This window comes from Sphingomonas telluris, from assembly GCF_022568775.1.
Lineage (GTDB): Bacteria > Pseudomonadota > Alphaproteobacteria > Sphingomonadales > Sphingomonadaceae > Sphingomicrobium > Sphingomicrobium telluris.
In genome coordinates this window covers 166,853-222,904 of sequence record NZ_JAKZHW010000001.1, presented here as the reverse complement: position 1 = coordinate 222,904, position 56,052 = coordinate 166,853, and the positions used below count along the sequence as shown (strand labels likewise).

The window sequence follows — 56,052 nt, the reverse complement described above, 5'->3', positions numbered from 1 at the left end:
CCGAGATGAAGATGAGCGTGTCGATGATCTGGCTCAGCACACTGGCGATCCCCGCCCGCAGCCAGAGCAGTTTCGCCCCTTCCCGCGCCTTCAGCCGGGTGAAGATCGTGACGTTGAGAAAGGTCGAAATGCCGTACGCTAGGATACCGCCGAGCCAGATGCGCGGCGTCCCACCCATGATCGTGTTGAAGGCGGCCAAGCGATCCGGAGCCATGTCCGGCGATGCAGGCACCGCCAGCACAAGGATGCTCAGGGCCAGCGAAACGAGCAGCGGCACGAAGCCGATCATGACAAGGCGATTTGCTGTCGTGCGACCATGAAGCTCGGCGACCGAGCTCGATGTCACGACCAGCAGAAGGAAGGCAAAGATGCCCGCCTCGACCGCCAGCGGTCCAAGCGCCACCTGCTTGTTGCCCAGCACTCCGGCGATGCAGACCATGCCACCGTAGAAGATCGAAAAGGCAAACAGGGAGGCGGGGATTGTGGGAACGGCAGACTGCGGCTCGCCCGCCGCGGCTTGAACTTCGGAGGTCATGGGCGCGATGGCCTAAAGGCTTTCGTCGCAGGCGCAAGCACTTGGCGTTGACCGCCGTCGCACCTCGCGGCTAGGCGCGCCGCCGTGACTTCTCCCCAACTCGATGTTGTGGCGATCGGTGATGCGATCGTGGACGTAATCGCGACCTGCGACGATTCCTTTCTGGATTCGCACGGGCTCGCGAAGGGCTCGATGCAGCTGCTCGATCCTCCGCAGGCCGATGCGCTTTACGGCGCGATGGATTCTGCGCGCGAGATCAGCGGAGGGTCCGCTGCAAACAGCATGGCGGGCGTTGCCGCGCTCGGTCTCGACGCCGCCTTCATCGGCCAGATCGCGGACGACCAGTTGGGCGACATCTTCTCGCACGACATGAAGGCGCTCGGCGTCCGCTTCGAGACGCCAGCGATTGCGGAAGGTCCACCAACCGGGCGCTGCCTGATCCTGGTGACGCCCGACGCGCAGCGGACGATGAACACCTGCCCCGGTGCGAGCCATGAGCTTACTCCGCAAGCGCTCGACGAGCGTCTGATCCAGTCCGCGGCAGTGATCTTTCTCGAAGGCTATCTGTGGGGCCCGGACCGCCCTCGGCACGCCATGCTTCGCGCAGCGCAAATCGCGCACGAAGCCGAGCGCACCGTCGCCTTCACTCTCTCCGAGAGCCTGTGCATCCCAGGCCGCAAGGAAGGCGTGCTGGGAATGATCGAAGGCGGAATGGTCGACATCCTTTTCGCCAATGAGGACGAGGCGAAGCTCCTCGCGAGCGCGGCCGATCTCGACGGAGCCATTGCCAGACTTGAGCCGCTGGTCAGCACTTTGATCGTCACGCGCGGACCTGCGGGAGCACTCGCCGTTGAACGCGATAGGCGCGTCGAAATCCCGGCCGTGCCGGTGGAGAAGGTGGTCGACACGACGGGAGCGGGAGACCTGTTCGCCGCAGGCTTCCTTGCCGCGCGCTGCCGGGCTCGAACCCTGGAACGTTGCCTCGAAGCGGGAGCACTCGCGGCCGCGGAAGTCATTTCACATTTCGGCGCGCGGCCCGAAAAGGACCTGCGGGAGATCGTGCGCCTGTGAACAATGTGAAGCGTCTTGCCGTCTATTGCGGGTCCGCGCCCGGAACGCATCCTGCGTTCGCGAATGCGACGCGGGCGACTGCTGCGGCCATGGTCAGCCGCGGCGTCGATCTCGTCTATGGCGGCGGCCGTCTTGGCCTCATGGGCCTTATCGCCGACAGCGTGCTCGCTGAGGGCGGCCACGTCTACGGCGTGATCCCGAAAGCTTTGGTCAATCTCGAGGTCGCGCACACCGGCGTTACGGAGCTCTACACGGTCGCCAACATGCATGAGCGCAAGGCGAAGATGACCGATCTCGCCGATGCCTTCATCGCGTTGCCGGGTGGAATCGGCACGCTCGACGAATTGTTCGAAGCCTGGAGCTGGAACGTGCTCGGCTATCACGCGAAGCCGTTCTGCCTGCTCAATGTCGGCGGCTTCTGGGACGGGCTGATCCAATTCATGGACCATGCCACCGAGAGCGGCTTCCTCTCGGAGTCCCGGCGCAAGCAATTGCTCGTCGCGACGACGCCGGAGGAAGCCCTGGAACTGCTGGACGAAGCGGCAGAGCGCGCTACGCAAGGCATGGTCTGGTAGCGCCAACTGCTTTTCGAGGGATGAGCCGCGAGTGAGTAACAAGTTGCTCGGCATTGCCGGGATCGTCGCAATTTTGGCCATCGCCTGGCTGCTCTCGACCAACCGCAAGGCCATTCGCCTGCGCGTCGTTGGCGCAGCCTTCGCACTTCAGGCCTTCATAGCCTGGCTGGTCCTGTGGACCAGTTGGGGCCGCGCCGGCATCCAGACGATTTCCGGCGGCGTGGCCAACCTCCTCGGCTATGCGAACAAGGGCACGGAATTCCTGTTCGGGCCCAGCGATCAGAATCCCCTCGCCCACACGTTCGCAATCGCCGCGCTGCCGGTGATCATCTTCTTCGCGAGCCTCGTTTCGATCCTCTACTATCTCGGCATCATGCAGCGCGTGGTCCGCTGGGTTGGCGGGGCGATCGGCTGGGTCACGGGCATCAGTCGCGTCGAGTCTTTGAGCGCTGCGGCGAACATTTTCGTCGGCCAGTCGGAATCGCCGCTGGTCGTGCGTCCCTATCTCGCGGCGCTTCCGCCGTCGCGACTGTTCACCGTCATGTGCGTCGGCATGGCGGGCGTGGCCGGCACCATCCTCGCCGCCTACGCGAGCCTGCTCGGCCAAAGCTACCTGCCCTACCTCCTCGCCGCGGCCTTCATGTCCGCTCCTGGCGGCATCCTGATGGCCAAGATCATCATGCCGGACGAACCGGGCGATACCGAAGCCGCCGAGGACGCGAACGTGGACGTCGCGGAAACCTTCGAGGAAGGCGTGAAGCCGGCAAACATCATCATGGCTGCGGCGCAAGGCGCACAGACCGGCGTGAAGCTGGCGGTCGCCGTCGGCGCCATGGTGCTCGCGTTCGTCGCGCTTGTCGCCCTCGCGAACGGCCTGCTCGGCGGGCTGGGCAACATGGTCGGCATCCCCGATCTCAGCTTCCAGCGGCTGGTCGGCTACCTGTTCCAGCCGATCATGTTTCTGATCGGAGTGCCGTGGAACGAGGCGAATGCGGCGGGCGGCCTGTTCGGCACGAAGCTCGTCCTCAATGAATTCGTAGCCTTCATCGACCTCGGTCAGATGGGCGGCGCTTTGTCCGACCGCAGCCGCGCCATCGTCACCTTCGCATTGTGCGGCTTCGCCAATTTCAGCTCGATCGCGATCCAGATGGCGGTGACGGGCGGCCTGGCGCCGAACCAGCGTCCCGTGATCGCCAGGCTCGGCATTCGCGCGCTTCTGGCGGGCTCGCTCGCCAACCTGATGAGCGCCGCCCTCGCGAGCTTGATGCTTCCCTAAACCGTTCTGCTATTAGGCAAATCATGGCTACGATTACCGCCGACCACATTGCGTCCGTGTCCCTGAAGGACGCCGAATCCCACACCGACGGATTCGCCCAGAAACTGGGCCTCAGCTTCGAGGATTACGGCTTCGCGATCATTGCGGACCACGGCATACCGGAAGAGCTGATCGACCGCGCCGAGGAAAAGGCCAAGGCCTTCTTCGCTCTCCCAGACGCGGTGAAGCGCAAGTATCTCCAGCCGGGCGGCGGCGGCGCGCGCGGCTACACGCCGTTCGGAATCGAGACCGCCAAGGGCGCCAAGGCGCACGACCTCAAGGAATTCTGGCACGTCGGCCGCGACCTTCCCGAAGGCCACAAGTTCCGCGCGCACCTGCCTGACAACGTCTGGCCGGAAGAGGTGCCGAGCTTCCGTGATACGTTCACCGAACTCTACGCGACCTTCGACCGCACGGGCCTCAAAGTGCTGCGCGCGATCGCTCGCTACCTGAAAATCGACGAGGACTATTTCGCGGACACGGTTCGAGACGGGAATTCCGTTCTCCGCCTGCTCCACTATCCGCCGCAGACCGAGCCGACCGGCCAGCACATCCGCGCCGGCGCGCACGAGGACATTAACACGATCACGCTTCTGCTGGGCGCCGAGGAAGCGGGCCTGGAGCTTTTGACGAAGGACGCACGCTGGATCCCCGTCGCGCCGAAGCCTGGCGAGCTGGTGATCAACATCGGCGACATGTTGCAGCGCCTGACGAATGGGCGGCTTCGCTCCACCTCGCATCGCGTCGTCAACCCGGAGCCGAAGCGCGCCAGCCACGCGCGCTATTCAATGCCCTTCTTCCTTCACTTCCGCTCGGATTTTTTGATCGAGCCGCTACCGGGCACGGTGCCCGCGGGCGAGCAACCGAAGTGGCCGCCAGTAACAGCGGACGACTATCTCCAGGAGCGCCTGCGGGAGATCAAGCTGGTTTGATTCTGCCGCGTTCGTCCCGTTTCGGGACGAGAGTTGCCGCAAAAGCATGGACTTACGGCGTCTGGAGAGTCATTGGCTCCGCTTCGCAGCAGAGCGGTGAGCGATCTTATGAGCCGGTACCCCGCTTGCGTTTGGATTCTTGCGGCAGTCGTGGCGGTGCCCGCTGCGGCTAAGACCGCACCCTCTGTCGTTCGCTCCGACGTCGCGAGCGCCGCTGCCGTGACCGCGAGCTACGGGGCGGTCACAAGCGTTTTCCGCACCCCGGCTCACAATCGCGAAGTTGGCGGCGTGCCCAACAGCTATCACCTGCAAGGCCGAGCAATCGACGTCGCCCGCCGCCCGGGCGTTACGCACGGCCAAGTCGCAGCGGCGCTTCAGCGTGCCGGCTTCAGGATGATCGAGTCTCTGGACGAAGGCGACCACAGCCACTTCGCATTTGCGGGGCCCGGCGATCTCGTTCGACAGATCGCGAGCGCTTCGCCTCCGGTACCGCCCGTTCCGGAGCCGCCCAAATACCCGCCAGTTGCAGCCGACAACCACGGCACGCTGCGCATCGATCTTCCCGCGGCCGAGGTCGGCGGCCGGTAGACTGCAAAATCGCCCGGGAGGGACGGTTCACACTTCCCTTGGGACGGCTCGCGTGGCAGCCGAGGTGCGTCTCAAGGGGAGTTGAGAATGAAGTTTCGGTCGGGCGCGTTGCTGCTCTTGTTTGCGTTATTGCCTCTGCAAATGGTCGAGGCCGCTCCAGCGCTCATACCGGCGCCCGTTTCGATGACTTCGAGCCAAGGCGAATTTCGCCTCGACGCTCAGACGGTGGTCAGCGGCAAGGGCGAGGCTGCCAAGGCTGCCGCATTCCTGGCGAAGTCGCTGGACATGAAGACCGGGCAACGTGGGTCCATCCAGCTGCGCATCGTCTCAAAGCGTGTCGTCCCCGGAACCGAGGCCTACCGGCTCAGCGTCACTGCTCGCGAAATCCGGATCGAAGCGTCCGATGCAGCCGGCCTCTTTTACGGGGCGCAGACGCTTCGCCAGCTCGTCACGAAGTCGGCGAGCGGTTCTCAAATGGTCGAGATTGTCGAGATCGAAGACGCTCCTCGCTTCAAGTGGCGCGGACTGCTGATCGACGTCGCGCGGCACTTCTTCGGCAAGGAACAACTGTTCCGCATCATCGACGAGATGGCCGCCTACAAGCTCAATGTCCTGAAGCTTCACCTCACGGACTATCAGGGTTGGCGGCTCGAGATTCCGTCCTATCCGAAGCTCACGGAAGTCGGCGCATTGGTCGATGGAAAGCCGCGCTTCTTCACGACGGCCGAGATGCGCGACATCGTGCAATATGCCGCCGACCGGCACATCATGGTCGTGCCCGAAATCGAAATGCCGGGCCATGCCGGAGCGGCCGCTCGCGCCTATCCCGAATATTTCGACGATGCGGGCGGCGCGTTCAATCCGGCCAATCCGAAGACCTACGATTTCGTCCGCGGGGTCCTTACCGAAGTGGCCCGCATCTTTCCCGCGCCTTACCTCCACTTCGGCGGCGATGAGGTAGACGACGCAACGTGGAAGAAGATGGCCGACGTGGATGGCCTGAAGGCCGAGAACGGCCTCAAGACCACCGACGACGTCGAGGCCTATTTCGGGCGAAAGGTCGTCGGGATCATCGAAAGTCTAGGCAAGCGCCCGATGGCCTGGGACGAGCAGGTCGACGCTCAAGCACCGAAAGGCGTCGTCATCCAGTGGTGGCGGCGCGATAAGCCCGAAGTCCTCGATGCCGCGATCAAGGGTGGATACCAGGTCGTGATGTCACCGGCCGACCAGCTGTACTTCGACTATCATCAGGGCGAGGGCGAGCCGGGCGCGCCGTGGGAAGGCAACAAGGGCGGGCCTCAGTCCATCGCCAAGATGCTCGCCTGGGAGCCCGTGCCGGACAGCCTGACGCCCGAACAATCCTCACAGGTCATCGGCATAGAGGCCGCCGTCTGGACGGAGTTCATCGAAAGCCAGCGCTACCTGCAGTTCATGACCTTCCCTCGCCTCCTCGCGCTTTCGGAGATCGCCTGGCGGCCGCGTGGTCCGCGCGACGACAAGGAGTTCGAGGCCAGGCTCGCGCCGCACATCGAGGCTCTACGCGCCCGCGGGATCAATGCCCGCCGAGGCGAGTGGGACGCCTACGAATTCATTACGAACTAGGCGGCCGTGACCTCGTAAGAGCGGGTCCAGGTGTTGCCGTCCTCGCTCTCTTCGAGCGTTCCGCCGTCCGTAGGCCAGCGTACGTAGAGCTTGCGGTCGCGATCGATGGCGTTCGTCGTCGTCTCATTGCGCGACAATTGCTCGTACTTGGTGACGATCTCGTCGTCGGTGCCGCCGGCGGTCGTCTCGACCCAGATGCCGTTCCGCCATTCGAGCGTGACGTCCTTGTTCTCCCAGGTCCCGGTATATTTGGTCGGGAGCTCGGCGGCGGCTGCCTGCTCGTCGACTGGAGCACTCGCGTCTTCGACCGGCTCCGTCGAAGCGGCCTGCTGCGCATCGGCAGGTTCCGCCGGTGCTGAAGGATTCAGTTGGTTGTAGGCGGCCTTCAGCCCCGCGAGCGCAATGACCACGGCGGTCAATCCGCCGATCCAGCCCGTAACGTTGTTGAGGATCTTCGGGCGTTCGCCCGTACCCGTGTTCGGGTCTTCTTCCATGGCCGCCCCCGCAGCTGTCGAAGACCGCAGGATGCCATGAAAGCCGGATCTCACCAAACGGCCGGCACCCTTAGCCTGCGTCCTCAAGATTCGCCGCTCCGAATCCGAATGGGATCAGTTCGCCGATCATGCGCCGTTCGACGCTGGAGCCCTCACCGTTCGAGCAGAGAATTTGCACGTCGCGACCGGAGAGTTGCGCCGCTTCGAGGATCGCCTGCCGGCACCCGCCGCATGGGGTACAGGTCAGATCGCCAGCGAGGTCGTCGCCATCGACACCGCCGCCGGCGACCGCGATCCGCGCGACCTTCGCGAGCCCGAACTTGTGTTGCGCCGCGGTCAACGCGCTCTGCTCGGCGCAGATGCCGAGCCGGTAACAGGCGTTCTCCATGTTCGCGCCGGTCACGACCTCGCCGTCGACGGATTCGATCGCGCAGCCGACGTGAAACCGGGAGTAAGGCGCATAGGCCTTCAGCGCCGCAGACCGCGCCAGGGCGACTAGTTCTTCCTCTGTCATGCTCTTGTCCTTAAGGCGCGGCACGGGGCATGCGCTAGTCACCGATTCTGCGAGATACTGCACGATGAAAGCCCGGTTGTTCCTTGCCGCCGCTGCGGGTGCGGTTGCGTTCTTCCCAAGCCCCGCGCTCGCCTGGGGCAAGACCGGCCACCGCGTCGTCGCGGCCATCGCGGACACACAGCTCAGCGGATTGGCTCGGGCATACATCCGCGAGATCCTGGGCGGCGCCGAAAGCCTCGACGAGGCTGCCAACTGGCCGGACGAGATGCGCTCGAACCCGGAGCCATTCTGGCAGAAGACATCGACGCCGTGGCACTATGTGACGCTGAACGGCATCATCTACGATCACGCGCCGCCCCAGGGCGACGCTCTGGAGGCCCTCAACCATTACACCGCGACCCTGCGCGATCCGAACGCGAGCCTGAGCGACAAGCAGACGGCGCTGCGCTTTATCGTTCACCTCGTCGGCGACCTTCATCAGCCGCTGCACGTCGGCAAGTGCTGCGACAAGGGCGGCAACGACGTGAAGGTGAAGTGGTTCGGCAAGGACACGAACCTGCACGCGGTCTGGGATTCGCAGATCGTCGACGAGGAGCAACTGAGCTTCACCGAGCTTGCCGCCAAGCTTGGGCGGCACACGAGCGACGCCGACGTGATCGCCTGGTGGGACGTCAACCCGCGCGACTGGATCAGCGAGAGCGGCGAGATCCGCGACGGCCTCTATCCGCCGGCGCCGCCGAAGGGTGCCAAGGGCACGAAGGGCGCGCCGGCCGTCCCGGAGCTGTCCTACGGCTACGTGTACAAGTTCACGCCCGTGATGGAGCGCCGCCTCCAGCAGGCCGGGGTGCGCCTTGCCGCCTACCTCAACGAAATTTACGCTAAGCCGCTGGCCACCGAGCCTCCTCGCTGATGTTCCGCCAGTCCGTCGCCGCGCTTGCGGCGCTGCTCCTGTCCGCTTGCGCCACGCAGATCCCGGCGCCGGCTCCGGCTCCGGCTCCGGCTCAGCCGATCGAAGTGCAGATCCTCGCCTTCAACGACTTCCACGGAAACCTCGAGTCGCCCGCGCCCGTCGAAGTCACGGACGCGGACGGGACGAAGCGGAAGATCCAGACCGGCGGCGTGGCGCATCTTGCGGCCGCACTCACCGAGCTTCGACAGGGCCATCCCAACACGGTCACCGTCTCCGCGGGCGACACGATCGGCGCTTCGCCGCTGATTTCGGCCAATTATCTCGACGAGCCGACGATCGCCGCGATGAACCTGCTCGGGCTGCAGTTCAATTCGGTCGGCAATCACGAATTCGACCGCGGCACCGGCGAGCTGAAGCGGATGCAAACCGGCGGATGCACGAAGTTCACCCGCCGCACGCCCTGCGCAGTCGAGCCGTTCGCGGGCGCGCGCTTCCGCTACCTCGCCGCCAACGCGGTGCAGGGGGACGGCACGACCATCTTTCCGGCGACGGGCATCAAGAAGTTCGGACCGATCACCATCGGCTTCATCGGGATGACCCTGAAGGACACCGGGCATCTGGTGACGCCGTCGGGCGTCAAGGGAATGAGCTTCGCCGACGAAGCCGAAACGGCCAACGCGCTGGTCCCGAGGCTGAAGGCCCAAGGCGCGGACGCGGTGGTCCTGCTCATCCATCAGGGCGGCCGGCTGTCGCAGTTCACAGCTGGCAACGACTGCAATGGACTCTACGGCGACATCCTGAAGATCCTGCCGAGGCTCGATCCGGCGATCACGACGGTAGTCTCGGGCCACACGCACTGGGCCTATGTCTGCAACGGCACCGCGGAAACGGGCGCGGGCCGCCTGATGACGAGCGCCGGGAAGAACGGATATTTCGTCACCGACCTTCGGCTGCGCTTCGATCCCGCAACCCACAAACTGATCAGGCAGGATGCCGCCAACGTCGTGGTCGGCAACGGCGAGCATGGCACCGACGCGGCCGAGCAGACGCTGGTGTTGCGCTATGCTGCTGCGGTCGCACCCATCGCGTCGAGAGTCATCGGACGGTTGGCCGAAAAGGCGAGCACGGACGCCGACGACGGGGAGAGCGCGGCTGCGGACCTGATCGCCGACTCCATGCTCGCCGCAACCCGTGCGTCGGGCGAAGGCGCCGCGCAGATCGCGCTCGTGAACGCGACCGGCGTTCGCGTGCCGCTCCCCGCCGGCGATGTCCTCTACAAGGACGCTTTCTCGATGATGCCGTTCGGGAACAATCTGCTGGTGATGACCTTGACCGGCGGGCAACTGAAGGCGGCGCTCGAGCAGCAATATGCGGCGCCTCTCCGCACCGGAAAGACGAAGCCCGCAGCGCTCGCGCCGTCGGAAGGGTTCAATTACGCGGTGGACATGTCGAAGCCGGAGAGCTCTCGCGTTTTCGACATGAGGCTGAACGGCAAACCGATCCGTCCGGACGCCCACTACCGGGTCGTCGTGAACAACTACGTCGCTTCGGGCGGCGATGGTCTGAGCGCCTTCACTCAAGGCACGGGCGTTACCGACAAGGGTATCATCGACCTCGACGCACTCGTCGCCTGGATCGCGCCCGGTCGGACGCCGCCGAAGCCGGACCGGATTCGCTTCGTCCCCTAGCGGAGCGGCGGCTCGTCGAAGCTACGCAACTTCCGCGAGTGCAGTCCTTCGCCTTCCTGGCGCAGGAGCCCGAGCGTCTCGATACCGATCCGGAGGTGCTGGCCGATCGACGTTTCGTAGAAGTCGTTGGCCTGTCCGGGCAGCTTGAGCTCGCCGTGGATCGGCTTGTCCGACACGCATAGCAAAGTCCCGTAAGGCACGCGGAACCGGAAGCCCTGCGCGGCAACAGTAGCGGATTCCATATCGATCGCGACCGCCCGGCTCTGGTTGAAGCGCTTCGCCGATTGCGTGAAGCGAAGCTCCCAGTTGCGGTCGTCGGTGGTCACAACCGTGCCCGTGCGAAGGCGCGTCTTCACGCTGTCCTCGTCGCCGCCGGTGACAGTGACCGCCGCTTCGAACAGCGCTCGCTGCACCTCGGCAATCGCTGGAAGAGGGATCTCCACCGGAAGCACGTCGTCGAGAACGTGATCGTCGCGCAGATAGGCGTGGGCGAGGACATAGTCGCCGATGCGCTGGGTCGGCCGGAGCCCGCCGCAGTGGCCGATCATCAGCCACACCTCGGGCCGCAGCACCGCAATATGATCGCAAATCGTCTTCGCGTTCGACGGCCCGACGCCGATGTTCACGAGAGTGATTCCCGCGCGCCCTTCAGCGATCAGATGGTAGGCGGGCATCTGGTGCCGCCGCCACGTGCCCGCAGCGATTTGCGCCTCCGCGTCGGCGAGTTGGCTGCGCTCGTAATAGCCGCCCGGAACGGAAAGCGCTGTGTAGGGACTTTCCTCCGCGCGTATCGCATCGATCGCGAAACGAACGAACTCGTCGACGTAGCGGACGTAGTTCGTGAAGAGCACGAAGTGCTGGAAATGCTCGGCGTCGGTGCCGGTGTAGTGCCGTAGCCGCGCCAGGCTGAAATCGGTGCGCGGCCCGTCGAACAATGCCAACGGACGAGCATCGTGGCTCGAATAATCCCAGACGCCGTCAGCAATCTCGTCGCCGATGTGCGCCAGCTCGTTGGATGGAAACGCTCGCGACAGCTCGGCGGCGGTGATGTCGGCGAGGTTGATGCCACTGCCGTCAAGTACATAGGCGTACGGTATCTCACTGCGGCTTCGGCCGACCGAGATCTCGACCGAATAATCGGCGACGAGATGCTCGAGTTGCGACGCGAGATAGTCCCTGAACATCTTAGGGCGGGCGACGCTGCAGGCGTAGTTTCCGCGCTGGGTAAGGCGCGCGAAGGCCCGCGTGGGATGCGCGGCGGCCCGCTCGCCATTGTAGCTGACGCGAAGCTCCGGATAGGCGAAGCATCCCGCCTGCCGCTCGGCAACGTCCGGCACCGTCCGCCCATGGACATATTCGGTCAGCGCCTCGCGAAGGTTCGCGACGGAGCGGTCGTAGATCGTGCAGAGTGCTTCGACGATCGCTGGAATGTCAGATGGTTTGGTCACGCGAGCGTCGTTGGAACGGCCCCGCGACAGAGGCAAGGGTGTTCAGCGGCGGGACGCCTTGCGTGCACGGCTTGAGCCGCAGAGCGCCGCATGCAAGCAGGGCGAGAATGGATGCGGCTATCCCGAAACCTGCGCGGCGAAGCGCCTCGGCTTGGCTGGCCGCGCAATGGGGATCGCTCTTCCGGCATCAGCAGTGGACGCTGGGCCTGATCCGCATGCCGGTCGCGGAAGTGTTCGAATGGGCGCTAGCGGGTCAGCCCCTGCCCCTGATCGAGTGGATGCCGGAACGTTCGGGACGCTTCCTCGCAGATCCTATGGCGATCGTGAACGGCGACAGCATCCTGGTGCTGGCGGAGGAGTTCGACTGGGCGACGGGGCTTGGTCATATTTCTGAAATCCACGGCTTCGGCTTACCCGGCGCGAGATCGGATGCGGCCATCCGCAGCCCGCATCACCTATCTTACCCGTACCTCGTCCGCGAAGGCGGCCACCTGTACTGCATCCCAGAATGTGGTGAGAGCGGGCGCGTCACCCTCTACCGCCGAGAAGACGGCCGGTGGGTCGAGCACAAGGTGCTGATCGACGATTTCTCGGCCTTGGATTCGACCGTCTTCCAGCACGAAGGCCGCTGGTGGCTCTTCTGCACGAACGCGGAGAATGGTCCGAACGAGATCCTCCACGCCTGGTATGCGGACGACCTGTTCGGCGCTTGGACGCCGCACGCGGCCAACCCAATCAAACGCGACATCGCCAGTGCTCGGCCGGCGGGTCCGCCGTTCGTCCATGACGGTCATTTGATTCGACCCGCGCAGGACTGCTCAAAGCACTACGGGGGGTCGCTCGTGTTCAACCGTATCGTGAAGCTTTCGCCGGAGGAGTTCGAGGAGGAGCGCGTCGCCGTTCTCGCACCCGATCCCCGTGGCCCCTACCCCGCCGGCCTCCACACCATTTGCGGCGCGGGCGACTGGACCATCGTCGACGGCGCCCGTTACGCCGCGATCCCAGCGGAAACGAAGCGGGCACTTGCGCGGAAGTTCGTCCGATGACCGACTTCGGCGTCGTTCTGATCGGGCGGAACGAGGGCGAGCGCCTTCTTCGATGCCTCGAATCCGTTCTCAAGCTGACGAACCGCGTCGCCTACGCGGACTCGGCGTCCAGCGACGGCAGCGTCGAATTGGCGCGATCGATGGGGGTCACGGTCGTCGAGCTGGACGCCTCGAAGCCGCTGAACGCAGCGCGCGGCCGCAACGCCGGCTTCGAAGCCCTCCTGGACGCGCATCCCGATTGCCGCTTCGTTCAGTTTCTCGACGGCGATTGCCGCTTGGTCGAAAGCTGGCCGGCAGCCGCCATCGACTTCCTGCAGGCACACGAGAAGGTCGCGGTCGTTTGCGGCCGCCGCTTCGAAGCCTATCCTGACGCCTCCTTCTACAATCGCCTCGCCGACGAGGAATGGAATACGCCGGTGGGCCGCGCCGACGCATGCGGCGGCGATGCGATGATGCGGGTCGAGGCCGTTCGCGAAGTCGGCGGCTACGACGGCGACCTCATGGCTTGCGAGGAGGCCGAGATGACCGCCCGCATGCGCGAGCGGGGCTGGCAGATCTGGCGCATCGACGCCGACATGAGCGAGCATGACGCCGCCATCTTCCAGTTCGGCCAATGGTGGCGGCGGACGCAGCGGTCAGGCTTCGGGTACGCACAGTCCTACCGGCGGACGCAGGCGCTTTCGAAGCCGGTTTACGGAGCAAACCTCAAGAGCCTCTTCGTCTGGATGGTCGCGATACCGCTGGCGATCATTGCCTTCGCCGTCCTGCTTGGCCGTCCCACGATCCTGCTCGCCCTGCCGCTGGTCTATGTGCTGCAGGTGTTCCGGATCGCCAGACGCCGTCCCAGCCTGACGGCCTACGGACTAAGGGCGAGCGCGATGACCATGATCGCCAAGGTACCGGAGCTGATCGGAGCGCTTCAGTATTTCCTGAAGCCGCGCCCGCGTCACGCGATCGAATACAAGGGCAACTAGCCCTTCTTCGCGAGCTTCTCGGCAAGCGCGGCTGCCTCACGAACCCGCTGCGCGTCGGATCGCGGTACTACCAGCACGTGATCCGGCGTCGCGACGATGACCAGGTCCTCGACACCGATCGCCACGACCGTCGGACCGCTCGAGCGGATCAGGCAGTTGCGGGAGTCGATCGCGTGCCCGTTCTCCGCGACGTTTCCATCCACGTCCTTCGGCGAAAGCTCGTGCACCGCGGCCCAGCTTCCGACGTCCGACCATTGCATGTCTAACGGGACCACCGCGATGCGATGCGAATGCTCCATGACCGCATAGTCGATGGAGTTGGACGGTGACCGCTTAAGCGCTTCGGGGTCGGGACGAACGCGGTTTTCAATCGAACTTGCGCCCGCGATGGAGGCCCTCGTCGCCTCATGGATCGCCGGAGCATATTGGCGAAGTTCGTCCAAGAACGCCCCAGCCTTGAACTGGAACATTCCGGAGTTCCAGAAGGCCTCTCCGGATCGAAGCAATTCCTCAGCTCGCGCTTTTTGCGGCTTCTCGACGAACTCCCGAACCTCGTGGACGCTTGCCTCGAACGTGGGGCCAACCGTGATGTAACCGAAGCCGGTCTCCGCATGCGTCGGTTTGATCCCGAAGGTCACGAGGCGCCCAGCCTCCGCAGCCGGAAGCGCGCTGGCGACGGCGTCAAACAGAGGCTTCGGATCGCTGATCAGATGGTCGCTCGGCAGGATCAGCAGGACATCCTCCGGATCCGAAAGGTGCGCCGCGAGAGCGATGGCAGCAGCCGATCCGCGCGGGTGCGTTTCCAGGATCAGGCGGCACTCCGGCCCCTCCGAACCATTGAGCTCTTCCTGTGTCTCCGAGCAGACTAGGATCGGCTGCAGGAACCGGGTGGAATCCCCTACCCGCTCGATCGTCTGGCGAAGGAGCGTCCCTGAGCCGAAGGGCTCAAGAAGGTGTTTCGGCCTCGTGGGTGTGGATTCCGGCCACAGTCGGGTGCCCGCGCCGCCTGCGAGAATGACCGGTCGGACGCGCCTTCCCATGGCGCCGCTTATAGACCGACCATTATTGCCCAAGCCACATAGCTAAGTGTTGTTTTCAGAACACGCTCATTTTGGCACAGATTCAATTCTTTGGTTGCGCAGGAACCTTAATTTTGAGTTAATGGTTTCTATGGAGTCGTGTGGTTCGGCGTGAGGCGGGCAGGCTCGTGTTTTCAGGGATCTGCATGACTGGGTGGGGGCCTCAATACAAGGGCAGCAATAGTCGCTCATCGAGCGGCCGTGCGCGTCGCGCGCGCCGCAAAGCGATCAAGCGGCAGCAGCGGATCGCGCTTGGCGCCGTCGGCGCTTTCGCGTTCCTGGCCGCCGCGCCGTTAACCATCGCTGCTTACCTTGGCACCGATCCGCTCGTCGCGGGCTTGGATAACGCCAAGAGCTTTCTGGCAATGATGAGCGAGCGGTCGCCGGGCGGCCGCACCTCGGCCGAACTGGTTACCAAGCACAAGCGTGCGGCGGCCGCACCGACCGAGCATGCGCTCGGCAAGATTCACAGTCCGGCTCCTCCGCCGTTCGCGTCGCCGATCGCGGCAGTCCCGCCGTCGATCGCCGAACTTCCGCCGTTCGAGACGGCACTTGCGAACAGCCCGCCGCTGTTCATGGCGCCGCCTCCACCGGGTGGTGGCGGCGGTGTAATCGTTCCGCCCGCTGCTCCGCCAGGCGGCGGTGGCGGCGGCTGTTGCGGCGGCACCGACACTCCGAAACCTCCCCCTCCCCCGCCTCCCGCAGTCCCCGAGCCGGGTACGTGGGCAACGATGCTGCTGGGCTTCGGAATGGTCGGCTTGCTCATGCGTCGGCGCTGTCCGACCCGGACGCATAGCTGGGCCTGATCCCGTGAAGCGGGGGGTAATAGTGCTGCTGGCGATCGCCAGCCTCGCCACGGCTGGGGCCGCCGCGTTCACGACCGGACTGACTTACCGCGATACGCCGCGCCCCGCGCGAATGTCCGAACCGGATTCGCAGTGGAGCGACAAGGAGCGCACCTTCATTGGCGAGGCCCAGCTGCTGCAGGCCCGCGCTCAGGGCGACCTCGACCGAGACGTCAAGTCGATCCTCAACGTTAACAAGCGCATGGAATATGGCGATTTCGTCTGGAACGATCGCAAAGTTCCGAAGGGACCCGTTTGGGTGCGCGTCGACCTCGACCGTCAATTGATCTCCGTCTTCCGTGACGGCCACGAAATCGGCACCGCAGTCATTCTCTATGGCGCCGACGAGAAAGAAACGCCGGCCGGCGTCTTCCCCGTCCTTGCGAGGATTAAGGACCACGAATCCAGCATCTACGATGCGAAGATGCCCTACACGCTGCGGCTGACCGGAGACGGCGTCTCCATTCACGCCAGCGACGTTCGCTGGGGCCGGGCGACGCACGGTTGCATCGGCGTGCCGCCGGCGTTCGCAGCGAAACTGTTCGATCAGGTGTCCAAGGGCGACCAGGTCGTCATCCTCTCGGATCAAGCCCAGCGGCGTTCCTAGGCGAAATTCCACCGCAAAAATGCGGAATCACCGCGATTGCCGACCCACTCGTAAACTCTTTGGTGACCATCCTCGGGCGAAAAGCCTGGAGCTCAGTCTCGGGGATGCTCCATGTCTCGTTCGCGTTTGGGGAGGATTGCGTCTGCCATCGCGCTGCTTTGCGCGAGCCCGACGCTCATCGGCGGTCTCGGACCGCGCCAGAATTTCGAGGAGCGTCTGCTTGCTGCGCAGAACCGTGAGCGCGACGCCATGGGCGTCGCGCCGCTGACTTGGGACCCCGTCCTCGCCCGCTCCGCACGCGATTGGGCGCGCTATCTCGCCCGCACCGGCAAGTTCGAACATTCGCCCGACGACCCCTGGTACGCCGAACCGGAAGGCGAAAACCTGTGGGGCGGAACGGTCGGCTTCTATCAGCCGGAAGCGATGGTCGGCCTGTGGACCGCGGAAAAGCGCGACTACAAGCCGGGCGTCTTCCCGAACAACAGTCGCAGCGGCCATGTCGAGCGGGTCAGCCACTACACGCAGATGATCTGGGCACGCACCGGCTCGGTCGGCTGCGCGCTGGAAAAGGGTCGCGACGAGGACATTCTCGTCTGCCGCTATACCCAGACCGGCAACGTGTTGGGCGAAAAGCCCCTGTGATGCTTGAACGCGCCGCGCTCGTCATCACGCTCGTCGGTGGGACCGCGATCGGTTTCCTGTGGCCGACGCACAAGGCGGCTCCCGTCGCGGCATCCTCAGTGCTCGAAGTCACATTGGAGCGCAATTCCGACCGTCACTTTTACGCAGACGCGAGCGTCAACGGGCAGGAAATCCACTTCCTCGTCGACACCGGCGCGAGCGAGATTGCGCTGACCGAGGACGACGCGAAGAAGGTCGGCCTGACCGTCGAGCCGGACAAGTATCAGCTCGTCGGCGAAGGCGCCTCCGGCATCGTCCGTGGTCAGTATGTTCAGCTTAAGAACGTCGAGCTCAACGGCATCAAGATGACCGACGCGAAGGCGGTGATCGTGCAGGGCGCAAACATCTCACTGCTCGGCCAGCCGTTCCTCGAGAATGTCGACGAGATCGTCATCCGCAAGGGCGAGATGGTCCTGCGCGACGACAAGAATTCCTAGGCGGCGACCACTTCCTCCAGGAAGGTCCGATAGCGCCGGGCGATATTAGACCAGTCGAACTCACGCGCGCGCTTCACGAACGCGTCGGGCGATGAGGCGCTCGCGGCCAAACCTGCCTCGATCTTCCTAACCAGATCGCTGGGATCGTCAGGATCCGCAAGGAAAGCGCCGTCACCCACGATCCAGCGCGTTCTGGGAAGGTCGATGCCGATCACCGGCTTCCCGCACGCCATGGCCTCCAGATAGACGTTCCCGAACGGCTCATCCCTAGAGAGATGAAGGAAAGCATCCGCGCTTCGATAGAGCGCCGGCATCTCTGCGGGCGGCACGGTCAGCTGCTTGTACCGCCCCGGCATCACTTCATCCGCGACCTGCTTGAGCTGCTCACGCAAGGGACCGTCGCCCGCAACGACCAAGTTCGCATCCGGAACCTGCGCAACGGCGCGTATGGCTTCCTCGACATTCTTGCTGGCGATCAGCGCGCTGACCATCAGGACGACGCGCCCGTTCGTTGGAAAGCCCAGGCGCTCGCGCTCGGCGGGACCCGGCGTAAATCGGCCCGTGTCGATGCCGTTCGGAATCAGCGTCGACCGGTACCGCTCCGAGTTGCGCTCGAGAAAGTCCGGATTGGTGCAGACGAGCCCGTCACAATCGAAGAAGCGGAACTCGGCATTGTTCGCATATGCCGGCCAGTCGCCGTTCTGCGTCACGAACACATGCTTCGGCCGATACCCTCCGGTCGGCCGCCGCAGCGCCCAGCTTGTCCATGGGTAGGCGCACGTAACGGTCACATCGTAGTCGCCGGGGCGAAAGACGCTCAGCAAACCGGGGCCGAACGAGGCCTCCTCCCATGCCGTTTCGTTTCGGAACATGGGCAGAGTGGGCCATCGCTCGAACCACTCGCGGCGCATAGCGGGAGCTCTGATGTACCGATACTCAGCGCCGGGCCTTTGCGGGCCCGAACCGATGAGCGTGACTTTGTCGCCAGCCCGTGCAAGCTGCGAAGCCAGTGAAATGAAGACGACCTCGGCTCCGCGATCGACACGATGCAAACCGGCAAGGGCAAACAGGATTTTCACGTGACCAGTCTTAGTCAGTTCGTTTGCCGGGGGTCTATCCATCTTGATGATGTCGCGAGTTAACGCCGCTCTGGCGAAGATCCCGCGGCAGACCGTTATCCGCCTTGGCTGGGCGACGGGATCGTTCGGCCTGATCCAGGTCTTCCGGCTGCTCAACAATGTCGTGCTGGCGCGGCTCCTCTCGCCACCGCTCTTCGGCCTGATGCTGATCGTCAATTCGATCCGCACCGGCGTCGAGCTTCTGTCCGATGTCGGGATCAATCAGAACATCGTCAGCAACCGCCAGGGCGACAAGCCGGAGTTCTACGACACCGCGTGGACCATCAAGGTCATTCGCGGGATCGCGCTCGGCGCAATTTGCTTCCTCTGCGCCAACGCATTCGCGCGCTTCTTCGAGAAGCCCGAGCTGGCGATCATTCTTCCCGTCATCGCGCTGACGTTCGTGTTCCTGGGCTTCCAGTCGGCGAGTGCTTCGCTGCTCCAGAAACAGAGATCGGTCGCGCGCAACAGCATCCTCGACCTTTCGGTCGCCGCCATTTCGCTCGCGCTGCACGTGGCACTCGCGCTGATCACGCCGACGATCTGGGCGCTCGTCCTCGGGTCCGTGATGACCAGCGCAGCTGCACTCATCGCCAGCTATCTCGTTATTCCTGGGCGCCGCCATCGCTTCATCATCGACCGCGTCGCCGCGAAGGAGATCATGACCTTTGGCAAATGGATCTTCATCTCGTCGATAATCTACTTCGCCGCAGTCAACTTCGACCGGCTCTACCTCGCCAAGCAAATCAGCCTGACGATGCTCGGCATCTACTCCATCGCGCGATCGATGGCGGACATGATGAACATGCTGGTGGTCCGCGTCAGTTACATGGTCCTGTTCCCGACAGTCGCGGCGATGGATGTCACAGCGCAGGAGCTTCGCGCGAAGCTCATCCACGCGCGGCGGATCATGCTCTGCTTCGTCGCGGTCGGCCTCGCCTGCTTCGTCGCCGTCTCCGACATCGTCGTGCAGCTGCTCTACGACGTCCGTTACGAAACCGCCGGCGCCATCCTGCCCATCATGTTGCTGGGTGTATGGGTGTCGATCCTCAGCGTCGTGAACGATTCCGTCCTGCTTGGGACCGGCAAGCCCGCCTACACGACCATGGCCAATGCCGCGAAGCTCGCGACGTTCGTCATTGGCGTTCCGCTCGGCTTCCACTTCGGCGGAGTACTTGGCGCAGTCGTCGTCCTGAATGCCGGCGAGGTCATGCGGTACATCGTGCTCTGGGCTTTCAGCCGGAAGCAACACCTGGGATTCGGGCGCGAAGATCTCGGGCTGACCGCTCTCTTTCTCGTCAGCGTACTCGTCGCGCGAGAAGCGCTCTCTGCAATCGGACTTAGCGGCGACGCCTTCTCGCTCTTCCCGTTCCTCGATCCGTCATGGTGGGTCCGATGAGCCGCCGCGTCGCCTATCTGACGAGCCAGTATCCCGCGGCGTCGCACACCTTCATTCGGCGCGAAGTCGAGGCTCTGCGCCAAGAGGGCTGGACCGTCGAGACGTTCAGCATCCGTCCGCCCGGACGTGGGGAAGCGGCCAGCGCGCGCGATCGCGCCGAAGAAGCCGGGACCTTCTACGTGCTGCGCCAATCTGCGCTGTCGTTTCTCGGAGCTCATGTCGCGTCCTTGCTCGGCAGTCCGGGACGGTATTTCAGAACGCTCGGCCTTTCGCTGACGCACCGCGCGCCGGGCCTACGCGGCCTGCTCCTCGGCCTCGCGCACTTCGCTGAGAGCGCCCTGCTCGCCCGCGAGCTGAAGCGCCGGCAGGTCCCGCATCTCCACAACCATTTCGCGAACTCCGCCGCCACGGTCGGGCTGCTTGCCAGCAGGCTCAGCGGGATCAGCTGGAGCTTCACGATGCACGGCATCTCGGAGACCGATTTTCCCGCCGGCCTCATGCTCGGGCGGAAGATCGAAGCGGCAACACTGGTCGCCTGTGTGTCCTGGTTCGGGCGCGCCCAAGGCCTGCGGCTTGTTGGGCCGGAGCATTGGGACAAGGTGCACGTCGTGCGCTGCGGCCTTCCATTCGATCGGTTGCCGGCACGCGTACCTTCAGACGGCCCTTCGAAAACCATCGTGTGCGTGGGGCGACTGTCGCCGGAAAAGGGACAGCATGGCCTTCTCGAGGCCTTCGCAAGGCTTCGTGAGGCGCGCCCCAACCTGCAGCTGCGCCTCGTCGGTGACGGCCCCGATCACGCGTCACTCGAAGCGCACGCAAACCGCCTCGGCATCGCTGACGCAGTCACATTTGCCGGTCGGCTACCGGAAGAGGAAACGCTCGCGGAAATTGCGCGGAGCGACCTGCTCGTGCTCCCAAGCTTCATGGAAGGTCTGCCCATCGTCCTGATGGAAGCCATGGCGCTCGGCGTACCCGTCGTCGCGAGCCAGGTTGCCGGCATTCCCGAGCTCGTCGAGCATGGATCGACGGGGCTCCTGTTCGAACCGTCGAACTGGGCCGACCTTGCAGGGAAAATCGAACGCCTGCTGAGCGACGAGCAGCTCTATGCGTCCATCACGGCCAACGCGCCCGCGAAGGTCAAAGCCGAATTCGATACGCTCAAGTCGGCGGCTCGGCTCTCCGAGTTGTTCAAGCAGCCGGCCAAAAGGATCGCTTCATGATGAACGGCCGCTTCACATTCGGGCTGCGCGAAGCGATCGTCCTCGCATTGCTCGCCATCGCGATCGCTGGCGCGGTAGCGATGCTGCACAGCTGATTAGCGTCCGGTTCGAAGCCACTCGTCGGGAGCGCCGCGCCGCGCGAGGCCGAGGTAGAGCGGGATCTTCCACAGCACATACAGCGGCATCCGGACCAACGCACCCAACGACATGAACTCACGTCCTTCGCGCAGCCATGCGAGAAGCACCGCGAACCCGGCTGCGGTGAGAAGCGATAGCTGGACGACAACGGGCCAAGCGCCCGCGCCCGATACGAGGGTTAGAAGCGTCGCAAAGATGAGCACTCCCGCGTTCAGGAGCGCGAACAAGGCGAGCGGCGGCACGAGCAGGTCCAGCCCAGCCAGCAACCCGCGTATGTCACCTCTCGCCAAGGAGCGCAGTGCGAGCCGCGGAGCGTGGCGAAGCGCCGTGGCGATGAACCCACCCTCCCAGCGACGCCGCTGGATCATCGTGCCCGCCTCGCCGGCCCCGCCGCTCCACACGAACGCGTCCGTGACGAGCTTCGGGGCGTGCCCCGCGTCCGCGAGCTCGAGCCCGAGCGCTAGGTCCTCGACAATGCTCGATCGCACCTGCCCCGATGCGCTGAACAGGGCGAACGGCATGGCCATTCCGGTGCCGGTCAGGTGCACGCGTCCAGCGAGACGCTGCAGTCCTCGCTGCCGAACCAGGTTCTTCAGCATGAATGCAAAGGTCGAAACCTGGACGAGCGGAGAGCCGTCCCGATTTGCTCGAAGCAGGTTCACGGTTTGACAGGGCCGTCCCGATTTCGCCACTTCATCGACGAGCGCCTGAAGGCTCGGGCCATCGATCGAGCAATCGGCGTCGAGGACCATGAACACGTCGGGCGGATTGGCAGCGAGATGTGCCGCGGCGTAATCAAGCGCGTAGCCCTTCCCGCGCCGTTCTGAGTCATTCCGTTCGAGGACTTCGACGCCGTGCTCACGTGCAAGCTCGACGGTCGCATCGTCGCAATTGTCCGCAACGACCAGCACGCGGATTCCCGCGCTCAGAGCTTCCTTGAGGTTGCGTAGGGTCGCGGCGATGACTGCCGCCTCATCGTGCGCCGGAATGACAATGACCGCCGACGTAGTCGTCGCGCGATTCCGCCGCCCACCACGCATGCGCGGCAGGCCGGCCAGAACCTCGATCGTGAAGAAGAGAGTCAGGACCGCGAACGGCGCAAGCAACAGTGCGACAAGCGCGGTCACGAACAGGCCCTCTTTTTCATTCTTGAAACGTTTCCATTAACTTGAAGGGAGTTTAGACTAGGTTTAGCTTTTCCTCGGACAATCATCGAGACAGGCGTGTGACGATTCCAGGGGTATCCTTTTGCTGTTAGCCCGAGCGAGACCCCAGGTCAGTCTCTTCCGTTCGCTTACCCTGGCGGACATCGTACTGCTTGTCGGCGCGGCAATCCTCGCGGTTCCGACCATGTTCCAGGTCGGCGAGTTCAATTGGACCACCGAACAAGGCGGTCATGGGCCGATCGTGCTCGCCACCGGCCTGTGGCTGCTGTGGCGGGAGATCAAGACCAGTCCGGCCGAGCGGAAGCCTGGCAACCTGGTCATTGGCATCCTGGGCCTTGGAATTCTCCTGAGCATATATTGCCTCGCGCGGATCACCGGCATTCTGGAGATCGAAGCGCTTGCGATGTACGGCGCCCTCATCGTGGGCGCCTACATGCTCTTCGGCGGCGCTTTCATCCGCTCGATCTGGTTCCCGCTCATCTATCTGGCACTTGCCCTTCCGCCTCCGGATTCAGTCGTTGCGGCCGTTACCCAGCCGATCAAGATCGCCATCTCCGAATGGGCGGTCACCTTGCTCTACGCGCTGGGCTATCCCATCGCGAGCTCGGGGGTGACCATCCAGATCGCCCAGTACGAGCTGCTGGTCGCGGCGGCCTGCGCCGGCCTCAACTCGATCATCAGCTTGTCGGCCATTTGCTTGTTCTATGGCTACCTGAGGCATCGGACGAATTTCGCGGCCTTCGTAATGATCGCCCTCGCGGTCATTCCGATTGCGGTCTTTTCCAATTTCATCCGCGTCCTGATCCTCATCTTGATCACCTATTATCTCGGTGAATCGGCTGGCCAGGGCTTCCTCCATGACTTCGCGGGACTGACCATGTTCTCGGCAGCGCTGTTGGCTGTCTTCGTCATCGACAGCATCTTCACCCGCTTGCTTCACCTCCGTTCGGCAAAGGCGGCGCAGTGAGCGAAGCGGATAACCTGACGGCGACGAAGCTTACGCGGCGCAAGTTCGCGCTCGGCCTCGCCTTCGCATCCGCGGCGGGGGTCGCGGCCGCGCGCCAGCCGAACCGCAACGTGGACTACCTCGGCAAGGCCAAGCTCGAGGACGTTCTTCCCAAGAAGCTCGGCCGCTGGACCTTCGTGTCCAACAGCGGCCTGGTCGTGCCTCCGGAGGACCAGCTTTCGCGCGCCATCTACAGCCAGCTGCTGACGCGCGTCTATGCGCGCGATGACGGCCTCGGCATGATGCTGCTCATTGCGCAGAGCGCCAGCCAGACCGGCATCCTGCAGATCCATCGGCCGGAGATTTGCTACACGGCTGGCGGCTATCGCCTGTCGGACATTGAGCCGCACATGATCAAGCTGCCGTGGGGCACGATCCCGGCGATGAGCCTGTCGGCCAGCAGCGACAACCGCACCGAACAGCTCCTGTATTGGACGCGGATCGGCGATCACCTGCCCACGACGTGGCGTCAGCAGAGGTTGGCCGTGGCGATGGACAATCTTCGCCGTGTCATCCCCGACGCAGTGATGGTCCGCGTCTCGACCCTTGGAAAAGACCGCGCGGGCGCACTCGCCGGGATGGACGATTTCATCACGTCGATGATGCAGTCGATCTCGCCACAGCTTCGCCGCGTGCTGATGGCCTAGGGCCTCACCTCTTCGGCCAGGATTTGAACGGCCGGAGATAATAGACGATGAAGGCGAGCGTCGCGATGATCAACGGCACTGCGATCAGGTGCAGCCCCTTGTTGCCTATGTAGTTGGCAACCGCGCAGCCGAGCCCCGCGCCCAGATACAGAAGCAGCGAGTCATGCTCGTGCTGCACTTCCTCCGAGGTAGAGCGCTGCATGAACAGGACGACCAGTCCTGCAAAGATGGCTACAGTGACCCAGTCGTAGACAGTTTCCATGTTCCCCCTCCGCGAAACCTCGTGGCGCGGTATCAATTCTGTTGCTATGGCCGGTAACAGCGTCATTTTCAAATGGTTGGGGGTCGGAAGTGCGTACCAAAATCATACTGGCACTCGGGCTGGCGGTGCTGTCATCGGCTTGCGACAAGAAGGCTGAGGGCCAGACGGTTGCAGTCGTGAACGGTGAGGAAATTACCGCCGCCGAACTCAACGCGGAGCTCGCGAGCGCGCGCCTTCCGGAGGGCATGAGCCAGAAGGATGCACGTGCGCGGGTACTCCAGGCCATCGTCGATCGCAGGCTGGTCGCTCAGCAGGCGAAGAAGGACGGCATCGACAAGTCGCCGGACTTCCTGAACCGCCAGCGCCGCATGAACGAAGATCTGCTGATCAACATGTACGCGTCGCGCCAGATCGACACGGCACAGTTGCCCTCCCCGCAGCAGGTCCAGAACTTCGAAGCGTCGCGGCCGGAGATGTTCGCGAACCGCGAGCAGTGGAACCTGGACCAGGTGCGGTTCAAGACGCCGACCGACGCCGCCGTGAAGGCCAAGCTCGATCAGGCGAAGTCAATCGACGAGGTCGTTCAGGTGCTGACGGCCGCGGGCATCCAATTCCAACGCCAGAAGAACCGCCTCGATACGGCGGTCATCCCGCACAACATGTACGGCCAGATCAAGACGAGCACGCCGGGTGAGCCCTTCGTGGTGCCCGTCGGCGACCAAATGATTGCGAGCGTCATCACGTCGCGCGAACCGGCGCCGCTGCTTGGCGAAAAGGCGCGTCCCATCGCCGTTGCGGCCATACGGCGCGAGCAGGCGGCGAAGCTGATGCAGGATCGGCTGAAGAGCCTGCAACAGGCCGCCAAGATCGAATACAAGGAAGGATATGCGCCGGCGACGAAGTGATCGTCGCCGAGCCCTTACTTACTTGGAGCTGGAATCCACCTGACCGTATCCGGCGGCGTAATAGTCGTCGACGCCGTAGCCTTCGCTGACGACGCCGCCGCGATACTTGTTCAGGATGACCCCAGCGAGCCGGCCCTCGCCCAACAAGCTTACGGCGTCGTTGATCTCGCGCTGCTTCGTCTTCCCTTCCTCCGCGACCACGATGTACGCGTCCAGGCGCGCCATCACCGTCGCCGCGTCGTCATTGGCGAACACCGGCGGCAAGTCGAAGATGAAGAGGTTCTTCTCGGACGACACGCGCATGGAGCGAAGCAAGGTTTGCGCGCGCTCGCTTGCCAGCATTTCGGCTGAGTGAATACGTCCGGCCGTGGTCGGCATGATCAGCAACCGCTCGCCCTCGAGGCGGTAGGCAGACGGCGCTTCGCCATTGCCTTGGCCTTCGAGGTAGTCGGTCACGCCGCGCTCCGGCACAATGCCGAAGAAGCCACTGAGCGAGCCGCGACGCAGGTCGAGATCGACGACGTAGGTCTCGAAGCGCGGGTCGCGGCTCAGGGCGGCTGACACGTTAGCGGAGATGAACGACTTGCCGACGCTTGGCGTAGCGGAAACCACGCCAATCATGCGCCAGCCGCGCTTCGCCTGAAGTTCGAGCAAGCGGGCGCGGATCATGTTGAAGCTGCGCGACCGCGCATCCATGCTGTCGAAGCCAAAGATGCCCCGCGACTTGGCCATGGCCGAGTCCCAGGGGATCTCGATCGCGGCATCGCGCGTCGGGATTGGAGTCACCGATAGAGAGCTAGGCGCGTCGCTCAACTGCGCCGCTCCTGAAGCGTCAGGAAGAGGGTTATGCAAGTCGCGGCTCTCTCTTTCTTCTGAGCAAGGAGAAACGCTTCTTACCCGGCTTGGATTGAAGAATGGGTACGACGCCCAAAACCGGCAGTCCCATGGCCTGAAGCTGCGCGGGGCTGCGCATCGGACGGTTCAGCAATTCGATAAGAAGCGCGAGAAGCAGGCCGAAGCCGAGACCCGCGGCTGCGCCGGCGCCGATCACGATCGGACGGTTAGGCCAGTGCGGCGTGTCCGGAAGGTTCGGCGGCTCGACCAGCGAAAGGCGTTCAGCGCGTTGCTCGTTTGCCAGGCGTGCACCGCTCTGCGCCTTCAAAAGATCGTCCGCGATCGTCTTGTACTGAGCGCGCAGGGTGTTCGCCTGATTCTCCAGCTGCATCGCCCGTTCCATGATTGCCGGCGCTCGTGCCTGGCCGGCCATGGAAGCGTTCGCGCGGCCGACCGCCGCATTCCGGGCGGCATTCAGCTGCGCGATGGCGGCATTGTTCGCCCTGATCTGCTCCTGCACCGAGGCGCTCGGACCCACGCTGCCCGGACCCTGGGCGCGCCGAAGCGTCGCCACGCGTTCCTTGGCAGCGATCACGTCCGGGTGGGAATCGCTATACATCGCCTGAGCCGCAGCCAGAGCCGCCTCAGCCTGAGAAAGCGCGGAATCCCCGCCTGTCCCGTTGGACTGCGACAGCAGCTGGCGGTTCTGGTTCTCCAGGTTCGCAATCTGCGCGGTGTAGCTGCCCGTGTCGACGAAGGCCGGCCCGCCGGCGCTCGCGAGCGCTGAACCATTGCTGGCCTTCAGCGCTGTGATCTGGCCCTCGACGGCCTGGATCTGCGACTGCAGCTTGCTGGCCTGATCGGTGAGGAAACGAACGGTCAGGTTGGCCTGATCCTCGACCTGTTCGCTGTCCATGCGCAGGAACTGCGTCACGTAGGCCTGCATGACCGCCTGAGCCTTCGCAGGGTCGGGATAGTCGTAGTCCATCTTGATCGCGATGACGTCGCTCTTGTTGTCGCCGCCGGAGCCGATGTCGCCCGACAGCGCGCCGACAGTGGTCGCCTTGCGCATCTTGTCCACGACATAGGACATCGGCTTCGACCGACGCTCCGTCGGGTAAAGATCGTTCTGCTCGATGACCGAGATGAGGTCGCCGCGGCTGAGAACCCGCTCGCGGATCTTGGCGATGCGTTCCTCGATCTTGCCGGCGCCCGGAGCTTCGACGACGTCCGTCGACAGGTCCTGCGATTCCACGAGCATCGTGGCGCTGGAGCGATACAGCGTAGGAAGCGTGAACGCGGTGATCAGCCCGGCCAGGAACAAGACCACGAACGAGATGATCACGTAGAGCCGCCGGTGCCAAAGGATCGTCGGCAGGTGATTGATCAGCCACGCTCCGCCGCCACTTTCGGCGCGTTCAATAGTGGTGGTTTCCATCATCCCAGGTCGCCTAGGCGGTATCGCAGGAAAAGCGAACCGCTGTAATCGTTATCTGGGTTAGGACCCGGCTGGTTGTAAGCTCGCGCGCTGACCTCGGCGCCGACCGAGAAGCGCGGGTTGATGCGACGATCGTAACTCGCTCCCGCGCGGAAGTAATCCGACTTCAGTAGTTCGTCCGTCTGCTTGTCCTCGTAGTGCGAATAGCCGGCGGACAGTTGCAAGCTGCTCTTCTCGTCGATCTTCTTGTACCAATCGAGGCCGATCGTGTCCGTGGTCAGGATCGAGGCCAGCGACGAGGTCTGAGAGAAACGCTGGACGTTGGCGCAAAGGCGATCGTCGAGCGTCTGGCGACAAAGCGACCCGCTGAGCGCGAGATCAGTCGAAGTGTCGCTGTTCCCGCCTCGATCGACCTTCGTGAAGCTTACGCCCACGCTGCCTGACGCACTCCATTCCTCGCTTAGCCTTGTGTTGAGAGTGATCGCCGGGCTGACAATGGAGGAGCTGTCGGAAGAATTCTGGTATTCGGTGTGCTCGCCCGAAAGCCTGAAACCGACCGTCGTACGCTCGGATAGTGAGTGATCGTAGGCGACCGTGCCAAAGACCGTCGTGTAATCGTTGAGCACGTCAGCAGTGTACATGTAACGCTGAGCGCCTGCGGAAATCGTCAGAGATCCGCGCTCGCTCGTCCGAATGGACGCGCCACCCTGCCCGTAGACGCGATACTGGCGGCCGGTAAACGAGAAGAGATTGGGATCGGTTACCCCGCCGGGCGGCAGCGGCACGGTGGGATCTGGTCCCGGTGGCGTGGCATTGAGGAACCTGTTGCTCAGCTGCCCTGAAAGGTCGCCGCTAACGCCGGCCGATCCGAAGATGCTGACCTTCTCGCTGACTTGCTGAGTGTGGTTCGCGTCGAGCGTGAACAGGCTCTCCAGCCCGTAATTGTTGAAGTAGGTCGACCCTTCGACGAAGCCCGAAATGCTCGTGCTGCTGTGCTCTCCGCGCCAAGTGTGCACGCCTCGCGCCGAAAGCCGGCCGAAGAACGATCCTTCCGCATCGACGACACGAAGGAACGGGTTGGACGAATATCCGAGGCCCGCCGTGAAATCGATGAAGTTGAGCGTACGCGTCGGGGTCAAGTCCTCCGCATCGACGCTCGCGTTCGGCTGCTGCGGAGGCGGCTGCTGCGTTTCAGTGTCTTGCGCAACGGCCGGACTGGTGACGGCGAAGAGCGCCACGGCCGTGGCGGCAAGACATTGACTGCGAAAAGATCTCATCAGGGCACCACCAAAGTATCCCCGCTCTGGATGAACGGAACGTCGTTTTCCGAAAGCGCGGTGCTGTCGCCCTTGAGGGCGTCACCCAGGCGCAGCCGGATGGTCTGGATCTGCTGACCGTTCTTGCGAAGAATCTTGGCGCCATTGATCGAAGCGAACTCCGAAGGTCCGCCGGCGATACTAAGCGCTTCCAGCGCATTCACGTAGCGTCCAGGCGTGTAGGTCCCGGGCGCCTTGACCTTCCCCACTACCGAGAATTGGTAGCCGGAGGGATTCTTAACGCTGACGGTGATCTGCGGAACCGGTCCGCGATATTGCGGCTGCAGGGCTGCTGAAATCACCCTTTCGAGGTCCGCCGGCAGTTGTCCCGCGGCGACGACCTGGCCGATCAGCGGGAACGCGAATGTACCGTCGGGGAGCACGCGAACCGAGCGTTGGAGCCGTTCGTCGCCCCATACGAGGATTTCAAGTTCGTCGCCCGGATTGATCCGGTAAGCGGGTCCGGGAACCGCAACCGCGGCTCGCGCTTGTGGCACGGGGGGACGCGTCTGCGCGCCCGCGGGCTGGGCTAACGAAAGCGAAATCAGGAGAATACTGAGGATCGAAATCAAGACTTTACGCACCAAGGATCCTTTCGCCCGAAGCGCACGTGAGGTGCCCCGCCCGTGGCCATACTAGGTTACAAAGAGATAACTCGCAGAGTAGTATATTCAAATTATGAAGTTTCGACGCCCGTTTTTTGCGGTTTGTTGCATGGCCGCCACGGCCCTTTCGCTTGCGCTGACGGGCTGCAATTCGTCGGAATCGCGCGCTCGCGCCGCCTTCAGCGACTACCAGGCCGCGATAGCCGCGGGCGATTTGAAGACGGCTCGCTCGGCCCTGCTGAAGCTGGTCGCCGCGCAGGATGACGACCCCGATTATTGGAACGAGCTGGGCAAGGTTCAGCTCAAGCTCGGGGCCTATCCGGATGCTTATTACGCCCTCACGCGAGCGCATGAGCTGGACCGCACGAACGCCGACGTCCTGGGAACAATGACACAGCTGGCGTTGCTCAGCGGCAACATCGATATGGCCGAGCAGCACGCCCGCCAGTTGGAGTTGCTCGTTCCGGAACATCCAGCTGTGAAGCTCGCCTACGGCTACGTCGCGCTTCGCAGGAACGACCTCGACGAGGCCAACAAGCAGTCGGATGCGCTCCTTCAGGCCTACCCCTACGATCCGAGCGCGAAGCTGCTGAAGGCGCGGATCCTCCTAACCATGGGCCAGCGCGACGAGGCTGTTACGCTGCTCGAAGGCCAGGTGAAGGCCAAGCCCGACGACATCGGTTCACTGAAGGCGCTGGTCGCAATCCAGCAAAGGAGCGCGAACTGGCCGGCTGTCGTGACAGCCGCGAGCCAGGTCGCGCAGCTCAATCCCAAGGATCGCGATGCGGGATATACCGCGATCGACGCGGCTTTCCGGGCTAACAACCTCGAGGCCGCGAAGCGCCTTTCGGAGCCCTACCTCAATCGCGATGCCTCGCCCGACGATGTCGAGGCGGTCCTTCGCATCTGGGCTACTCGCTGGAAGACTCCCGAAGCGGTCGCGGCGGCGCGGAAGGCGGCGGCCGACGCCACGCCGGACCAGCAGCTCGCCTTTGCCACCTATTTCAACACCGTGGGCCATCCGGAGGATGCGGCGGCCTTGGTCGGAAATGCACCGAAACTCCCGGTGACAATTGCGAATATGAGCCTGAACGCCGTGATTGCAGATTACCTCGCCCAAACAGGACAACAGGCCGAAGCGAAGCAGCTGTTCAATACGATCCTGGAGAAGGAGCCGGACCATGTTACGGCCCTAAGAGGCCGTATTAACTTGGAAATAAGGTCCGGGCAGGCAAAAGCGGCCATCACCGACGCGCAGAGATTGATCAGCGTAATGCCCAAGTCCGGGCGCGATCGTCTCGTGCTCGCCAATGCTTATGCGGCGGCGGGCGATGCCCGTCAGTTCGACAGGACACTCTGGAATGCGTTCCACGACATCCCGGCCAACTTCGAACTGTATGAAGCCCTTCGTGCCCATGTCGCCCGCACCCAGGGTCCGCAGGGCGTCCAGAGCGTCGATGCCGAGTTTGCGCAGCAGCGCGACGTGTCGCTTGCCAGAGAGTTCATCTGATGCCGGGCGCTGAAAACGCAGCCGCTCCAGTCGAGGTGCCAAAGCGCGCCTCCAAGCCCGGCGTTCGGTTCACGTCGAATATTGTCGGGCCGATTTTCCTCGCCGCGGACCTGATCTGCCTGGCGATCAGTGCTCCGATGGCGCTATTCGCGTACGATCAATTGGTCGGCGTGCGAGTGATCCTTTCGGTCCATGTTTTCGCATTCGCCGTCATGGCCGCGACGTTCCTGCTGATCCGCTCGTCGAGGAAGGCGTACCGCCGAACGCTGGTCGACCTCGTCGACGGAGACGGCGAAGTGTTCGTCGACGCCATCGTCGCCACTCTGGTCGCCTCGGCGCTCGTCTGGCAGTTCGGCATGATCGACAATTACTCCCGCGGGGTCAGCTTGCTGTTCCTCGCGTCGATGATCTCGACGCTCGGGATCTCGCGGCCCTTGATCGGGCGTTACCTCGATCGGCTGGCCGCACGAGGAGCAATCGAGCAGCGCATCGCTTTCTATGGGGCCGACCCTCAGTCGCTCAAGATGATCAGGCGGCTTCTGGATGGTCTCGAGCTCCCGCATTTGCGGTTCGTGGGTGTCGCCGATGATCGCCCCAAGGTCGGCGCTCTCGAAGACTTAAAGTTCCTTGGCGGCTACGAGCAGCTTGCGGAGCTCGCCCGGCGCGGCGAGATCGACCAGGTGCTGATCAGCGTTCCCAACCTGCCGCCGGCCCGCCTCCACGACATCGTGGACGGGTTGAGCGAGGTGTCCGTGGACGTCTCGCTGATCCCTGCGGAAGCGATCGAGCTTGCACCGGACTACAAGGTGCACCTCTTGGGCTCCCTGCCCGTTCTCAACCTGTGGCAACGGCCGTTCCGGGACATCAACCAGTTCGTGAAGCACGGCGAGGATCTGCTGATCGCCGGCATCGCTCTGGTCTTTCTCGCGCCCGTCATAGGCGTCGCGGCGCTGCTCGTGCGCCTGTCGAGCCCGGGTCCGATCCTCTTCGTGCAGCCGCGCGTCGGCTTCAACAACGAGGTCATCAACGTCTACAAGTTCCGCACGATGTACGCGGACATGACGGACGTTGGCGCCCGCGCGACGACGACCAAAGACGATCCGCGCGTAACACCGGTCGGCCGCGTCCTGCGCAAGCTCAGCATCGACGAGCTACCGCAGCTTCTGAACGTCATTCGTGGCGACATGTCGCTGGTGGGGCCGCGGCCCCACGCGCTCGAGATGCGTGTCGGCGACCATTACTATCAGGACGCCGTGCGCGGTTATGCCGGCCGCCACCGGGTGAAGCCGGGCATTACCGGCCTCGCACAGGTCCGTGGCCTGCGCGGCGAGATCCGGACCATCGATCGCGCCAAGCGGCGGGTCGAGCTCGACAAGCAATATATCGATCACTGGTCGCTATGGCTGGATGTCCGTATCCTGTTCGCAACGGCACGAGCGGTGCTGTTCGACCGCGATGCCTACTAATCGTGAGAGCTTTCTGGACGTCGGCTTCGATGTCTTGGCGCTCGACGCGCTGGTCTCCCGCGTCGCGAGCGTAAGCGCGGACAGCAAGTACCAGTATCTCGTCACGCCGAACGTCGATCACATGGTCCGGCTGCACAAGCAGGGCGAACAGATCCCGGAGCTGGCCGAAGCCTATCGCGATGCCGACCTATGCGTCTGCGACAGCAAGGTGCTCGCGCGCCTGGCTAAGTGGCGCAATCTCGAATTGCCCGTAATCCCAGGAAGCGATCTGGTCGAGTTGATGTTCCAGGGCGTGATCGCGCGCGGCGACCGGCTGGCGGTCATCGGTGGCGATGACAGCCTGCTGCGCGGCCTCCAGGCGCGATATCCGCACGTGGAATTCGTGCAGCATTGTCCCCCGATGGGCCTGATGCGCAATCCCGCGGCCCGACGAGAGGCAGCCAATTTCATCGCCAACTCCAAGGCGCGCTTCGCCTTCATCTGCGTCGGATCGCCGCAGCAGGAGTTGATTGCCGCAGAGGCGGCGAAGATAGACGGCGCTCGCGGGCTCGCCTTGTGCATCGGGGCTGCGCTCGAATTCCTGACGGGCGACCAGAAGCGAGCGCCCGTCCTGGCCCGGCGCCTGGGCCTGGAATGGGCTCACCGGCTACTCACCAATCCCCGGCGTCTGTGGAAGCGCTATCTGGTCGACGGTCCGGCCATTTTTGTCCTCGCCTATCGCTGGCGGCGGAGTGCCGTGTGAAGATCGAACCTGTAGGGCAATGGTCGGTCCTCCGGCATAAGCGCCATTGGGCGTTGGCCGGCATCTTCGTTGCGCTGCTGGCGTTCGCAATTGCCGCCTTGATGCTCTTCAGCGACGGCCGCTCGGCCACAATCAAGCTGCCTTCGAAGAAAAGCGTGCAGGAAGCCTCGAACGGTTCGGCGATGAGCCTCAACCTTCCGCCGCCCGACTTGCTGCGTCCGATTTCGCCCGAGGAAGCGATGAAGGAGAATGCGGAGCGCGCTTTCTCAGGGCGCCCCGATACGGCCGCCGCCGCTTTCAAGTTGAAGGCGGACGATGTCAGTCGGAAGCGCGCGCTCGAGTGCCTGACGCAGGCGGTCTATTACGAGGCTGCGTCCGAGGGCGCCGATGGCGAGCGCGCCGTCGCCCAGGTTGTGCTCAATCGCATGCGTCATCCCGCCTACCCTTCGAGTGTCTGCGGGGTCGTCTACCAAGGCTCGGATCGCGTCACCGGCTGCCAGTTCACGTTCACGTGCGACGGCTCGCTCGCCCGGGTTCCCGTGCCCTCGCTGTGGAAGCAGGCGCAGAAGCTTGCGGAGCAGGCGCTTGCCGGAAAAGTCTTCGCGCCGGTTGGACACGCAACGCACTATCACGCCGATTTCGTGCTGCCCTACTGGGCGGACTCCCTGGACAAGTCGGTGCAGATCGGCCGACACATCTTCTATCGTTTGAAGAACGGCCTCGGATCGAGCTCGGCTTTTTCCCAAAAATATGCCGGGAACGAGCCCGCGCCGCCTTCACCCGCGACCGTGGAAGTTGCGCTGGACGCGGCGGACAACGCCGTGGATCCAATCATCTCGACGCCCGATCCCGACGCGCTTCAGGCGCCGGGCGGTCAACTGGTAACGCCGGTCGAAGCCAAGCCGCAATTGGCCGCCGATGCATCGAAAGGCTCCTTGTTGCTCGATGGACCGGGCCTCGCGCCCGCAGCGACCGAGACACGGCCGGCCAAGAAGCAGCAGGAAAGCTGCAACACCGGCAGTTCCTCGAACCATCTGCGACCGCTGTCCGCGAACAACGTCCGCTCGCAGGGCGGCAGGAGCGGCTGCTAGGGGTTCAACGCTTCCACTGAAGACGGCGTCGGCCGCCGCGAGGAAAAGCGGTCCACGACGTTGCGGCGCAGCCACTTGAGCATTGGCTTCTCGATGAAGTGAAAGATCGCCGCTGCCAGCGCCGCGCACACCATCGAGAGAATGATTGCGCCAACGACGCTGTCGATCGGCGCCATCGGAACCAGCGCATCGAACCCGATATCGAGCACGATGGTGATGCACAGGATGTGGATGAGGTACAGGACGTAAGAAGAGTCACCGAGGTGGCTTAGGCGCCGCAGCAACCTCGGCAGCGGCCCCGCCTGCTCGAACAGCAAGCATCCGGTCACTAGCAGGATGCTCGGAATTCCCCAGATCACTGACAGCGGCACCGTTCGGTAGTCGATCAGCGCTCCGAGAATGAACATCACAACGCCAATCGCGACCAGGCTCAATCCCAACGGTCGCGTTCCGACCTTTCGCCGGGCGAAGAAATAGCCGAGCCAGCAGCCCGCGCAGAACTCCAGGATCAGCGGGTTCGTCCCGATCGCGAGCGGACCGGTAAAGCCGACCAGTACCCCCAAGGCGATCGAACCGACGAAGAATCCGGTCAGGACCAGCAAAGCACTGAGCGCCGGCAGCCAAAGCAACGCGGCGAAGCAGATGTAGAAATAGAGCTCGTACGAGAGCGTCCATCCCGGCCCGATGATCGCGGACGATTGCACGGGCAGAAGCAGGAACGCTCCCAGCCACTGCAGCGGCGTCAACTCGTACGGAGTGCCGAAGGACTGATGGTAGGCGACGTACGCTGCGCAGCACAGCCAGTAGATCGGGAAGATTCGGACGAAACGCCGCAACAGGAAGCGTTTCGTCGGCATGCCCACGTCGGTTCCGCCGAAGCTTGTGTGCATGATCACGAAGCCGCTAATGACGAAGAACACGTGGACGCCCGCGGCGCCAAGCTCGAACCAATAACCGAGCGTTCCGGGCGCACCCTTGGTGAGCGCCTGCTGCGAATGGAAGATCACGACGGCGAAGGCCGCGACGAAGCGCAGGAATTGAATAGACAGGACTTCCGCCGGACCGCGCCGCGGCGAGCCTGAAGTGGTTGAAGTTACAATCTCAGGCGTCTCGAACATTTGCCCCGCACTCTAGTGAACGGCCCCACGGCAGCAACCCGCAGACTGCAGATGAGTTCGCCCTGTTCCAATCATGGTCAGTCGAGCAGACAAATGTTGCCGCCTCGGAAATTCGCGTCTTAGATGAAGGGCATGTCGATCCTTCCCGGCAAAGTCGAGCGTGCTCTCACCAAAGTTCTTGGACACGAATCCGCTCTGTCGGACGAGGAAGCGGCCTATCGGCGGCTGATCGCAAAAGGTTTCCGGCCGGCCGGGATCATCGACGTCGGCGCTTATCAGGGCGATTGGACGCGGCTTGCGCATCGCCTCTTTCCGGACGCGCCGATCCTGATGGTCGAAGCGCAGGATGGCAAAGCGGCCGGCCTGCAAGCGATCTGCACGGAGCTGGACAACGTCTCATTCGCTTCCGCCGTGCTGGGGTCGACCGCAGGCCGCGAAGTGACCTTCTACGAGATGGAGACGGGCTCCTCCTACTTCCCGGAGCAGAGCAACGCTCCGCGAAAGGAGCGGACATACTTTACGCGGACCCTGGACGAGCTGGCGGAGGGCTTTGCCGCTCCGCTCTTCCTTAAGGTGGACGTTCAGGGCGCTGAGCTCGAAATCCTCGCCGGCGGAGCCGAAACGCTATCGCGCTGCGAGCTGATCCAGCTCGAGGTCGCGCTCTTGCCCTACAACAAGGGCGCGCCGACGATGCTCGAGGTCCTGAACGCGATGGACTCGAAGGGCTTCGTTCCGCTCGATATTTCGGGCTTTAGCAGGCCGAACGGCGTCGACCTGGTCCAGGTCGATATCCTGTTCGCGCAGCGCGGCTCCGCCCTGCGTCCCGAATTCATTTCCTTCGACCATTTCGCTCCGGCCAACCCGGAAGGCTGAAGTGGACATCGCGGCCAAGTCCGAGCCGAACAAGGAACCGACCAGTTCCTTCGTCCGGCCGCCTACTCCGACGCATGATTTCAGGTCGGACATCGACGGCCTCAGGGCCATCGCCGTCATTCCAGTCGTCCTGTTTCACGCCGGGATATCGGGCTTTTCAGGAGGCTTCATCGGCGTCGACGTCTTCTTCGTCATCTCCGGGTTCCTGATCACCGGGATCCTTCTGCGGTCGATCCACGACCGGACGTTCTCCATACGCCGCTTCTACGAGCGGCGCATCCGGCGCATCCTGCCCGCGCTTACGCTTGTGCTGGCGGTCAGCACCGCAGTCGCGCTTCTGGCCTACGACCCCGACACACTCGTGAGCTACGGCAAGTCGCTCCTCAGCGTCTCGCTGTTCGGGTCGAACTTCTACTTCTGGAAATCAGTCGGCTATTTCGCGGCGCACGCGGACGTCCAGCCGCTGCTGCACACCTGGTCGCTCGCGGTCGAAGAGCAATTCTACATCTTCTACCCGCTGCTCCTCTGGGCGCTCGTCTGGTTCAGGATCCGCATCCGAACCGTCATCGCCGTCATCGCGGCCGTTTCCCTGGCGCTGTCGATCTACGCCACGACGCACGCTCCGGGCGCCAACTTCTATTTGCTTCCGACGAGGGCCTGGGAGCTGATGGTCGGCGGCCTGCTCGCGGCGAGCCCGAAGATCGAACTGAGCCGGATGATACGCCAAGTCACGGCGCTCGCGGGCCTGATCATCATCTGCGCCTGCGTGTACGTCTACGATGGCACAATGCCCTTCCCGGGACTGACCGCAGTGCCGCCTGTCCTCGGCACCGCTCTGGTGATTTTCAGCGGTCACAACGAGGGGAACGAGGGCTCGGCCTTGCTGCGAACGGCGCCGCTCGTCGCCGTGGGGCGCGCGTCTTACTCCTTCTACCTCTGGCATTTTCCGGCGCTGGCGTTCGGTGCCTATCTCGCGGCCGGGAAGATCTCGCCAACATCCGGCTTCATCCTCTCGCTGCTCAGTCTCGGCGCTGCGCTTCTCACCCTCCGTTTTGTCGAAGACCCGGTCCGGCGTTCGCGCAAGAGCACTGCGGTCGTCCTTCCGCTCGCCGGAATGGCCTTCATGGGCATTTGCGGGCTCGCTATCGCAGTCTCCAGCGGCCTTCCCTCGCGTCTGCCTGCCGCGAGCCTAGCGGCGGCCAACGCACCGCGTGACAAGTCCGTGCATCACATGGAGTGCATGAGCGTCGACAATGCGATCGTGCCGCCGTCCAAAGCCTGCCTGCTAGGCGACAAGAAAGCGGTGCCGCACGTGCTGCTGTGGGGCGATTCCCACGCAATGGTGACGGCGACGGCCATGGAGGCATCAGCCCTTCGGCAACGCGCGTCCTTCCTGTTTGCGGCGGCGGCTGACTGTCCACCCGGCCTCGGCTTCGCTATCAGCGCGAACTTCGTTGCCAGCCTGACAACGACGCCGTCGTACCGCTTCTGCGGCGACTACAATTCCCAGATGCTGGACAGGGCGCTGCACCCCGACATCAAGACCGTCGTGCTATCCGCGCGATGGTCCAACTGGCGCATCGATGAGCCGCCGAACCCGACCGAGGAAGACCTCGACATCCGCCTGTCTGAAAACGGACGCGATGCTCCGCATGGCGGCAATCACCAAGTCTTCGAACGCGGCTTCACGCGCCTGGTCGCGGAGCTCACGGAGGCCGGAAAGACAGTCGTCATCGTCGGACCCGTTCCGGAACCACAGTTCGACGTGCCGAAACTCCTCTACGTGCAACGCTTCGGCTTCGCCCCGCCGATCAAGGATGTGTCACGCGAGGATTACGAGCATAGGCACGCCCGCATCCTTGCCTATTTCCGTCGGCTGAGCGCCCAGTACCCGGTCACCTTCGTCGAGCCGGTGGATAGGCTATGCCGAGGGAGCGTCTGCCCCGTGTCGGACGCGCAAGGCCCACGCTACTTCGACCACAATCACCTGAGCGTGCGCGTCGCGAAGGAAATCTCGCCGCTGTTCGATCCGATCTTCAGCAGAACCGAATAGGCGACTTACCCCCAATCTGTGCGCCGCCGCTCGAAAACGTAGAAATCGGCGAAGGAGGTTTCTCCGCCATCGTCCAATTCCTCTGCGTAAGGATTAAGCAGATGCTTTGTCAGGACGAAATCCCGACGAAAACTACTTACCCATTTGGTAAATTTACGATGCCTCACATGAGGAGCGACGAATCCACGATTATCGTTGCTCGAATAGACAATCACGAAGCGCGCGGAGGCATCGAAGAGCCGCTGCATGTAGGCATCGAACACTTCGTCTTCGACCAGGTGGTAGATCACGTCCAGCGAGAGGACGAGGTCCGCTTCAAGATCGGCGAGTACTCCGAAGTGTGCAGGAAATGGATGTCCGGCCGAGCGCGGAATTTCTCCCGCGCTACGTCCAGGACGGTTCGAGAGACGTCCAGCCCGGTGTAGACCGGGTATTCGGCAAGCTCGAGCTGGGCTCCATCGCCCGAGCCGAACTCAATGACCGACTGCACCTTTTCCGATCGAACGAAGTCATTCAGGAACTGTGCCTTAAAGAGTGCAAGGCATCCGTACGAACCGGCCCCTGAATTGCCGCCGTCCCGATAGCGTCCCTCCCAGTAATCGGCCGAGCTGTCGATTTTCCTGGAGCGAATTTTCCGCGCAAAATCGATCAGCGCGCCGCCACCAGCAACTTGTCTGAGCAGAGACTTGACCTGCACAGTGCCCCGCTGTCCTGAGAGAGAGACGCGGGATAGTTATCCCAAGTGGCCATTTAAAGGAACTCGACGCCGAACCGTTGGGCGACCTTGGCCATGTAGGAGCCAGCGGGCGGCGGCGCGCGCTTCAGTTCGCCGAGTCTCGAGTGCCACATGTGGACCGTCAGCGTGTCCTCGGCGAGCATGGCCTCAATCTCTTCCGCGGGCCCGTAGAGCTTGCGCGCATCCTTCCACTCGACGGGATAGAAAACACGCGGCGGCAGGGTGAATTGCTCGAGCTCATGTTTCTTCACGAGATAGGTGACGAGCCCGGCCGCATAGGTGCCCCACGGCATGTCTTCGAGGGGGATCGTGCCCTTCTTCAGCCGCTCCAGGTAGAAGAGGAGCGATCTCTTCGGCCCAAACCATGGCGGCCGCTTGTTGGGTTGCGGGATCGAGAGGAGATCGGCAACGAACGGGGAGCCCGCCGGAGCCGCCATGACTGCATTGTTGATCCAGCCGGCATATTCCCAGCCAAACACATATTCGGACTCGACCGGGAAACGCTTCAGGAAGATCAGGTCCATGTCGACCCAGCGGCCATGTCCCTTGGCGAGCAAATTGTAGCGCCAGAAGTTGGCTCCGAGAGCGACGGCGCCGGTATCCGAATAAGAGATCAACTTCTCCTGCGGCATGATCTCCGCCGCGTCGCACAGCTCGACGCCGTCGGGCACGCCCTGAAGCTTGTCGGGCTCGTAGGAATAAAGCTTGAAGTGATGGCCCGTGCCGAGCGCCGACATGAGGCATAGCCGCTCGACGAAGCCGAGGGTGTTACCGACCCAAAGCGAATTGAGAACGGGCTTACCGTCACTCATGCAAAACGCCTCCGAACCCAATTCTTTGCCTTGCGCGCGACACCCGCGAGCGACGGGCTCACGCGATCGAGGAAGGTACCTTCAGCGATATCCGAGCGGGACGAGCGCTGAATGGCGATTTGCGCGAACACGGTCTTCAGCTCCGGGTGCGCGCGGCGAAACCAGACGATCGCACCATCGAACGGCGGCTTCACACCCGGCGAATAATGGCCCTGAGCGAGTGCGGTTGCGTCGGGCGGGAAGTCCGGATCGAGCGCGCTGTCCAGATAGTCGGCAAGCATCTTCGCTGCCTTCGGGCTGTAGCCCATGCAGTGCGCGCCGATGATGTTGGAGTTGATCAGATCGTCCGGTTCGTCCGCCTGATAGCCGCCGTAGAAAATATCCCATTCGGCGGGCAGTTCATACGAAGTGGTCTCAGGCGTGAAGTCGCAATCGTCTTCCAGAACGAGCACGGGCCCGCCCGACGAAGCAGCGTCCTTCAAGAGCGCCATGTGGCTGTGGTAACAGCCGTTTTCGCCCGGCGTGGCGAAGCTGCCCTTCTCCTTCGCTATCGAGCCCGGGAAGAAAGACACGCGGGGATCGCCGTCGAGCCCGAACTTCCGAAGCTCCGCAAGCATCTCGGCGCGCCTGTCGGCACGATGCGGAAGGTTCAGGATGCGGATGGACCTGAAAGTGTCGAAGAACATGAACCCCCACCGGCGAGTGCCGAGCGCAGCGCCTACTCTGTGAAGGTAAACAACTGCATTCGCAACGATCTCGCCCCGTTCAGTTCCGCAATGAAGCGGCCAGCTCCGCGGGTGCGAAGACATAGTCGCAGCTGAGGAGGTCCGTCTGGATGCCGAGCGTCTCGATCGGATCGATCGTCTGGAGTTGCTCGCGGTCGTCGCGCCGAATTCGAAACAGGCGATAATCCAGCTCGGCGAGATGCCGTTCGAGCTCGACCTGGCGTTCGACCCGGTCAGGGGCAGACGGCGGTAGCACTTCGACGACAAGGAAGGGACGAGCGCGCCTTAAGAGGGGCAGAAGCCCCCGCAAGACGAATAGCTCGCCGCCCTCGACATCGATCTTCACGACAGCGACTTCCTCGGGCAACGTCCCTTCGGGCAGCTGTTCGGGGTCGACGACCATAACTGACCTGGAGGCAACAACGTTCGATCGAAACGCCGGCACGATGCTCGCCGAAGGATCCGTGTCGTCCTCGCGGAACATCTCTAGATGGAGCAACGTCGTCCGGTCCGTGATCCCTGCGGGGACGACGGTGAATTTTAGGCCGTTCTTCTGGATCAGCTTCCACGCATAATCGACACAGGCCGGATTGGGTTCGAACCCGACGTAGGTCCGGTCTGGATCGATCGCGGCGACCTTCAACAGGGTCTGGCCCAGATTGACGCCGACATCGATGAAGGCACCGCTCTTCAGTGCGAGAAGCCGCTCAAGAACCTCCGACATCCACGGCTCCGACACGTAAGTCTTGCGGCCGTTGATGATCGGGATGACGAAGGAACGGCCCCCGACTTTCTCCCGATATGATCTGTCGAACATGCCCAACTTTCGAAGAAGAAAGTGGGCCGCCCTGTGTCGCAATGCCGGCATTGGTCCCCTCTGGTTACGCGAGTCAGTCCCCGGGCGTGGCGCAATACTCACGCCAGACGGCTTCTAGTTGTCTGTCGTTCGCTTGAAGCACGTTTTCGTGCTCCAGTCCCACGTCCTGTGATCCCTCCCAGTTCACAAGGGGAAAGCGGCCGCCGACTTGCCGGTGCTTCGTTCCAGCCCGCTTGGCCATGCAGAAGAGCCAGACGTCATCGGCCGTCGGAGCGAGGCGCTTGAGGGCTTCCATGTCTGTGACCTCCGGAGCGAGCGAGTGCGGAGGGTACAGCACACCCCCCACGCCCGTCGGAAACAGATCGTCGCGCAGCTCGCCATCGGTCACGATCTCCCAGCGCCAGTCCGCATACTTACCGAACTGGCCGTTCCGGCCCTGCGGCTGGTGAGCGCGGCGGCAAATGATTGCTGTCTCACCAGGCTTCACCGCTTCGACCAGGACGGCCAGCCAGTGCGGCGGGTAATAGACGTCGTCATCGGCTGTCACGACATAGGCCTCGGGAAAGTCGACGAGCGTGTGGATGAGCTTGTTATACGAGCGGATGTTCACGCACTTCCGGATCTCGAGGCCGACTTCCGTCAGAACCCGCACGTCTTCTGGTAACGCCGGAACGTCCTTGTCCTCGAGCCAGAGGATGGTCCGATCCGCCCGGATATCCTGAGCCAACAGGCTCTTCAGCGTCTTTGCGAGAGTCGGATAGCGGGGCGGGTAGGAAGTCAGGGAGATGATCAGCTCTCCAGGAAGGCCGTGCGGCAGCGCGGCAGGGCGCGAGAAGTTCGCAACCGCCCGCTCGGCCTCGCGGACGCGGACCTTCGCTCGTACGGCTTCCAGGCGGTCTTTGATCGGCTGGGCAAGCACTCGCTTCAGGACTCTCGCGAGCATGACCTCACTCACACTGCCGAACGGAACCGGTCGGCTATCACGGCTGGCCTGATCGAGCCAGCAGCGGTCCCTCTCGATCCGCGCAATTTTCTAGCGTTCTTGTAGATTCATGATGGGTCTGCTCGCCGCCGCCGCTCTCAGCTCCCCCCGACGACCAAGTAGGTGTATAGGTCGGCGATAAATCCGGGCAATCACCGTGGTTTAGGGGCAGGCTGCATGGTTCAACCCAAGTGGACGAAGGCATCACACGCTCGGAACTATCTGACCCGGCAATACGAGCCGTTGCAGCCCTATCTGCTCCGCCAACTGGCGCGGCATTGCGGTTGCGACACTTTTCTCGACGTCGGTGCGAACGTCGGTCTGTATTCGATCTTGTTCTCAGCGGAGGAAGGACTGGAGGTCCACGCCTTCGAACCCGCTCCGACAACCTTCGGTGAGTTGCTCCACAACATTGCTCTCAATGGCAGCGCGCGGGTGCGAGCCTATCAGCTCGCCGCCTCGGACAGGAAGGGCGAAGTCGGCTTCGGGGTCGTGCATGATCTTTCGGGCGCCAACAGCGTCCTAGACACGTCGATCCACGACGAGCGAACTTTCACCAATCGAATGAAGGTCAAGGCCGACCGACTCGACAGTCAGCTGGACCTTCGCCGACGCCGGATCTGCGCCAAGATCGATGTCGAAGGGCATGAGCTGCAGGTGCTCGAGGGGATGCAAGGCCTTTTCGAAAGCAATCAGTTCGTGGTTCAGGTCGAATGCTTTGCTTCAGAGCACGATCCACTGCACCAGCGCTTGACGCAGGCCGGCCTCGTCGAGCTCTTTGCTATCCGCGCGGATCGCTATTTCGCTGTTCGCGAACTGGCGCCATCCCCGGAGCAGATCGTCCATATCTTCGAGCAGGCGACCGCCGATCTCATCGAGGAAAGCCTTGAAGAGATGAGAGAAAGTTTCACCGGTTGGGGCGGCGTCTGGCCGGTGAACGTCCGTCTTCCCGGCTACGTCAACCTGCAGGTGCTGGGACCGGTCGCGACATTCCTGAGGTCCATCAAGCATCGCATGCCAGGCGGACAGGCACGTTCCACGACCGGCTAACAACCCGAAAAACTGCGTAAAATCGCCGGTATCGATACTGCGCTCTTTACCCTATCTTTACGCGTAAGGCCGAGTTTCCTCCCAGATTTGTCTGGGGAGGCAAACGTGAACGATGGATTCTCGGCCTTTAAGGCCATGGCACTTGGGCTTGCCGGCATGTTTCTTGTGGTGAGCGTCGCGCCGGACGTGACCAGCGGTCACTTTGATCCGCTGCGGTTTGCGCGCGAAAAGCTCGGCGGGAAGAAGAATACCACCTCGGGTGGGACGACTTCGACCGGCACGACGACCGGAACAACCACCGGGGCGACGACGGGCACGACTACCGGAACGGCGACGGGGTCGACGACCACCACGACCACGAACGCGCTTTATACGGAAGCGACCGTCGTCCCGAGCAACTTCGACGTGACGACGACGCTTCAGGCTACCTGGGGTGATGGTGAGATTCCGGTCTCCAATGCTCCCGACACCGTCGGCGCATTCCGCTTCATCTGCGGAGCGGGTCAGCTCCTCTATGACGACCCGATGGTCCATCCGGGTCAGCCGGGCGCGTCGCACCTCCACCAGTTCTATGGAAACACCGCAGCCAACGCGAATTCCACTTTCGCAAGCCTGCGTGCGTCCGGTGACAGCACCTGCAACAATATGGGCAACGGCACGGCCGCCAACCGGTCCGCGTACTGGATGCCCGCCATGCTCGACGGCAAGGGCAACGTCATCCAGCCGGACTATGTCCAGACCTATTACAAGCGCATCCCGCAGGGGACGGACTGCAACCCGCAGACCAGCGCGACCGCACAGGGGATCTGCGCGACCATTCCCAACGGCCTGCGCTTCATCTTCGGCTACGACATGATCAACAATCGTGCGGCGACCTACCCAGGTCACTTCATCTGTGACGGTCCGGGCGCGCTGCCGGGCAACTTCGCGTCCATCCCAGCGGCAAAGGCCGCCTGCCCGGCCGGCTCTCACCTGGTGGCGCTGATCGATACGCCGAAGTGCTGGGACGGCAAGAACCTCGATACGGCTGACCATCGCAGCCACCTGTCTGATATGGTTCGCAACGACAGCACGAACTGGCTGGCGAAGTGCCCGACGACCCACCCGTACCTGATCCCGCAGTTCACGCTGGGCGTTTACTATTCGGTGGTTCAGGGCGACGACCTCGCGTCCTGGCGCCTCTCGTCGGACGAGATGCACCCGGAGCTTCCGCACGGTTCGACCTTTCACGCCGACTATTGGGAAGCCTGGGACGTCAACGTCAAAGCAATGTGGGCCGGCAACTGCATCGACAAGATGCTCAACTGCTCCGGGGGCGACCTTGGCAACGGCAAGCAGCTGAAGGGCGCGTCTCAGCCGGTCTACGGCTGGAAGAACCCGAACCGCGTGGTTCCTGTCCCGAAGAACGGAAGCACGAGCATGGCGAGCATGCTTGGCATGTGAGCCGATCATGACCCTTACGATCGTGGGGCCGGCGAACGCCGGCCCCATTTTCGTTCGGGCAACGCTTCCGCGGCCATCAGGCCTAAAGCTCCGTTAACCCGAATATCCTAGTGAAATGACATGGCGCTTCGCACTGCACTCGTGATGTTCCAGCGGCTGCTTCGCGAGGAGCGGGGCAACACACTGGCCCTCTTGGCCTTCGCTTTGCCCCTGTTGATCGGATGTGCCGGGCTAGCCGTCGACACGATCCAGTGGGTTTTCGCGAAACGTCAGCTGCAAAGCACCGCCGATGCCGCGGCTCTCGCAGGTGTCTATGGCCTAATCCAGAACGGCGACATGGAAGGTGCAGTCGATCGCAGCATTGCGGTCAACAAGGACCTCGATCCGAGCCGGGCAACTACCGCCGAGCAATCGCCGGAAGACCATCGCGAGGACCCGTTCGCCGTCCGTGTCCGGATTGCCACTCCGGCGAAGCTCACCTTCTCGTCGGTATTCCTCAGGCGGCGTCCGGTCATCAGCGTCGAAGCCACCGCGACCGTCGTGGAAACTGGGGAGTATTGCGCGTTCGCCGTCGGTGCCGATGACGAGACCGGTCTGAAGATCGAGCCCAGCGCCAACGTCGAACTGGGCTGCGGCGTCGCGACCAACTCCTCTTCGTCGAAGGCGATCGAAGCCGACGCCTCCTCGACAGTCAGCGCCGAGCGGATGACCGCGTTCGGCGGTATCGATGTCCAGAACTCCAAGGCGACGCGGGTACGCGGCTATGGGCTCAAGCAGAAGGATCCGCTTGCCGATTCCGATCCGCCGCTGATTCCGAACACCGGCTGTCCGAACATCACCGTGAACGCCGATGCGGCTCAGCAGAATGGCGGGAGAGTGGAGATCGATCCGGGCTGCTACGGCAACCTGGTCGTCAACGGGCCGATCTTCCTTCGCGACGGCGAATATATTCTGAACCGCGGCAGCCTTCTTGTCGGGCCGACGGCCGAGCTCTCGTGCAAGTCCTGTACGATCTTCCTGACCAGCGAGGACCCGACCGGATCACCCGGCTCGATCGGCAAGGTGCAGATCGATCCACACGCCAAGGTCCAGCTCGCAGCACCGAGCCAGGGGCCGAATGCGGGACTACTGATCTATCAGGACCGGCACGTTGAGAATGCGCAGGATCGCGGCGAGAACGTCATCGCCGGCAACAGCTTCTCGAAGTTCAAGGGCCTGGTTTACCTGCCGGCCGAGATCCTGCGGGTGGACGGGGAGTTCTCGCCGGACGTCCAGTGTGCGCGATTCGTTGGCAAGCGGCTGATCTTCATGGGCCGCATCCTGATCGCCAAGGGCTGCTCGGACAACAACATCATGAACTTCAAGGGCACGGACGTCCGCCTCATCGGCTGAGCCGTGCTCCGGGCAAAAAGAAAGCTGCCGGCCCGAGGGCCGGCAGCCAACTTTCCTTCTCTGCCCCCCGGCTGACTTATGCCAGCTGGAGAAGCTTCGCGTTGCTGCGGCGGCTGCGGCGGAGCGCCATGCCCGCGCCGGCGAAGCCGACCAGCATCATCGCCCAGGTCGCCGGCTCAGGAACGCCGCCACCCGAACCGGTGGTGTAGAGCGCTGCGTTCGAGAAGCCGCGGATGTTGTCGAGCACGACATAGTCCGCACCCGTCGTGCCGAAGTTGAACAGCCAGAACACCGACACGTTGCCGCTGTTGCCAAGGTTGTCGTCGATGTTGCCGAAGTGCGCGCCGATGATGGTTTCACCGAACAGCGTCTGGCCGAAATTGATCTGGTTGGTGTTCGTCAGGGAGCCGATCACATCTCCAGCGTTAACCAGACCAGTCCAATTGCCGTCCCAGGTGAACGAGCCCGGAAGCGCAGCGATTGCACCCTGCTGGAGGGCGATATCGGTCGGGCTGCCGTTGAGGATGTTACCACTGTAATAACCTTGGCAAGCCGTGGCGTCCGGAGTGGTGATCGTAACGTCACAACCGCCGAGGAAGTCGCCGTTGGCGGCCAAGGCTGGAGTGGAAACGCCGACCGCAGCAGCGGCGACGGACAGGGCCGTGAGGGCCTTAAGGAGCGAGCGACGCATTTTCAAAACCTTTGTGCCGGCTCATTCCCCCCATTGAGAATGAGCAAGTGAGTCGTCCTCTAAACGAAAGATTAACATACTTCAACGCCGCGTTAAGCTTAACCTGTTTCAATTCGGGAATTTTCAGGTTGTAGGTCTTATTGTCACTTAATCCCGCCGTGGCGCTCTCAGTAAGCCAAGGCTAGGGCGTCGGTGACGGGCAGCGTCATTATCGAAGAGGGGGCAAATGGCTCGCACGTACAGCATGCGTAAAAGGGTGATGGTGACCGGCGGCGCCGGTTTCCTCGGCTCCCACCTCATCGATCGCCTTCTCGAAGCCGGGCACGACGTGCTGTGCGTCGACAACCTCTTCACGGGCACGAAGGAGAATATCGCGCACCTGCATTCGAACCCGCGGTTCGAGTTCATGCGGCACGATGTTACCTTCCCGCTCTTCGTGGAGGTGGACGAGATCTATAATCTCGCCTGCCCCGCCTCGCCGATCCATTACCAGCACGATCCCGTCCAGACGACGAAGACGTCGGTGCACGGTGCGATCAACATGCTGGGTCTCGCCAAGCGGCTGAACTGCAAGATCCTCCAGGCCTCGACCAGCGAAGTCTACGGCGACCCGTCAGTGCATCCGCAGACCGAGGATTATTGGGGACACGTGAACCCGATCGGGCCGCGCTCCTGTTACGACGAAGGCAAGCGCTGCGCCGAGACCCTCTTCTTTGACTACCACCGCCAGAACAGTGTGCCGATCAAGGTGGCGCGCATCTTCAATACCTATGGCCCGCGCATGCACCCGGCCGACGGACGCGTGGTTTCGAACTTCATCATGCAGGCGCTGCGCGGCGAGCCGATTACCATCTATGGCGAAGGCAGCCAGACCCGCTCCTTCTGCTACGTCGACGACCTCATTCGTGGGTTGATGGCGCTGATGGATTCGGGGCCGGAGGTCACTGGCCCGACGAACATCGGCAATCCGGTCGAATTCACCGTCCGCGAGCTCGCGGAGAAGGTCATCGAACTGACCGGCTCAAGCTCGACGTTGGTGAAGGAGCCACTGCCGCAGGACGACCCGCAGCAGCGCCAGCCGGACATCTCCAAGGCGAAGCGAGAGCTCGGCTGGGAGCCGTCCGTGCCCTTGGAGCAAGGGCTCGTGAAGACGATCGACTATTTCCGCCAGTTCAGCTGACATCGATCACAGTCGGCCCTGGCTGACCGTCTGCTGGCCGGAAATCCAATGCTCGAGCCGAGTCCGAAGCGAAGGGCGCGACGGAATAAAGCCGGCCTCTGTCGAGCCTGACGCAGGCGGTTCATCATAGATTTGCAGGTTCTGCGGGATGCGAGGCCGAAGGGTCTCCCGTCCACGCAACTTGTCCTCCGCCAGGTTCAGTGCCCGGTGAACCTCCTCCGCAGTGAAGGGCTTCATCAGGCAACCGAGCGCCAGGTCCGGCATCGGGAAGCTTGGCGCCTTTCCGCTGACGAACAGGCAAGGCACTTCGAAGTCGCTGAGGCGGACCGCGACCGAAAAGCCGGTGCTACCGCGCGCTAGGTGAAGATCGACGAGAGCTAGGTCCGGGCTGTGATATTCCGCCGCAGCGATCGCGTTGTCGGCATCATCGGCAATCGCCACGACCCTATAGCGCGGATTATCCTCGACCAGATATTTCAGCGTGGTCGCAAGCTGCGAATCGTCCTCGACTATCAATATCTTGAGCACCGTGTCCTCCCCGTCCCACGGAGAAATCCCGTGCCGCCAATGCTCATCCGAAACGGACGCGTTGCGAATCCCTCGTGAACGAAGTTTACGACGAAGCGACTCGGCGACCGGGCCAGCCGATGCAAAACGGCCGGAACGCTTTCGCGCCCCGGCCCGCACTGCTCATAAGTTATTGATTTAGATGCGGTAGAAGATGTGCGCTCCGATTTGCTGGACCCGCGTCAGGCGGCGGCCCCACGACGGCGCGACATAATTCGCATGGTACCAGAGCACGTCGTTCGACAGGCTCGGCACGACGTCCGCCATGGCGAGACGCGTGATCGCCTGGGCCTTGCGCCACGCGTCCGACGACGTGTCGATCCGCGGGAACTGGCCGTTGCGTACGAAGGAGAACTGCCACGGCTGCTTCACCGTCGCGCACCAGCTCGGCGGATACCGGCCGGATGCGGCGCGGTTCATGACGACCCGCGCCACGGCGAGCTGACCTTCGAGAGTCTCGCCCCGCGCTTCGAAATAGACAGCGGTCGCGAGGCAGGTCGCTTGCTCGTTCAACTCCGCGCCGGCGCTATAACGGTCGACGAGCGCATAGAGCGGCCAGCCGTTCTGGTAGAGCCACGCAGCTTCCTTGGCGACGTCCGGAGCAATGCTCGCGGACACGGCCCCCGCCGGCGTGGCCTGGACCGCGCTTCCAGCGACCGATGCAACAGCTGCACCGGTCGCGGCGCTCGCGGCTGCCGCCGCAGCCTGCACTGCTTGCGCCGTGCCGAGCGGATGCGCTGCCGCATCCACCTGACCAGCGACCGCAGCCTGTGCGCTTGCCTGAACGACGGGCTGTGCCGACGCTACATTGGAACCCAACGCAACGAGTACAAATGCCGCAGCCGCAGTGACCCTGCGGCCCACAAACAACTTCTTCAAATCTTTTCCGTTTTGCCTGGCGGCCGACCGTCTTCGCGCTCATCCCGAGCGCTCGTCGAATGACGATGTCCTGGTCGTCCGTCTTGCCCTGGAGCGGCGCAATCGGCTGCCGCTCACTCGCTCTAAACTTGCTGAGGACCAGATACGTATGGAGTTGCAATAACCCAAGATGACAGTCGATGAACCGAGCCGCGCACGGGTTAACTTGCGGAACTGAATGGATTTTTAGCGATTCATCGGCGCTATCCGTCAACTCGTCGTCGCGAATTGCCAAGCCGGCGCTTTCCGCCACCGGCTCACCGCTGTAGGCGGCTCCCCATGGCATATTGGCTGATGAAGTCCGAACCTTCCAGCTACAGCTGGGACGATCTCGTCCGTGACGGGAGCACCGAATGGGACGGCGTCCGCAATAACGCGGCGCGCCTCCATCTCAAGGCAATGAAGCCGGGGGACGAAGCCTTCTTCTATGCGAGCATGACCGACAAGGCGGTCGTCGGCATCATGCGCATCACGCGAGAGGCTCAGCCCGACCCGGGGGATGCCGATTGGGTGTCGGTCCGTGTCGAGCCCGTGAAGCCGATCGGTCCCGTCACACTCGCAAAGATCAAGGCCGAGGCCGCTCTGGCTAAGATGGAGCTGATCCGCCAGTCGCGCCTGTCCGTCGCTCCGGTGCGCGAGGATGAGTGGCAAATGATCCTTGGAATGGCGCGATCCGCGTAGTCACGGGTCATTGTCCCACCTCAACTTTCGATAGCTGCAATCCACTTTAGGAAAGCAGCATAGGGCTCCGTCGCCGACTTCGGCGGCGGCCAGTGGCGTTCGTCTCAAACTTTGGGGGAGACTTGCCATGAGCACACTTCGATTCACGACCGTTATCGCCGTCGCAGCCTCGACGCTGCTCGCAACGCCTGCAATCGCAACGCCCGGTTCGGGCTTCGCGCCCTCGCCCATCGTCAGCGGGAATTTCGGGACGCTTAACGTCAACACCGCCGACGATAAGACGGGCAAATGGGGTCTCCATCTCAAGACCCTCGACAGCACGGACATCGGCGCTGACCGGTTGACGGTCCAGGCGGGCGGTTTCAGCGGCTGGCACGCCCATCCCGCGCCCGTGTTCGTTACCGTCGTTCAGGGGACCATCGTCTGGTACGACGGCTCCAATCCGCTTTGCACAGGGAACACCTACAGCGCAGGACAGTCCTTCGTCGAAGGCGCCTACGTCCCGCACAACGTATGGAGCGCAGACGGCGCGCAATTCATTGCGGTGGTCATTAAGCCGGCTGGATTCCCCGGCCCCGCTTTCCGGCTCGATCGGCCCAAGCCGAACAACTGCAACTTCTGAGTTTGGGGGCAGCCGGAGCGGCTCAAGCCGCTCCGGCTTTTTGCCGTTTCATAAGGTGACAAAGGCCTTCGCGGCCTTCCATGAATCCTGCCATCGCGTAGGATAAGGACGCACAACGTGTGCGTCGCGTCGGAAGGCTTGAACCTTGAAGTGGATTTTCCTGGCCGGGTTGCTGGTCTTCACGCCGCTCCTGACCATGTTCCTTCGCAACAACCGGCAGCACCTGCCCAAGGCCGCCTTCGCCCTGGGGCTGCTACCGTTCATCGAAACGCGCCTGAACATAAGCGCCCAGCCCTACGGCTGGCCGGGTTGGCAGGGTTACGTCAAAGGCATCGACATCTCGCTGACTGACGCCGTCGCGGTCGCGATGATTGTCGCAGGCGCCAGCATAAAGACGCCGCTCCGGATCAAGCTCGCTTTCCTGTTCTTCGTCGCGGTGTTCGTCATCTCGACCATGGCGGCCGACGCGAAAATTCCGTCGCTCTTCTACGGCTGGCAGATTCTTCGCTGCTTGCTCGTCTATTATGCCGTCTCGCGGGCAGCGACTGCGGATCGCGAGGTTCCGCTGAACCTCCTCACGGGCCTGATCACGGGCCTGTCCATTCAGGCGGTTGTGGTGGTCCAGCAGCATTTCAGCGGGACGGTGCAAGCAGGCGGCTGGTTCGGACACCAGAACCTGCTCGGCATGGCCACCCACTTCATCGTTTATCCGGCCTTCGCTGCCTTCCTCGGAGGTTACTATGTCCGCCGGACGGCGCTCTGCGTAGTCGCAGCGTTCGTGGTGGCCTGGGCTGGCGGATCGAGAGCCACAATCGGCCTGATGTGCGTGGGCCTGTTCGCCACGATGGTCCTGTCGTGCTGGCATCGAACGAGCTCGCGCAAGATGGCAGTCGCTGGCGCCGGAGCGCTGGGAATTGCCCTCGCCGTCCCCATTCTCATCGCAGCAATCGACCGGCGCTCTGAAGTTGCTCGGGAGCATAGCAACGACGAGCGCGACACCATGAAGGCTGCCGCGTCCATGATCGTCGCGGATTATCCGTTGGGAATCGGCGCCAATCGCTTCGTCGCGGTTGCCAACGTTGGCGGCTATTATCCTCGCGCCGGTGTCACGTGGACCAGCGCGGCAGCCCCGGTTCACAACACCTACTACCTGATCGCCGCGGAGATGGGCGTGCTCGGCGTCGTCGCCTACGCCACCATGCTAGCGGCCCTGCTATCGGTCGCTGTCGGCACTTTACGGATGCTGTCCCCGGGCTTCGAGGCGGAGTATGCGGCCGGCCTGGTCGTGGTCGTCCTGGCGGTCGCCGTCCACTCCTACGTCGAATGGATTACGATGCTTTATCCGATCCACGCCTTCCTAGCGATGAGCGTCGGAACGATGGTGGCGCTTCGTTCCAGGGCCACTGCGAAGAAGCGCCCGCCGAAGTCCGTCCAGTCGGCGATGAGCCACCCGCAGCCCACGCCTGCGGCAACCTGACAACGGCAGCGACTAGGGCGTGGGATCCGACGCCGTGAATGGCGAGCAGCAGGGCTTGGCGACTGCACTGTATTCCATCAGTTCGACCCGCGTGCCGTCCGGGTCGTAGAGGTTCGCCTGCCACTTGCCGTCGCGGCCCATGCTGGGCCCGTCGTGGCGTTCGGGCAGGCGCTCCTCCGCATAGAGGCGCGTCATCGCCGCCTCCATGTTCGGCACGGCCAAAGAGACATGGTTGAGAACGCCAAGCTGCCGCGCGTCGACGCGGTCAAGCGCCACGGTCGAGCCGGGTCCGACCATCATATATTCGAGCCAGTCGCGGCCGTCGGGGACCTGCTGCGACACCCAGTCGACGGCATCGCCTTTCATGGCGCCGAACCAGTAAGGCCGGAAACCGAGCAGATCGCGATAGAAGGCGTCCTCCGCGCTGCGATTGCGCACGAGATAGCCGACGTGGATGATCCGGCCGCTGACCGCCGACGGCGAGCTTGCAATCGGCGCGCCTGGCTGCACGAAGCGGACTTCATTGCCTTCGGGGTCACGCGCAGAGATCCAACGGTCGCCGTCGTTCTTGCCGCTAAGGTCGCTCACCTTGGTCCCGTGTGAGGAAAGATAGGCACGAAGCGCGCCCGCATCGGACGTCGCGTAGGCGACATGGGCGAGCATCGACGGTCCCTGCGAAGCGGGCGCAGGGAGCACTTCCACGAACTGACGCGGGCCGAAATAGTAGCGCGCGCCCGCAGGATCCTCCGGGTTCGCGGCTTTCTTCCCACCGAGGATGAAGCCGTAGAAGCGATCCGACGCCTGCAGATCGCGAGCGTAGACGGCGATATGCGACACGCCGCCGATCGCCGGACGCAGGGTCGTCGCAGGTGCTGCGAGAGCGCCTGACCCGAGCAAGGCCATACTCAGAACCCAGCCGGATCGAATCATCTGCCGCCCCCGTCGAATGACCAGTCCGCAGACTGTCCATTCGAAAGAGGATCGGTCAACCGTCGAGCTAGGCGGCTTCCATCTTGCGCGACTGGCGCTTGCGCTCGTGCGGGTCGAGGAAGCGCTTACGGATGCGTACGACCTTCGGTGTGACCTCGACCAGTTCGTCGTCCTGAATGTAGGCGATCGCCTGCTCGAGGGTCATGCGACGCGGCGGGGTCAAGCGAATGCCCTCGTCCTTGGGGCCGGAAGCGCGGAAGTTGGTAAGCTGCTTCGACTTCAGCGGGTTGACCTCGAGGTCGTGAATCTTGGCGTTCTCGCCGATCACCATGCCTTCGTAGAGATCATCGCCCGGCGAAATGAACAGGATGCCGCGGTCTTCAAGCGCGTTGAGCGCGTAGGCGACGGCCTTGCCCTGTTCCATCGAGATCAGAACGCCGTTCTGGCGACCGCTGATCGGGCCCTTGTGAGGACCGTATCGCTCGAACAGCCGGTTCATGATGCCGGTACCGCGCGTATCCGACAGGAATTCGCCGTGATAGCCGATCAGGCCACGTGAAGGCGCGCTGAAGATCAGGCGCGTCTTGCCGCCGCCCGACGGGCGCATGTCGGTCATCTCCGCCTTGCGCATCGCCATCTTGTCGATGACCGTGCCGGAGAATTCGTCGTCCACATCGACCACGACCGTCTCGTACGGTTCCTCGAGGCCATTAGGACCGTCGCGGAACAGAACGCGCGGGCGGCTGATCGACAGCTCGAATCCTTCACGGCGAAGAGTCTCGATAAGCACGCCAAGTTGAAGCTCGCCCCGACCGGCAACCTCGAAGCTATCGTTATCGCGCGCGGTCGTGACTCGGATGGCGACATTGCCTTCGGCTTCGCGCTCCAGGCGATCGCGAATCACGCGGCTCTGCACCTTGTCGCCGTCGCGTCCCGCATAGGGGCTGTCGTTGACCGAGAAGCTCATCGCCAGCGTGGGTGGATCGATCGGCCGCGCTTTCAGGGGCGCACTTACCGCCGGATCGGCAAAGGTGTTGGAGACGGTCGCCTTGATGAGTCCCGCGATGGCGACAATTTCGCCGGCTTCCGCACTCTCGACCGGCACCCGCTCGAGGCCGCGAAATGCGAAGACCTTGGTCGCGCGGCCTTCCTCGACGACGTTACCGTCTACGTCGATCGCCTTGATCGGCATGTTCGTGGTGAGCTTTCCGCTTTCGATCCGCCCTGTGAGAATGCGGCCGAGAAACGGGTCGCGGTCGAGCAAGGTGGCGAGCATGCGGAACGCGCCCGCGTCGACCCGCGGCGGCGGAACATGGCTGACGATAGTGTCGAACAACGGCGTCAGGTCGCCGGAGCGGACATCGTCGCTAAGGCCCGCGTAACCGGCGCGGCCGCTTGCGTAGAGCGTCGGGAAGTCCAGCTGCTCGTCATTGGCTTCGAGGTTCAGGAATAGCTCGAACACTTCGTCGAGCACCTCCGCGGGACGCGCGTCCGGGCGATCGATCTTGTTGACGACGACAATCGGCTTCAGGCCGAGCGCCAGCGCCTTGCCGGTGACGAACTTCGTCTGCGGCATCGGGCCCTCGGCGGCGTCGACGAGGAGGATCACGCCGTCGACCATGGACAGGATGCGCTCCACCTCCGCGCCGAAGTCGGCGTGGCCCGGCGTATCGACGATGTTGATGTGCGTGCCGTTCCATTCGACCGACGTGCACTTCGCGAGGATGGTGATTCCGCGCTCCTTCTCGAGCTCGTTGGAATCCATCGCGCGCTCTTCCACGCGCTGGTTCTCGCGGAAGGTGCCGGACTGGCGAAACAACTGGTCGACGAGCGTCGTCTTGCCGTGATCGACGTGGGCGATGATCGCCACGTTACGGAGGTTCATTGCTTTTCCCGGAAAATGTGAGCCGCGCACATAGTGAATAAACGTCCATGTTGCAACGCAGCATGAACGCCTTGGTCCACGGAGCGTTTAGCCCGCGAAACCGAATAGCTTGAGGAGGTTAGTCATGCCCCGCGGAGCGTACACGGCAAAGCAGGACCGAAAAGAGAAGCATATCGAGGAAAGCTATGAGAAGCGCGGTGTGTCGCACAAGGAAGCGGAGCGCCGGGCCTGGGCAACCGTCAACAAGCAGGACGAGGGCGGCAAGAACGCCGGGTCCGGGCGCAGCTCCAGCCGTAGCGAAGCAGCAAAGAAGGGTTGGGAAACGCGCCGCCGCCGCGGCAAGAGCTAAGTCGAGGCTAGTGCGCGCGCTCGAGGATTTCGATCGCGCGCTCCACGGCGCGCAGTTCGCTGGGCGCCATTCGCTCCAGCATTTCGACGAGCGATCCGCGCGTGGCGAACGGACGCTCGAGGGCTTCCTTGCCGGCCTGCGTCAATCGCATTGCGAGCCGCCGGCGGTTGTTCGGATCGGGCGCTCGCTCGATGAGCCCCGCGCGAACCAGCATGTCGACGGAACGGCTCACGGCCGGCGCGCCGCGCCCCGTCGCATCCGCGACCTGGTTCAAGGTCGCAGGCTCATGTTGAGAGACGGCGGAAAGCAAAGCGCGCTTCGCACGCTCGGCCCGTTCTGCTGGACCGTCGGCGACGAAATTCTGAGCGATGTCGGTGAACCGCGTTGCGACAGCAGCTGGCGATGACCCCCACAGCATGATTGCACGATAACAAGTGTTGGCGACCTTGCAATATTGCTGTTTCGCGTTGTCGACATTCGGAGCCCGGATTGGGACGAACAACCGTCGTGGCGCATGTCACGATGCTCGGCTAGGTTGCAGCCCGAC

The 56,052-nt window shown here is 63.3% G+C and carries 58 protein-coding genes (1 of these 58 running past the window's edge); 33 read left to right on the top strand and 25 right to left on the bottom strand.

Translation table 11 applies throughout. The features are described 5' to 3' along the window. Positions 1–535: the 5' portion of a queuosine precursor transporter gene (locus tag LZ016_RS01140; RefSeq protein WP_241445238.1), read on the bottom strand. It extends 143 nt beyond the left edge of the window; the window shows 535 of its 678 coding nt (coding positions 1–535); its start codon is at positions 533–535; the stop codon falls past the left edge of the window. 84 nt (positions 536–619) lie between these two features. On the opposite strand from LZ016_RS01140, the gene LZ016_RS01135 reads away from it, so the two are divergent. From LZ016_RS01135 to LZ016_RS01110, 6 genes are all read left to right on the top strand, one after another. Beyond that, positions 620–1,606 (top strand): adenosine kinase, encoded by a 987-nt coding sequence (locus LZ016_RS01135; protein ID WP_241445236.1) that lies wholly within the window; start codon positions 620–622, stop codon positions 1,604–1,606. Between the two features lie 5 nt (positions 1,607–1,611). Continuing rightward, complete coding sequence (locus LZ016_RS01130) at positions 1,612–2,181, top strand: LOG family protein (RefSeq protein WP_241445228.1); 570 nt, start codon at positions 1,612–1,614, stop codon at positions 2,179–2,181. A gap of 31 nt (positions 2,182–2,212) precedes the next feature. After that, positions 2,213–3,457, top strand: coding sequence for a NupC/NupG family nucleoside CNT transporter (locus LZ016_RS01125; protein ID WP_241445226.1), 1,245 nt, complete (start codon positions 2,213–2,215; stop codon positions 3,455–3,457). 23 nt (positions 3,458–3,480) lie between these two features. After that, positions 3,481–4,428, top strand: a complete 948-nt coding sequence (locus tag LZ016_RS01120) for an isopenicillin N synthase family dioxygenase (protein WP_241445225.1) — start codon at positions 3,481–3,483, stop codon at positions 4,426–4,428. Positions 4,429–4,536: 108 nt separating this feature from the next. Beyond that, on the top strand, positions 4,537–5,016 hold the full coding sequence (locus tag LZ016_RS01115; RefSeq protein WP_241445223.1) for a D-Ala-D-Ala carboxypeptidase family metallohydrolase: 480 nt from the start codon (positions 4,537–4,539) through the stop codon (positions 5,014–5,016). Between the two features lie 87 nt (positions 5,017–5,103). Beyond that, positions 5,104–6,618, top strand: coding sequence for a beta-N-acetylhexosaminidase (locus tag LZ016_RS01110; RefSeq protein ID WP_241445221.1), 1,515 nt, complete (start codon positions 5,104–5,106; stop codon positions 6,616–6,618). Here the strand turns inward: LZ016_RS01110 and LZ016_RS01105 are convergent. Next, positions 6,615–7,112, bottom strand: coding sequence for a hypothetical protein (locus LZ016_RS01105; RefSeq protein ID WP_241445219.1), 498 nt, complete (start codon positions 7,110–7,112; stop codon positions 6,615–6,617). The two genes, LZ016_RS01110 and LZ016_RS01105, sit on opposite strands and share 4 nt — an antisense overlap. A gap of 70 nt (positions 7,113–7,182) precedes the next feature. After that, the gene (locus LZ016_RS01100) at positions 7,183–7,626 is read right to left on the bottom strand and encodes a cytidine deaminase (protein ID WP_241445216.1); all 444 of its coding nucleotides are present in this window, start codon (positions 7,624–7,626) and stop codon (positions 7,183–7,185) included. Positions 7,627–7,690: 64 nt separating this feature from the next. Here LZ016_RS01100 and LZ016_RS01095 point away from each other — a divergent pair, with 64 nt between their 5' ends. Beyond that, positions 7,691–8,536, top strand: coding sequence for a S1/P1 nuclease (locus LZ016_RS01095; protein WP_241445214.1), 846 nt, complete (start codon positions 7,691–7,693; stop codon positions 8,534–8,536). Further along, positions 8,536–10,224, top strand: a complete 1,689-nt coding sequence (locus tag LZ016_RS01090; RefSeq protein WP_241445212.1) for a bifunctional metallophosphatase/5'-nucleotidase — start codon at positions 8,536–8,538, stop codon at positions 10,222–10,224. Before LZ016_RS01095 ends, LZ016_RS01090 begins: the two co-directional genes overlap by 1 nt. Here the strand turns inward: LZ016_RS01090 and LZ016_RS01085 are convergent. Further along, positions 10,221–11,672 (bottom strand): AMP nucleosidase, encoded by a 1,452-nt coding sequence (locus LZ016_RS01085; RefSeq protein ID WP_241445211.1) that lies wholly within the window; start codon positions 11,670–11,672, stop codon positions 10,221–10,223. The genes LZ016_RS01090 and LZ016_RS01085 overlap by 4 nt on opposite strands. Positions 11,673–11,779: 107 nt before the next feature. Here LZ016_RS01085 and LZ016_RS01080 point away from each other — a divergent pair, with 107 nt between their 5' ends. Next, positions 11,780–12,718 (top strand): glucosamine inositolphosphorylceramide transferase family protein, encoded by a 939-nt coding sequence (locus LZ016_RS01080; protein ID WP_241445210.1) that lies wholly within the window; start codon positions 11,780–11,782, stop codon positions 12,716–12,718. Beyond that, entirely contained in the window at positions 12,715–13,692 is a 978-nt protein-coding gene (locus LZ016_RS01075) for a glycosyltransferase family 2 protein (RefSeq protein WP_241445209.1), read from the top strand. The genes LZ016_RS01080 and LZ016_RS01075 overlap by 4 nt, the downstream gene beginning before the upstream one ends. Here the strand turns inward: LZ016_RS01075 and LZ016_RS01070 are convergent. Beyond that, positions 13,689–14,732, bottom strand: coding sequence for a mannose-1-phosphate guanylyltransferase (locus tag LZ016_RS01070; RefSeq protein ID WP_241445207.1), 1,044 nt, complete (start codon positions 14,730–14,732; stop codon positions 13,689–13,691). The two genes, LZ016_RS01075 and LZ016_RS01070, sit on opposite strands and share 4 nt — an antisense overlap. Positions 14,733–14,917: 185 nt before the next feature. On the opposite strand from LZ016_RS01070, the gene LZ016_RS01065 reads away from it, so the two are divergent. The 4 genes from LZ016_RS01065 to LZ016_RS01050 all read left to right on the top strand — a co-directional run bounded on the left by LZ016_RS01065 (position 14,918) and on the right by LZ016_RS01050 (position 17,341). After that, on the top strand, positions 14,918–15,577 hold the full coding sequence (locus LZ016_RS01065; protein ID WP_241445205.1) for a PEPxxWA-CTERM sorting domain-containing protein: 660 nt from the start codon (positions 14,918–14,920) through the stop codon (positions 15,575–15,577). Positions 15,578–15,599: 22 nt separating this feature from the next. Further along, positions 15,600–16,223, top strand: coding sequence for a L,D-transpeptidase family protein (locus LZ016_RS01060; RefSeq protein WP_366512874.1), 624 nt, complete (start codon positions 15,600–15,602; stop codon positions 16,221–16,223). 111 nt (positions 16,224–16,334) lie between these two features. Then, positions 16,335–16,865 (top strand): CAP domain-containing protein, encoded by a 531-nt coding sequence (locus LZ016_RS01055; protein ID WP_241445202.1) that lies wholly within the window; start codon positions 16,335–16,337, stop codon positions 16,863–16,865. After that, positions 16,865–17,341, top strand: coding sequence for a retropepsin-like aspartic protease family protein (locus LZ016_RS01050; protein ID WP_241445200.1), 477 nt, complete (start codon positions 16,865–16,867; stop codon positions 17,339–17,341). The genes LZ016_RS01055 and LZ016_RS01050 overlap by 1 nt, the downstream gene beginning before the upstream one ends. Here LZ016_RS01050 and LZ016_RS01045 read toward each other — a convergent pair. Continuing rightward, positions 17,338–18,420, bottom strand: coding sequence for a glycosyltransferase family 4 protein (locus LZ016_RS01045; RefSeq protein ID WP_241445198.1), 1,083 nt, complete (start codon positions 18,418–18,420; stop codon positions 17,338–17,340). The two genes, LZ016_RS01050 and LZ016_RS01045, sit on opposite strands and share 4 nt — an antisense overlap. A gap of 46 nt (positions 18,421–18,466) precedes the next feature. Between LZ016_RS01045 and LZ016_RS01040 the strand changes: the two genes are divergently transcribed. Both LZ016_RS01040 and LZ016_RS01035 read left to right on the top strand, forming a co-directional pair. Continuing rightward, complete coding sequence (locus LZ016_RS01040; RefSeq protein ID WP_241445197.1) at positions 18,467–19,858, top strand: oligosaccharide flippase family protein; 1,392 nt, start codon at positions 18,467–18,469, stop codon at positions 19,856–19,858. Beyond that, positions 19,855–21,078, top strand: a complete 1,224-nt coding sequence (locus LZ016_RS01035) for a glycosyltransferase (protein WP_241445194.1) — start codon at positions 19,855–19,857, stop codon at positions 21,076–21,078. Before LZ016_RS01040 ends, LZ016_RS01035 begins: the two co-directional genes overlap by 4 nt. 95 nt (positions 21,079–21,173) lie before the next feature. On the opposite strand, the gene LZ016_RS01030 is transcribed toward LZ016_RS01035, so the two are convergent. Beyond that, the gene (locus LZ016_RS01030; protein ID WP_241445190.1) at positions 21,174–22,343 is read right to left on the bottom strand and encodes a glycosyltransferase family 2 protein; all 1,170 of its coding nucleotides are present in this window, start codon (positions 22,341–22,343) and stop codon (positions 21,174–21,176) included. Between the two features lie 121 nt (positions 22,344–22,464). Between LZ016_RS01030 and xrtV the strand changes: the two genes are divergently transcribed. Together xrtV and epsI are read left to right on the top strand one after the other, a co-directional pair. Then, a complete protein-coding gene (xrtV, locus tag LZ016_RS01025) occupies positions 22,465–23,349 on the top strand; it encodes an exosortase V (protein ID WP_241445188.1) in 885 nt (294 codons plus the stop codon). After that, complete coding sequence (epsI, locus tag LZ016_RS01020; RefSeq protein WP_241445187.1) at positions 23,346–24,035, top strand: exosortase-associated protein EpsI, V-type; 690 nt, start codon at positions 23,346–23,348, stop codon at positions 24,033–24,035. The genes xrtV and epsI overlap by 4 nt, the downstream gene beginning before the upstream one ends. 4 nt (positions 24,036–24,039) lie before the next feature. On the opposite strand, the gene LZ016_RS01015 is transcribed toward epsI, so the two are convergent. Then, entirely contained in the window at positions 24,040–24,297 is a 258-nt protein-coding gene (locus tag LZ016_RS01015) for an XrtV sorting system accessory protein (protein WP_241445186.1), read from the bottom strand. An 89-nt stretch (positions 24,298–24,386) separates the two neighbouring features. Here LZ016_RS01015 and LZ016_RS01010 point away from each other — a divergent pair, with 89 nt between their 5' ends. After that, entirely contained in the window at positions 24,387–25,202 is an 816-nt protein-coding gene (locus tag LZ016_RS01010) for an EpsD family peptidyl-prolyl cis-trans isomerase (RefSeq protein WP_241445185.1), read from the top strand. A gap of 18 nt (positions 25,203–25,220) precedes the next feature. Here LZ016_RS01010 and LZ016_RS01005 read toward each other — a convergent pair whose 3' ends face one another. The 4 genes from LZ016_RS01005 to LZ016_RS00990 are packed head-to-tail and all read right to left on the bottom strand — an operon-like array spanning position 25,221 to position 29,374. Beyond that, positions 25,221–26,015, bottom strand: a complete 795-nt coding sequence (locus tag LZ016_RS01005; protein ID WP_241445184.1) for a CpsD/CapB family tyrosine-protein kinase — start codon at positions 26,013–26,015, stop codon at positions 25,221–25,223. Positions 26,016–26,046: 31 nt separating this feature from the next. Beyond that, positions 26,047–27,474 carry a GumC family protein gene (locus LZ016_RS01000; RefSeq protein ID WP_241445182.1) on the bottom strand — a complete coding sequence of 476 codons (1,428 nt, stop codon included), beginning with the start codon at positions 27,472–27,474 and terminating at the stop codon, positions 26,047–26,049. After that, entirely contained in the window at positions 27,474–28,712 is a 1,239-nt protein-coding gene (locus tag LZ016_RS00995; RefSeq protein ID WP_241445179.1) for a hypothetical protein, read from the bottom strand. The genes LZ016_RS01000 and LZ016_RS00995 overlap by 1 nt, the downstream gene beginning before the upstream one ends. Before the next feature lie 38 nt (positions 28,713–28,750). Next, positions 28,751–29,374 (bottom strand): polysaccharide biosynthesis/export family protein, encoded by a 624-nt coding sequence (locus LZ016_RS00990; RefSeq protein WP_241445175.1) that lies wholly within the window; start codon positions 29,372–29,374, stop codon positions 28,751–28,753. A 130-nt stretch (positions 29,375–29,504) separates the two neighbouring features. Here LZ016_RS00990 and LZ016_RS00985 point away from each other — a divergent pair, with 130 nt between their 5' ends. Genes LZ016_RS00985 through LZ016_RS00970 form a run of 4 tightly spaced genes read left to right on the top strand, consistent with a single transcriptional unit; the run spans position 29,505 to position 34,204 of the window. Next, positions 29,505–30,905, top strand: coding sequence for a tetratricopeptide repeat protein (locus LZ016_RS00985; protein ID WP_241445174.1), 1,401 nt, complete (start codon positions 29,505–29,507; stop codon positions 30,903–30,905). Then, positions 30,905–32,371 (top strand): exopolysaccharide biosynthesis polyprenyl glycosylphosphotransferase, encoded by a 1,467-nt coding sequence (locus LZ016_RS00980; RefSeq protein WP_241445173.1) that lies wholly within the window; start codon positions 30,905–30,907, stop codon positions 32,369–32,371. The genes LZ016_RS00985 and LZ016_RS00980 overlap by 1 nt, the downstream gene beginning before the upstream one ends. Beyond that, entirely contained in the window at positions 32,361–33,113 is a 753-nt protein-coding gene (locus LZ016_RS00975) for a WecB/TagA/CpsF family glycosyltransferase (RefSeq protein WP_241445171.1), read from the top strand. Before LZ016_RS00980 ends, LZ016_RS00975 begins: the two co-directional genes overlap by 11 nt. Next, a complete protein-coding gene (locus LZ016_RS00970; protein WP_241445169.1) occupies positions 33,110–34,204 on the top strand; it encodes a cell wall hydrolase in 1,095 nt (364 codons plus the stop codon). Before LZ016_RS00975 ends, LZ016_RS00970 begins: the two co-directional genes overlap by 4 nt. Here the strand turns inward: LZ016_RS00970 and LZ016_RS00965 are convergent. After that, complete coding sequence (locus LZ016_RS00965) at positions 34,201–35,322, bottom strand: acyltransferase family protein (RefSeq protein WP_241445167.1); 1,122 nt, start codon at positions 35,320–35,322, stop codon at positions 34,201–34,203. The two genes, LZ016_RS00970 and LZ016_RS00965, sit on opposite strands and share 4 nt — an antisense overlap. Positions 35,323–35,454: 132 nt before the next feature. Between LZ016_RS00965 and LZ016_RS00960 the strand changes: the two genes are divergently transcribed. Both LZ016_RS00960 and LZ016_RS15605 read left to right on the top strand, forming a co-directional pair. Continuing rightward, entirely contained in the window at positions 35,455–36,195 is a 741-nt protein-coding gene (locus LZ016_RS00960) for an FkbM family methyltransferase (protein ID WP_241445164.1), read from the top strand. 1 nt (position 36,196) lies between these two features. Further along, positions 36,197–38,248 (top strand): acyltransferase family protein, encoded by a 2,052-nt coding sequence (locus LZ016_RS15605; protein WP_241445162.1) that lies wholly within the window; start codon positions 36,197–36,199, stop codon positions 38,246–38,248. Between the two features lie 5 nt (positions 38,249–38,253). Here the strand turns inward: LZ016_RS15605 and LZ016_RS00950 are convergent, their stop codons facing one another. The 6 genes from LZ016_RS00950 to LZ016_RS00925 form a co-directional block, all read right to left on the bottom strand. After that, on the bottom strand, positions 38,254–38,538 hold the full coding sequence (locus LZ016_RS00950) for a hypothetical protein (RefSeq protein WP_241445160.1): 285 nt from the start codon (positions 38,536–38,538) through the stop codon (positions 38,254–38,256). Then, on the bottom strand, positions 38,535–38,945 hold the full coding sequence (locus LZ016_RS00945) for a class I SAM-dependent methyltransferase (protein WP_241445158.1): 411 nt from the start codon (positions 38,943–38,945) through the stop codon (positions 38,535–38,537). Before LZ016_RS00945 ends, LZ016_RS00950 begins: the two co-directional genes overlap by 4 nt. Before the next feature lie 53 nt (positions 38,946–38,998). Beyond that, positions 38,999–39,796, bottom strand: coding sequence for a hypothetical protein (locus tag LZ016_RS00940; protein ID WP_241445157.1), 798 nt, complete (start codon positions 39,794–39,796; stop codon positions 38,999–39,001). Beyond that, positions 39,793–40,482 (bottom strand): glycosyltransferase family 25 protein, encoded by a 690-nt coding sequence (locus LZ016_RS00935; protein WP_241445155.1) that lies wholly within the window; start codon positions 40,480–40,482, stop codon positions 39,793–39,795. Before LZ016_RS00935 ends, LZ016_RS00940 begins: the two co-directional genes overlap by 4 nt. Positions 40,483–40,561: 79 nt before the next feature. Beyond that, positions 40,562–41,338, bottom strand: a complete 777-nt coding sequence (locus tag LZ016_RS00930) for an FkbM family methyltransferase (protein WP_241445154.1) — start codon at positions 41,336–41,338, stop codon at positions 40,562–40,564. 73 nt (positions 41,339–41,411) lie between these two features. After that, positions 41,412–42,281, bottom strand: a complete 870-nt coding sequence (locus tag LZ016_RS00925; RefSeq protein ID WP_241445152.1) for a glycosyltransferase family protein — start codon at positions 42,279–42,281, stop codon at positions 41,412–41,414. 216 nt (positions 42,282–42,497) lie between these two features. On the opposite strand from LZ016_RS00925, the gene LZ016_RS00920 reads away from it, so the two are divergent. The 3 genes from LZ016_RS00920 (at position 42,498) to LZ016_RS00910 (ending at position 46,205) form a co-directional block, all read left to right on the top strand. Then, positions 42,498–43,370 carry an FkbM family methyltransferase gene (locus tag LZ016_RS00920; RefSeq protein WP_241445151.1) on the top strand — a complete coding sequence of 291 codons (873 nt, stop codon included), beginning with the start codon at positions 42,498–42,500 and terminating at the stop codon, positions 43,368–43,370. Between the two features lie 105 nt (positions 43,371–43,475). Further along, the gene (locus tag LZ016_RS00915) at positions 43,476–44,813 is read left to right on the top strand and encodes a DUF1996 domain-containing protein (RefSeq protein WP_241445150.1); all 1,338 of its coding nucleotides are present in this window, start codon (positions 43,476–43,478) and stop codon (positions 44,811–44,813) included. Positions 44,814–44,933: 120 nt separating this feature from the next. Beyond that, on the top strand, positions 44,934–46,205 hold the full coding sequence (locus LZ016_RS00910; protein WP_241445149.1) for a pilus assembly protein TadG-related protein: 1,272 nt from the start codon (positions 44,934–44,936) through the stop codon (positions 46,203–46,205). 76 nt (positions 46,206–46,281) lie between these two features. Here LZ016_RS00910 and LZ016_RS00905 read toward each other — a convergent pair whose 3' ends face one another. Continuing rightward, entirely contained in the window at positions 46,282–46,896 is a 615-nt protein-coding gene (locus LZ016_RS00905) for a PEPxxWA-CTERM sorting domain-containing protein (protein ID WP_241445148.1), read from the bottom strand. Positions 46,897–47,122: 226 nt separating this feature from the next. On the opposite strand from LZ016_RS00905, the gene LZ016_RS00900 reads away from it, so the two are divergent. Next, positions 47,123–48,076 carry a UDP-glucuronic acid decarboxylase family protein gene (locus LZ016_RS00900; protein WP_241445147.1) on the top strand — a complete coding sequence of 318 codons (954 nt, stop codon included), beginning with the start codon at positions 47,123–47,125 and terminating at the stop codon, positions 48,074–48,076. Positions 48,077–48,082: 6 nt separating this feature from the next. On the opposite strand, the gene LZ016_RS00895 is transcribed toward LZ016_RS00900, so the two are convergent. Beyond that, positions 48,083–48,604, bottom strand: a complete 522-nt coding sequence (locus LZ016_RS00895) for a response regulator (RefSeq protein ID WP_241445145.1) — start codon at positions 48,602–48,604, stop codon at positions 48,083–48,085. Positions 48,605–48,781: 177 nt separating this feature from the next. Beyond that, positions 48,782–49,522, bottom strand: coding sequence for a cell wall hydrolase (locus LZ016_RS00890; RefSeq protein ID WP_241445143.1), 741 nt, complete (start codon positions 49,520–49,522; stop codon positions 48,782–48,784). Between the two features lie 318 nt (positions 49,523–49,840). Between LZ016_RS00890 and LZ016_RS00885 the strand changes: the two genes are divergently transcribed. The 3 genes from LZ016_RS00885 to LZ016_RS00875 all read left to right on the top strand — a co-directional run bounded on the left by LZ016_RS00885 (position 49,841) and on the right by LZ016_RS00875 (position 52,341). Further along, the gene (locus tag LZ016_RS00885) at positions 49,841–50,242 is read left to right on the top strand and encodes an EVE domain-containing protein (protein ID WP_241445141.1); all 402 of its coding nucleotides are present in this window, start codon (positions 49,841–49,843) and stop codon (positions 50,240–50,242) included. Positions 50,243–50,369: 127 nt separating this feature from the next. After that, positions 50,370–50,864, top strand: coding sequence for a cupin domain-containing protein (locus LZ016_RS00880; RefSeq protein ID WP_241445139.1), 495 nt, complete (start codon positions 50,370–50,372; stop codon positions 50,862–50,864). Positions 50,865–51,009: 145 nt separating this feature from the next. After that, entirely contained in the window at positions 51,010–52,341 is a 1,332-nt protein-coding gene (locus tag LZ016_RS00875; RefSeq protein ID WP_241445137.1) for an O-antigen ligase family protein, read from the top strand. 12 nt (positions 52,342–52,353) lie between these two features. Here the strand turns inward: LZ016_RS00875 and LZ016_RS00870 are convergent, their stop codons facing one another. Further along, the gene (locus tag LZ016_RS00870) at positions 52,354–53,271 is read right to left on the bottom strand and encodes a VOC family protein (RefSeq protein ID WP_241445135.1); all 918 of its coding nucleotides are present in this window, start codon (positions 53,269–53,271) and stop codon (positions 52,354–52,356) included. Positions 53,272–53,338: 67 nt separating this feature from the next. Next, positions 53,339–55,156, bottom strand: a complete 1,818-nt coding sequence (gene typA / locus LZ016_RS00865; protein ID WP_241445132.1) for a translational GTPase TypA — start codon at positions 55,154–55,156, stop codon at positions 53,339–53,341. 124 nt (positions 55,157–55,280) lie between these two features. Between typA and LZ016_RS00860 the strand changes: the two genes are divergently transcribed. After that, positions 55,281–55,505, top strand: coding sequence for a plasmid stabilization protein (locus LZ016_RS00860; RefSeq protein ID WP_241445126.1), 225 nt, complete (start codon positions 55,281–55,283; stop codon positions 55,503–55,505). A 7-nt stretch (positions 55,506–55,512) separates the two neighbouring features. Here the strand turns inward: LZ016_RS00860 and LZ016_RS00855 are convergent, their stop codons facing one another. After that, positions 55,513–55,923, bottom strand: coding sequence for a MarR family winged helix-turn-helix transcriptional regulator (locus LZ016_RS00855; RefSeq protein WP_241445123.1), 411 nt, complete (start codon positions 55,921–55,923; stop codon positions 55,513–55,515). Positions 55,924–56,052 lie beyond the last annotated feature (129 nt).

Bases quoted from the DNA above. Each gene is read 5' to 3' on its own strand.
- LZ016_RS00930 (WP_241445154.1), bottom strand. From the start codon at position 41,338: ATGTTCGACAGATCATATCGGGAGAAAGTCGGGGGCCGTTCCTTCGTC.
- LZ016_RS01110 (WP_241445221.1), top strand. From the start codon at position 5,104: ATGAAGTTTCGGTCGGGCGCGTTGCTGCTCTTGTTTGCGTTATTGCCT.
- LZ016_RS01040 (WP_241445197.1), top strand. From the start codon at position 18,467: ATGATGTCGCGAGTTAACGCCGCTCTGGCGAAGATCCCGCGGCAGACC.
- LZ016_RS01120 (WP_241445225.1), top strand. From the start codon at position 3,481: ATGGCTACGATTACCGCCGACCACATTGCGTCCGTGTCCCTGAAGGAC.
- LZ016_RS00880 (WP_241445139.1), top strand. From the start codon at position 50,370: ATGAGCACACTTCGATTCACGACCGTTATCGCCGTCGCAGCCTCGACG.
- LZ016_RS00855 (WP_241445123.1), bottom strand. From the start codon at position 55,923: ATGCTGTGGGGGTCATCGCCAGCTGCTGTCGCAACGCGGTTCACCGAC.
- LZ016_RS01050 (WP_241445200.1), top strand. From the start codon at position 16,865: ATGCTTGAACGCGCCGCGCTCGTCATCACGCTCGTCGGTGGGACCGCG.
- LZ016_RS01035 (WP_241445194.1), top strand. From the start codon at position 19,855: ATGAGCCGCCGCGTCGCCTATCTGACGAGCCAGTATCCCGCGGCGTCG.
- LZ016_RS01070 (WP_241445207.1), bottom strand. From the start codon at position 14,732: ATGGGAAGGCGCGTCCGACCGGTCATTCTCGCAGGCGGCGCGGGCACC.
- LZ016_RS01080 (WP_241445210.1), top strand. From the start codon at position 11,780: ATGGATGCGGCTATCCCGAAACCTGCGCGGCGAAGCGCCTCGGCTTGG.
- LZ016_RS01075 (WP_241445209.1), top strand. From the start codon at position 12,715: ATGACCGACTTCGGCGTCGTTCTGATCGGGCGGAACGAGGGCGAGCGC.
- LZ016_RS00860 (WP_241445126.1), top strand. From the start codon at position 55,281: ATGCCCCGCGGAGCGTACACGGCAAAGCAGGACCGAAAAGAGAAGCAT.
- LZ016_RS01115 (WP_241445223.1), top strand. From the start codon at position 4,537: ATGAGCCGGTACCCCGCTTGCGTTTGGATTCTTGCGGCAGTCGTGGCG.
- LZ016_RS01090 (WP_241445212.1), top strand. From the start codon at position 8,536: ATGTTCCGCCAGTCCGTCGCCGCGCTTGCGGCGCTGCTCCTGTCCGCT.
- LZ016_RS00920 (WP_241445151.1), top strand. From the start codon at position 42,498: ATGGTTCAACCCAAGTGGACGAAGGCATCACACGCTCGGAACTATCTG.
- LZ016_RS00885 (WP_241445141.1), top strand. From the start codon at position 49,841: ATGGCATATTGGCTGATGAAGTCCGAACCTTCCAGCTACAGCTGGGAC.
- typA (WP_241445132.1), bottom strand. From the start codon at position 55,156: ATGAACCTCCGTAACGTGGCGATCATCGCCCACGTCGATCACGGCAAG.
- LZ016_RS01015 (WP_241445186.1), bottom strand. From the start codon at position 24,297: ATGGAAACTGTCTACGACTGGGTCACTGTAGCCATCTTTGCAGGACTG.
- LZ016_RS00985 (WP_241445174.1), top strand. From the start codon at position 29,505: ATGGCCGCCACGGCCCTTTCGCTTGCGCTGACGGGCTGCAATTCGTCG.
- LZ016_RS00925 (WP_241445152.1), bottom strand. From the start codon at position 42,281: ATGCTCGCGAGAGTCCTGAAGCGAGTGCTTGCCCAGCCGATCAAAGAC.
- LZ016_RS01065 (WP_241445205.1), top strand. From the start codon at position 14,918: ATGACTGGGTGGGGGCCTCAATACAAGGGCAGCAATAGTCGCTCATCG.
- LZ016_RS01000 (WP_241445182.1), bottom strand. From the start codon at position 27,474: ATGGAAACCACCACTATTGAACGCGCCGAAAGTGGCGGCGGAGCGTGG.
- LZ016_RS00935 (WP_241445155.1), bottom strand. From the start codon at position 40,482: ATGTTCTTCGACACTTTCAGGTCCATCCGCATCCTGAACCTTCCGCAT.
- LZ016_RS00870 (WP_241445135.1), bottom strand. From the start codon at position 53,271: ATGATTCGATCCGGCTGGGTTCTGAGTATGGCCTTGCTCGGGTCAGGC.
- LZ016_RS01105 (WP_241445219.1), bottom strand. From the start codon at position 7,112: ATGGAAGAAGACCCGAACACGGGTACGGGCGAACGCCCGAAGATCCTC.
- LZ016_RS01100 (WP_241445216.1), bottom strand. From the start codon at position 7,626: ATGACAGAGGAAGAACTAGTCGCCCTGGCGCGGTCTGCGGCGCTGAAG.
- LZ016_RS00905 (WP_241445148.1), bottom strand. From the start codon at position 46,896: ATGCGTCGCTCGCTCCTTAAGGCCCTCACGGCCCTGTCCGTCGCCGCT.
- LZ016_RS00940 (WP_241445157.1), bottom strand. From the start codon at position 39,796: ATGAGTGACGGTAAGCCCGTTCTCAATTCGCTTTGGGTCGGTAACACC.
- LZ016_RS00900 (WP_241445147.1), top strand. From the start codon at position 47,123: ATGGCTCGCACGTACAGCATGCGTAAAAGGGTGATGGTGACCGGCGGC.
- LZ016_RS01055 (WP_241445202.1), top strand. From the start codon at position 16,335: ATGTCTCGTTCGCGTTTGGGGAGGATTGCGTCTGCCATCGCGCTGCTT.
- LZ016_RS01095 (WP_241445214.1), top strand. From the start codon at position 7,691: ATGAAAGCCCGGTTGTTCCTTGCCGCCGCTGCGGGTGCGGTTGCGTTC.
- LZ016_RS00910 (WP_241445149.1), top strand. From the start codon at position 44,934: ATGGCGCTTCGCACTGCACTCGTGATGTTCCAGCGGCTGCTTCGCGAG.
- LZ016_RS00960 (WP_241445164.1), top strand. From the start codon at position 35,455: ATGTCGATCCTTCCCGGCAAAGTCGAGCGTGCTCTCACCAAAGTTCTT.
- LZ016_RS00980 (WP_241445173.1), top strand. From the start codon at position 30,905: ATGCCGGGCGCTGAAAACGCAGCCGCTCCAGTCGAGGTGCCAAAGCGC.
- LZ016_RS00975 (WP_241445171.1), top strand. From the start codon at position 32,361: ATGCCTACTAATCGTGAGAGCTTTCTGGACGTCGGCTTCGATGTCTTG.
- LZ016_RS00965 (WP_241445167.1), bottom strand. From the start codon at position 35,322: ATGTTCGAGACGCCTGAGATTGTAACTTCAACCACTTCAGGCTCGCCG.